This window comes from Nocardioides sp. HB32 (assembly GCF_054058995.1).
In genome coordinates this window covers 278996-333335 of sequence record NZ_JBSSBS010000001.1, presented here as the reverse complement: position 1 = coordinate 333335, position 54340 = coordinate 278996, and the positions used below count along the sequence as shown (strand labels likewise).

General features: G+C 71.0%; 60 protein-coding genes, 1 tRNA gene and 1 pseudogene (2 of these 62 cut by a window edge). 33 read left to right on the top strand and 29 right to left on the bottom strand.

The window, feature by feature from the left end; all coding sequences use genetic code 11:
• Positions 1-256 carry the 3' portion of an Rv3654c family TadE-like protein gene (locus ACVW2K_RS01730; RefSeq protein ID WP_457201301.1) on the top strand. 83 nt of this gene lie to the left of the window's left edge, so only the last 256 of its 339 coding nucleotides appear in the window; its start codon lies off the left edge, out of view; its stop codon occupies positions 254-256.
• On the opposite strand, the gene ACVW2K_RS01725 is transcribed toward ACVW2K_RS01730, so the two are convergent.
• Together ACVW2K_RS01725 and ACVW2K_RS01720 are read right to left on the bottom strand one after the other, a co-directional pair.
• The gene (locus ACVW2K_RS01725; RefSeq protein ID WP_028638702.1) at positions 257-559 is read right to left on the bottom strand and encodes a hypothetical protein; all 303 of its coding nucleotides are present in this window, start codon (positions 557-559) and stop codon (positions 257-259) included. It lies immediately after the preceding gene.
• A 9-nt stretch (positions 560-568) separates the two neighbouring features.
• Complete coding sequence (locus tag ACVW2K_RS01720; RefSeq protein WP_457201300.1) at positions 569-2896, bottom strand: DEAD/DEAH box helicase; 2328 nt, start codon at positions 2894-2896, stop codon at positions 569-571.
• 211 nt (positions 2897-3107) lie between these two features.
• On the opposite strand from ACVW2K_RS01720, the gene ACVW2K_RS01715 reads away from it, so the two are divergent.
• A complete protein-coding gene (locus ACVW2K_RS01715; RefSeq protein ID WP_028638704.1) occupies positions 3108-3446 on the top strand; it encodes an STAS domain-containing protein in 339 nt (112 codons plus the stop codon).
• 175 nt (positions 3447-3621) lie between these two features.
• Entirely contained in the window at positions 3622-5988 is a 2367-nt protein-coding gene (locus ACVW2K_RS01710; RefSeq protein WP_457201299.1) for a sodium-translocating pyrophosphatase, read from the top strand.
• A gap of 64 nt (positions 5989-6052) precedes the next feature.
• Here ACVW2K_RS01710 and ACVW2K_RS01705 read toward each other — a convergent pair whose 3' ends face one another.
• The gene (locus ACVW2K_RS01705) at positions 6053-7597 is read right to left on the bottom strand and encodes an Ig-like domain repeat protein (RefSeq protein ID WP_457201298.1); all 1545 of its coding nucleotides are present in this window, start codon (positions 7595-7597) and stop codon (positions 6053-6055) included.
• 79 nt (positions 7598-7676) lie between these two features.
• Between ACVW2K_RS01705 and ACVW2K_RS01700 the strand changes: the two genes are divergently transcribed.
• From ACVW2K_RS01700 to ACVW2K_RS01675, 6 genes are all read left to right on the top strand, one after another.
• Complete coding sequence (locus tag ACVW2K_RS01700; RefSeq protein ID WP_457201297.1) at positions 7677-9140, top strand: DUF7059 domain-containing protein; 1464 nt, start codon at positions 7677-7679, stop codon at positions 9138-9140.
• An 85-nt stretch (positions 9141-9225) separates the two neighbouring features.
• Positions 9226-11910 (top strand): type I DNA topoisomerase, encoded by a 2685-nt coding sequence (gene topA, locus ACVW2K_RS01695; RefSeq protein WP_457201296.1) that lies wholly within the window; start codon positions 9226-9228, stop codon positions 11908-11910.
• A 67-nt stretch (positions 11911-11977) separates the two neighbouring features.
• Positions 11978-12106, top strand: coding sequence for a hypothetical protein (locus tag ACVW2K_RS01690; protein WP_269320362.1), 129 nt, complete (start codon positions 11978-11980; stop codon positions 12104-12106).
• 58 nt (positions 12107-12164) lie between these two features.
• Positions 12165-12818, top strand: coding sequence for a dTMP kinase (gene tmk / locus ACVW2K_RS01685; protein WP_028638709.1), 654 nt, complete (start codon positions 12165-12167; stop codon positions 12816-12818).
• Positions 12815-13969 (top strand): DNA polymerase III subunit delta', encoded by a 1155-nt coding sequence (locus ACVW2K_RS01680; RefSeq protein ID WP_457201295.1) that lies wholly within the window; start codon positions 12815-12817, stop codon positions 13967-13969. The genes tmk and ACVW2K_RS01680 overlap by 4 nt, the downstream gene beginning before the upstream one ends.
• Positions 13966-15507 (top strand): alpha/beta hydrolase, encoded by a 1542-nt coding sequence (locus tag ACVW2K_RS01675; RefSeq protein WP_457201294.1) that lies wholly within the window; start codon positions 13966-13968, stop codon positions 15505-15507. Before ACVW2K_RS01680 ends, ACVW2K_RS01675 begins: the two co-directional genes overlap by 4 nt.
• A gap of 12 nt (positions 15508-15519) precedes the next feature.
• On the opposite strand, the gene ACVW2K_RS01670 is transcribed toward ACVW2K_RS01675, so the two are convergent.
• Together ACVW2K_RS01670 and ACVW2K_RS01665 are read right to left on the bottom strand one after the other, a co-directional pair.
• Positions 15520-15915, bottom strand: a complete 396-nt coding sequence (locus ACVW2K_RS01670; RefSeq protein ID WP_457201293.1) for a limonene-1,2-epoxide hydrolase family protein — start codon at positions 15913-15915, stop codon at positions 15520-15522.
• Positions 15912-16871: a LysR family transcriptional regulator gene (locus ACVW2K_RS01665; protein ID WP_457201292.1), complete on the bottom strand. Its 960-nt coding sequence runs from the start codon at positions 16869-16871 to the stop codon at positions 15912-15914. Before ACVW2K_RS01665 ends, ACVW2K_RS01670 begins: the two co-directional genes overlap by 4 nt.
• 102 nt (positions 16872-16973) lie before the next feature.
• Between ACVW2K_RS01665 and ACVW2K_RS01660 the strand changes: the two genes are divergently transcribed.
• Together ACVW2K_RS01660 and ACVW2K_RS01655 are read left to right on the top strand one after the other, a co-directional pair.
• Positions 16974-17156 (top strand): hypothetical protein, encoded by a 183-nt coding sequence (locus ACVW2K_RS01660; protein ID WP_028638714.1) that lies wholly within the window; start codon positions 16974-16976, stop codon positions 17154-17156.
• A 109-nt stretch (positions 17157-17265) separates the two neighbouring features.
• Positions 17266-17341: transfer RNA gene (locus ACVW2K_RS01655), tRNA-Thr, on the top strand.
• 110 nt (positions 17342-17451) lie between these two features.
• Here the strand turns inward: ACVW2K_RS01655 and ACVW2K_RS01650 are convergent.
• The 5 genes from ACVW2K_RS01650 to ACVW2K_RS01630 all read right to left on the bottom strand — a co-directional run bounded on the left by ACVW2K_RS01650 (position 17452) and on the right by ACVW2K_RS01630 (position 21287).
• On the bottom strand, positions 17452-18153 hold the full coding sequence (locus ACVW2K_RS01650) for a CE1759 family FMN reductase (protein WP_457201291.1): 702 nt from the start codon (positions 18151-18153) through the stop codon (positions 17452-17454).
• A complete protein-coding gene (locus ACVW2K_RS01645) occupies positions 18150-18620 on the bottom strand; it encodes a MarR family winged helix-turn-helix transcriptional regulator (protein WP_036571339.1) in 471 nt (156 codons plus the stop codon). The genes ACVW2K_RS01650 and ACVW2K_RS01645 overlap by 4 nt, the downstream gene beginning before the upstream one ends.
• Positions 18620-19807: a CE1758 family FMN-dependent luciferase-like monooxygenase gene (locus ACVW2K_RS01640; RefSeq protein WP_457201290.1), complete on the bottom strand. Its 1188-nt coding sequence runs from the start codon at positions 19805-19807 to the stop codon at positions 18620-18622. The genes ACVW2K_RS01645 and ACVW2K_RS01640 overlap by 1 nt, the downstream gene beginning before the upstream one ends.
• Before the next feature lie 104 nt (positions 19808-19911).
• Entirely contained in the window at positions 19912-20622 is a 711-nt protein-coding gene (locus ACVW2K_RS01635; protein ID WP_457201289.1) for an SDR family NAD(P)-dependent oxidoreductase, read from the bottom strand.
• Positions 20619-21287 carry a mismatch-specific DNA-glycosylase gene (locus ACVW2K_RS01630; protein ID WP_081790594.1) on the bottom strand — a complete coding sequence of 223 codons (669 nt, stop codon included), beginning with the start codon at positions 21285-21287 and terminating at the stop codon, positions 20619-20621. The genes ACVW2K_RS01635 and ACVW2K_RS01630 overlap by 4 nt, the downstream gene beginning before the upstream one ends.
• 354 nt (positions 21288-21641) lie before the next feature.
• On the opposite strand from ACVW2K_RS01630, the gene ACVW2K_RS01625 reads away from it, so the two are divergent.
• Positions 21642-22343 carry a sigma-70 family RNA polymerase sigma factor gene (locus ACVW2K_RS01625; protein WP_457201288.1) on the top strand — a complete coding sequence of 234 codons (702 nt, stop codon included), beginning with the start codon at positions 21642-21644 and terminating at the stop codon, positions 22341-22343.
• A 125-nt stretch (positions 22344-22468) separates the two neighbouring features.
• Here the strand turns inward: ACVW2K_RS01625 and ACVW2K_RS01620 are convergent, their stop codons facing one another.
• The 8 genes and pseudogenes from ACVW2K_RS01620 to ACVW2K_RS01585 all read right to left on the bottom strand — a co-directional run bounded on the left by ACVW2K_RS01620 (position 22469) and on the right by ACVW2K_RS01585 (position 28581).
• Positions 22469-23347, bottom strand: a complete 879-nt coding sequence (locus ACVW2K_RS01620) for a GNAT family N-acetyltransferase (RefSeq protein ID WP_457201287.1) — start codon at positions 23345-23347, stop codon at positions 22469-22471.
• Between the two features lie 83 nt (positions 23348-23430).
• Positions 23431-24348: an NADP-dependent oxidoreductase gene (locus ACVW2K_RS01615; RefSeq protein WP_457201286.1), complete on the bottom strand. Its 918-nt coding sequence runs from the start codon at positions 24346-24348 to the stop codon at positions 23431-23433.
• A 124-nt stretch (positions 24349-24472) separates the two neighbouring features.
• Positions 24473-25240 (bottom strand): hypothetical protein, encoded by a 768-nt coding sequence (locus tag ACVW2K_RS01610; protein ID WP_457204103.1) that lies wholly within the window; start codon positions 25238-25240, stop codon positions 24473-24475.
• A gap of 163 nt (positions 25241-25403) precedes the next feature.
• Positions 25404-25787 (bottom strand): annotated as a pseudogene (locus tag ACVW2K_RS01605) (MFS transporter); the annotation flags it as partial.
• Positions 25788-25871: 84 nt separating this feature from the next.
• Positions 25872-26519, bottom strand: a complete 648-nt coding sequence (locus ACVW2K_RS01600) for a nitroreductase family protein (RefSeq protein ID WP_028638720.1) — start codon at positions 26517-26519, stop codon at positions 25872-25874.
• Positions 26520-26586: 67 nt separating this feature from the next.
• Complete coding sequence (locus ACVW2K_RS01595; RefSeq protein ID WP_457201285.1) at positions 26587-27408, bottom strand: isocitrate lyase/PEP mutase family protein; 822 nt, start codon at positions 27406-27408, stop codon at positions 26587-26589.
• Between the two features lie 173 nt (positions 27409-27581).
• Positions 27582-28163 carry a uracil-DNA glycosylase family protein gene (locus ACVW2K_RS01590; RefSeq protein ID WP_457201284.1) on the bottom strand — a complete coding sequence of 194 codons (582 nt, stop codon included), beginning with the start codon at positions 28161-28163 and terminating at the stop codon, positions 27582-27584.
• Positions 28164-28257: 94 nt separating this feature from the next.
• Positions 28258-28581, bottom strand: a complete 324-nt coding sequence (locus tag ACVW2K_RS01585; protein WP_155992276.1) for a hypothetical protein — start codon at positions 28579-28581, stop codon at positions 28258-28260.
• Between the two features lie 478 nt (positions 28582-29059).
• On the opposite strand from ACVW2K_RS01585, the gene ACVW2K_RS01580 reads away from it, so the two are divergent.
• From ACVW2K_RS01580 to ACVW2K_RS01565, 4 genes are all read left to right on the top strand, one after another.
• Positions 29060-29827 (top strand): SDR family NAD(P)-dependent oxidoreductase, encoded by a 768-nt coding sequence (locus ACVW2K_RS01580; protein WP_028638724.1) that lies wholly within the window; start codon positions 29060-29062, stop codon positions 29825-29827.
• 97 nt (positions 29828-29924) lie between these two features.
• Positions 29925-30422, top strand: a complete 498-nt coding sequence (gene msrB, locus ACVW2K_RS01575; RefSeq protein ID WP_457201283.1) for a peptide-methionine (R)-S-oxide reductase MsrB — start codon at positions 29925-29927, stop codon at positions 30420-30422.
• Positions 30419-30952, top strand: a complete 534-nt coding sequence (gene msrA, locus ACVW2K_RS01570; RefSeq protein ID WP_036571347.1) for a peptide-methionine (S)-S-oxide reductase MsrA — start codon at positions 30419-30421, stop codon at positions 30950-30952. Before msrB ends, msrA begins: the two co-directional genes overlap by 4 nt.
• 856 nt (positions 30953-31808) lie before the next feature.
• On the top strand, positions 31809-32447 hold the full coding sequence (locus ACVW2K_RS01565; protein WP_457201282.1) for a sigma-70 family RNA polymerase sigma factor: 639 nt from the start codon (positions 31809-31811) through the stop codon (positions 32445-32447).
• Positions 32448-32567: 120 nt separating this feature from the next.
• On the opposite strand, the gene ACVW2K_RS01560 is transcribed toward ACVW2K_RS01565, so the two are convergent.
• A complete protein-coding gene (locus ACVW2K_RS01560; protein ID WP_457201281.1) occupies positions 32568-32972 on the bottom strand; it encodes a GNAT family N-acetyltransferase in 405 nt (134 codons plus the stop codon).
• Positions 32973-33153: 181 nt separating this feature from the next.
• Here ACVW2K_RS01560 and ACVW2K_RS01555 point away from each other — a divergent pair, with 181 nt between their 5' ends.
• Together ACVW2K_RS01555 and ACVW2K_RS01550 are read left to right on the top strand one after the other, a co-directional pair.
• Positions 33154-33504, top strand: a complete 351-nt coding sequence (locus ACVW2K_RS01555) for a GNAT family N-acetyltransferase (RefSeq protein ID WP_051549462.1) — start codon at positions 33154-33156, stop codon at positions 33502-33504.
• 3 nt (positions 33505-33507) lie between these two features.
• Positions 33508-34125, top strand: a complete 618-nt coding sequence (locus ACVW2K_RS01550) for a GNAT family N-acetyltransferase (RefSeq protein WP_028638727.1) — start codon at positions 33508-33510, stop codon at positions 34123-34125.
• An 82-nt stretch (positions 34126-34207) separates the two neighbouring features.
• Here ACVW2K_RS01550 and ACVW2K_RS01545 read toward each other — a convergent pair whose 3' ends face one another.
• The 3 genes from ACVW2K_RS01545 to ACVW2K_RS01535 form a co-directional block, all read right to left on the bottom strand.
• Complete coding sequence (locus ACVW2K_RS01545) at positions 34208-34831, bottom strand: TetR/AcrR family transcriptional regulator (RefSeq protein WP_028638728.1); 624 nt, start codon at positions 34829-34831, stop codon at positions 34208-34210.
• Positions 34832-34841: 10 nt separating this feature from the next.
• Positions 34842-35306, bottom strand: a complete 465-nt coding sequence (locus ACVW2K_RS01540) for a hypothetical protein (RefSeq protein WP_457201280.1) — start codon at positions 35304-35306, stop codon at positions 34842-34844.
• A 222-nt stretch (positions 35307-35528) separates the two neighbouring features.
• Complete coding sequence (locus ACVW2K_RS01535) at positions 35529-36116, bottom strand: GNAT family N-acetyltransferase (RefSeq protein ID WP_028638730.1); 588 nt, start codon at positions 36114-36116, stop codon at positions 35529-35531.
• Positions 36117-36358: 242 nt separating this feature from the next.
• Between ACVW2K_RS01535 and ACVW2K_RS01530 the strand changes: the two genes are divergently transcribed.
• Both ACVW2K_RS01530 and ACVW2K_RS01525 read left to right on the top strand, forming a co-directional pair.
• The gene (locus ACVW2K_RS01530; protein ID WP_457201279.1) at positions 36359-36697 is read left to right on the top strand and encodes a VOC family protein; all 339 of its coding nucleotides are present in this window, start codon (positions 36359-36361) and stop codon (positions 36695-36697) included.
• 102 nt (positions 36698-36799) lie between these two features.
• Positions 36800-37129, top strand: coding sequence for a hypothetical protein (locus tag ACVW2K_RS01525; protein ID WP_457201278.1), 330 nt, complete (start codon positions 36800-36802; stop codon positions 37127-37129).
• Here the strand turns inward: ACVW2K_RS01525 and ACVW2K_RS01520 are convergent.
• Complete coding sequence (locus ACVW2K_RS01520) at positions 37110-37832, bottom strand: DNA-3-methyladenine glycosylase family protein (RefSeq protein ID WP_457201277.1); 723 nt, start codon at positions 37830-37832, stop codon at positions 37110-37112. The genes ACVW2K_RS01525 and ACVW2K_RS01520 overlap by 20 nt on opposite strands.
• Positions 37833-37944: 112 nt before the next feature.
• Positions 37945-38274, bottom strand: coding sequence for a DUF427 domain-containing protein (locus tag ACVW2K_RS01515; protein ID WP_028638732.1), 330 nt, complete (start codon positions 38272-38274; stop codon positions 37945-37947).
• Between the two features lie 215 nt (positions 38275-38489).
• On the opposite strand from ACVW2K_RS01515, the gene ACVW2K_RS01510 reads away from it, so the two are divergent.
• From ACVW2K_RS01510 to ACVW2K_RS01495, 4 genes are all read left to right on the top strand, one after another.
• On the top strand, positions 38490-39095 hold the full coding sequence (locus tag ACVW2K_RS01510; protein ID WP_457201276.1) for a molybdopterin-dependent oxidoreductase: 606 nt from the start codon (positions 38490-38492) through the stop codon (positions 39093-39095).
• Between the two features lie 167 nt (positions 39096-39262).
• The gene (locus ACVW2K_RS01505) at positions 39263-40003 is read left to right on the top strand and encodes an FAD-binding oxidoreductase (protein WP_457201275.1); all 741 of its coding nucleotides are present in this window, start codon (positions 39263-39265) and stop codon (positions 40001-40003) included.
• 328 nt (positions 40004-40331) lie between these two features.
• Positions 40332-41126 carry an RNA polymerase sigma factor gene (locus ACVW2K_RS01500; RefSeq protein ID WP_457201274.1) on the top strand — a complete coding sequence of 265 codons (795 nt, stop codon included), beginning with the start codon at positions 40332-40334 and terminating at the stop codon, positions 41124-41126.
• A gap of 153 nt (positions 41127-41279) precedes the next feature.
• Entirely contained in the window at positions 41280-41633 is a 354-nt protein-coding gene (locus ACVW2K_RS01495; protein WP_457201273.1) for a TraR/DksA family transcriptional regulator, read from the top strand.
• Between the two features lie 31 nt (positions 41634-41664).
• On the opposite strand, the gene ACVW2K_RS01490 is transcribed toward ACVW2K_RS01495, so the two are convergent.
• Entirely contained in the window at positions 41665-42279 is a 615-nt protein-coding gene (locus ACVW2K_RS01490; protein WP_457201272.1) for a TetR/AcrR family transcriptional regulator, read from the bottom strand.
• A 61-nt stretch (positions 42280-42340) separates the two neighbouring features.
• On the opposite strand from ACVW2K_RS01490, the gene ACVW2K_RS01485 reads away from it, so the two are divergent.
• Positions 42341-43051: an SDR family NAD(P)-dependent oxidoreductase gene (locus ACVW2K_RS01485; protein WP_457201271.1), complete on the top strand. Its 711-nt coding sequence runs from the start codon at positions 42341-42343 to the stop codon at positions 43049-43051.
• A 31-nt stretch (positions 43052-43082) separates the two neighbouring features.
• Positions 43083-43457, top strand: a complete 375-nt coding sequence (locus ACVW2K_RS01480; protein ID WP_457201270.1) for a nuclear transport factor 2 family protein — start codon at positions 43083-43085, stop codon at positions 43455-43457.
• A gap of 186 nt (positions 43458-43643) precedes the next feature.
• Here the strand turns inward: ACVW2K_RS01480 and araB are convergent, their stop codons facing one another.
• Positions 43644-45332 carry a ribulokinase gene (araB, locus tag ACVW2K_RS01475; RefSeq protein ID WP_457201269.1) on the bottom strand — a complete coding sequence of 563 codons (1689 nt, stop codon included), beginning with the start codon at positions 45330-45332 and terminating at the stop codon, positions 43644-43646.
• A 106-nt stretch (positions 45333-45438) separates the two neighbouring features.
• On the opposite strand from araB, the gene ACVW2K_RS01470 reads away from it, so the two are divergent.
• The 4 genes from ACVW2K_RS01470 (at position 45439) to ACVW2K_RS01455 (ending at position 50199) form a co-directional block, all read left to right on the top strand.
• Positions 45439-46080, top strand: a complete 642-nt coding sequence (locus ACVW2K_RS01470; RefSeq protein ID WP_457201268.1) for a lysoplasmalogenase — start codon at positions 45439-45441, stop codon at positions 46078-46080.
• Positions 46077-47234 carry a glycosyltransferase 87 family protein gene (locus tag ACVW2K_RS01465; RefSeq protein ID WP_457201267.1) on the top strand — a complete coding sequence of 386 codons (1158 nt, stop codon included), beginning with the start codon at positions 46077-46079 and terminating at the stop codon, positions 47232-47234. The genes ACVW2K_RS01470 and ACVW2K_RS01465 overlap by 4 nt, the downstream gene beginning before the upstream one ends.
• A gap of 25 nt (positions 47235-47259) precedes the next feature.
• Positions 47260-48330, top strand: a complete 1071-nt coding sequence (locus ACVW2K_RS01460; protein ID WP_457201266.1) for an NADH:flavin oxidoreductase/NADH oxidase — start codon at positions 47260-47262, stop codon at positions 48328-48330.
• A 624-nt stretch (positions 48331-48954) separates the two neighbouring features.
• Positions 48955-50199, top strand: coding sequence for a DUF222 domain-containing protein (locus ACVW2K_RS01455; RefSeq protein WP_457201265.1), 1245 nt, complete (start codon positions 48955-48957; stop codon positions 50197-50199).
• Between the two features lie 67 nt (positions 50200-50266).
• On the opposite strand, the gene ACVW2K_RS01450 is transcribed toward ACVW2K_RS01455, so the two are convergent.
• Positions 50267-50764, bottom strand: a complete 498-nt coding sequence (locus tag ACVW2K_RS01450) for a nuclear transport factor 2 family protein (protein WP_036571362.1) — start codon at positions 50762-50764, stop codon at positions 50267-50269.
• Between the two features lie 197 nt (positions 50765-50961).
• Here ACVW2K_RS01450 and ACVW2K_RS01445 point away from each other — a divergent pair, with 197 nt between their 5' ends.
• From ACVW2K_RS01445 to ACVW2K_RS01435, 3 genes are all read left to right on the top strand, one after another.
• Positions 50962-51147, top strand: coding sequence for a hypothetical protein (locus ACVW2K_RS01445; protein WP_457201264.1), 186 nt, complete (start codon positions 50962-50964; stop codon positions 51145-51147).
• Between the two features lie 122 nt (positions 51148-51269).
• Complete coding sequence (locus ACVW2K_RS01440) at positions 51270-51719, top strand: ribonuclease H family protein (protein WP_457201263.1); 450 nt, start codon at positions 51270-51272, stop codon at positions 51717-51719.
• 174 nt (positions 51720-51893) lie between these two features.
• On the top strand, positions 51894-52844 hold the full coding sequence (locus tag ACVW2K_RS01435) for an endonuclease/exonuclease/phosphatase family protein (protein WP_457201262.1): 951 nt from the start codon (positions 51894-51896) through the stop codon (positions 52842-52844).
• On the opposite strand, the gene ACVW2K_RS01430 is transcribed toward ACVW2K_RS01435, so the two are convergent.
• Complete coding sequence (locus ACVW2K_RS01430; protein WP_457201261.1) at positions 52841-53605, bottom strand: MBL fold metallo-hydrolase; 765 nt, start codon at positions 53603-53605, stop codon at positions 52841-52843. The genes ACVW2K_RS01435 and ACVW2K_RS01430 overlap by 4 nt on opposite strands.
• On the bottom strand, positions 53602-54340 hold the 3' portion of the coding sequence (locus tag ACVW2K_RS01425; protein ID WP_457201260.1) for a putative protein N(5)-glutamine methyltransferase. It continues 11 nt past the right edge of the window; 739 of the gene's 750 nt are visible here — the last part of the coding sequence; its start codon lies beyond the right edge, outside the window; the stop codon is at positions 53602-53604. Before ACVW2K_RS01425 ends, ACVW2K_RS01430 begins: the two co-directional genes overlap by 4 nt.

The following is a 54340-nucleotide window of genomic DNA, read 5'->3' as shown; positions in this document are numbered from 1 at the left end:
CGTCACGGCGATGGTCCGCGGCCACCGGGCCGCCCAGTCGGCGGCCGACCTCGCGGCGCTCGCGGTCGCCGACGCGGTCGGCACCGGCCGCGACCCGTGCTCCGCCGGAGCGGTGGTCGCGGCGGCGAACGACGCCCGGCTGGTCGCCTGCGACCTGGCCGGACGCGACGCCACGGTGACGGTGACGGTGGGCGGCCCGCACTGGCTCGGCCAGGTCGCCGACCTCTCCGCCGACGCCCGCGCCGGGCCCGCCTGACTAGAAGGAGCGCTCCTCGCGGTCCTGCTCGTCCTTGCGCTCCTCGGCCTCGCGTCGCTCGAGCTTCTCGTGGAGCTCGTTGAGCTGCTTGCTCTCGCGGCGCTGGCGGAGGGTGCGCTTGGTGCCCCACTTGGAGAACCCGAAGCCCCACACGATCGCGAGCCCGGCGCCGAGGCCGACGAAGAACATCGCCGTCGCACTGAGGTCCACGCCGAACAGCTCGGTCGAGCCGTCGGCGGTGAACAGCGCGCCCACGACGGCGACCGCACCGACACCCATCAGCAGCAATCCGAGGACGACCATGGCCGGACCCTACGGCCCGCCGAGGAGCACGTCGAGGAGAGCGGCCGCGCCGGCCTTGTCGAGCGGGTTGTTCTGGTTGCCGCACTTGGGGGACTGGATGCACGACGGGCAGCCCTCGTCGCAGGCGCACGAGAGGATCGTGTCGCGGGTCGCGGTCAGCCATGCCCGGGCGGCCCCGAAGCCGCGCTCGGCGAACCCGGCACCACCCGGGTGCCCGTCGTAGACGAACACGGTGAGCCGTCCGGTGTCGGGGTGCACCGCGGTCGAGACACCGCCGATGTCCCACCGGTCGCACGTGGCGAACAGCGGCAGCAGCCCGATCGAGCAGTGCTCGGCGGCGTGTGCGGCGCCGGGCAGGTCGCGGCCCGTGAGCCCGCCCTCGGCCAGGGCGTCGTCGGGGACGGTCCACCACACGGCCGTGGTGCGCAGGGACCGCTCCGGCAGGTCGAGCGGCTCCTCGCCCAGCACGTCACCGCCGGGCTGGCGGCGCTTGAGGAACGACACCACCTGGTGGGTGACGTCGACCTCGCCGAAGGAGAGCCGGCAGTCCCCCCACGAGGCGTACTCCCGCTCGCGCACGATCGCGATGTCGGTGACCTCGCGGGCACTGGTCGAGTAGCTCGGATCCGCCCGCTCGATGACCGCCACGTGCTCCTCGAGGTCGAGCGAGCGCACCAGCCAGGTCTCGCCGCGGTGCACGTAGACGGCGCCGGCATGGGCGGTGCCGTGCGCGCTCGAGGCGTCGACGGTGCCGATCACGCGTCCGGTCTCCGCCTCCACCAGCTGGACGGGCGAGCCGCCGGTCGACCGGATGTCGGCGAGGTCGCTGGCCCGGCGGCGGTCGGTCCAGAACCAGCCGCGGGGCCGGCGGCGCAGCAGCCCGCCCTCGGTCAGCGCGTCCACCACCTCAGCGGCGGTCGGGCCGAACAACGGCAGGTCGGCCTCGGTGAGCGGTGCCTCGTACGCGGCCGCGCACAGGTGCGGACCGAGGACGTAGGGGTTCGACGGGTCGAACACGGTCGCCTCGACCGGGGCGCCGAGCAAGGCGTCGGGGTGGCTGACCAGGTAGGTGTCCAGCGGGTCGTCGCGCGCGACCAGCACGCCGAGCGCGTCCTGCGCGCCCCGGCCGGCGCGGCCGACCTGCTGCCACAGCGCGGCACGGGTGCCGGGGAAGCCCGCCATCAGGACGGCGTCGAGGCCGCTGATGTCGATGCCGAGCTCGAGTGCGTTGGTCGCGGCCAGCCCCGTCAGCTCGCCGCGGCGCAGTGCCTCCTCGATCGAGCGGCGCTCCTCGGGCAGGTAGCCGCCACGGTACGACGCCACCCGGCCGGGCAGCGAGGGGTCGACCTCGGCGAGCAGCTCGGCGGCGGTCATCGCGACCTGCTCGGCACCGCGGCGCGAGCGGATGAAGGCGAGGGTGCGGATGTCCTCCGCGACCAGGTCCGCGAGCAGGTCGGCGGTCTCCGACGACGCCGCCCGGCGCACGGGGGCGCCGTTCTCGCCGGTGAAGGACGTGAACGGCGGCTCCCAGAGCACCAGGGACACCTCGCCGCGCGGCGAGGCGTCGTCGGTCACCGCGAGCACGTCGAGGCCGGTCAGCCGGTGCGCGAACACCTCCGGGTCGGCGACCGTCGCCGACGCGAGGACGAACGTCGGGGCCGCGCCGTACATCGCGCAGACCCGGCGCAGCCGGCGCAGGACGTGCGAGACGTGCGCCCCGAAGACGCCGCGGTAGTGGTGGCACTCGTCGACGACGACGTACTGGAGCGAGCCGAGGAAGGAGGTCCAGCGCGCGTGTCCGGGGAGCAGCGACCGGTGCAGCATGTCGGGGTTGGTCAGGATGTACTCGGCGTGGTCGCGTGCCCAGTCCCGCTGGTCGCGGCTGCTGTCCCCGTCGTGGGTGGTGACCCGGACGTCGAGGCCGAGGGCGGAGATCCCGGCGAGCTGGTCCTGGGCGAGTGCCTTGGTGGGCGCGAGGTACAGGACGGTCGCGCCGCGCTGGCCACGGGCGCCGCGCGAGCCACGCACGGCCGACAGCGCGGGCAGTTGGTAGCCGAGGCTCTTCCCGGACGCGGTGCCGGTCGCCATCACGACGTGCTGACCGTGGTGCGCCGCGTCCGCCGCGGCCGCCTGGTGCTCCCAGGGGCGGGAGACCCCGCGTGCCGAGAACGCCGCGACCACGTCCGGGGCCGCCCAGTCCGGCCACTCGGCGTGTCGGGCGGGGCGTGCCGGCAGCACCTCGAGGTGGCGCAGCCGGTCCTCGCGGCCGGGTACGGCGGCGAGCCGCTCGACCACGCCGGCCACGCCGAGGGGTCGGGATCCGAGCGCCGAAGTCACCTCGCCATTGTCCGCCACGGCACCGACAGGCCGGCCCGCGGGCAGCCCATGGGCAGTCGGTGGAGACGTTCCCGGGAGCGGCGCGACCGGCCCGACTGTCCACTACTTGTGCACACAAGGGCACGGGCGTGGTTTCATTGTGCAGGCCGGATGTCGGGGTTCACGCCGCGACGCCTCCGGCGACCTGACCAGTAGGACCGGGGAGACATAGGTGGACCTGACTCTGACGACGCGCGACGCCGGTGGCAAGACCATCGTTGCCGTCGGGGGCGAGATCGACGTCTACACGGCCCCGAAGCTGCGCGACAAGATCACCGAGCTCGTCGCGAGCGGTGTCTACGACATCGTCATCGACATGGAGGAGGTCGAGTTCCTCGACTCCACCGGCCTCGGCGTCCTCGTGGGCGGCCTGAAGAAGGTGCGCGCGCACGACGGCTCGCTCCAGCTCGTCTGCAACCAGGACCGGTTGCTCAAGATCTTCCGCATCACCGGGCTCGCGAAGGTCTTCGTGATCCACGACTCCGCCGACGCGGCGCTGGCCGGCAACTGACCTCCGCAACGGGCCCGTCGTCACCGGACGACGGGCCCGTTGCGCATTTCTCCCCCGTCACCGGACTCCTCGTGTGGGTCGGGTCACATCCCGCTGCCCACCCGGGGCGTGCCATGCGTAGACTCCGGCGCGTCCGTGAGATCTGCATCACTCCATCTCTTCCAGGAGGAAGCGCATGACGGGGATCGCTCCCGCTGTCGTCGAAGTCTCCGGAGGCAATCTCGTCCTGGTCATCGTCGTCGCACTGATCGCGCTGGGCGCGCTCGCGATGGCGGCGATGTTCCGCCAGGAAGTACTTGCCGCCGGTGAAGGCACCGACAACATGAAGAACATCGCCCAGGCGGTCCAGGAAGGTGCGAACGCCTTCCTGCAGCGGCAGTTCCGCACGCTCGCGGTCTTCGCCGCGATCGCGTTCGTCCTGCTGCTCGCGCTGCCAGCCGACGACGCGACGGTCCGGATCTTCCGCTCGGTGTTCTTCCTGGTCGGCGCCGGCTTCTCGGCCTCCGTCGGCTACCTCGGCATGTCGCTCGCGGTGAAGGCGAACCTCCGGGTCGCCGCCGCCGCGCAGGAGTCCGGCCGCGAGACCGCGATGAACATCGGCTTCCGCACCGGCGCCATGGTCGGCATGCTCACCGTCGGCCTCGGCCTGCTCGGCGCGAGCATCGTGGTGATCCTGTTCCAGGAGCACGCACCGCACGTGCTCGAGGGCTTCGGCTTCGGCGCCGCGCTGCTCGCGATGTTCATGCGCGTCGGCGGCGGCATCTTCACCAAGGCCGCCGACGTCGGTGCCGACCTGGTCGGCAAGGTCGAGAACAACATCCCCGAGGACGACCCGCGCAACGCCGCCACCATCGCCGACAACGTCGGCGACAACGTGGGCGACTGCGCCGGCATGGCCGCGGACCTCTTCGAGTCGTACGCCGTCACGCTGGTCGCCGCGCTGATCCTCGGGTCGCAGGCGTTCGGCGACCAGGGCCTGGTGTTCCCGCTGCTGATCCCGGCCATCGGCGCACTGACCGCGGTCGCGGGCGTCTACCTGTGCAAGCCGCGCGAGGGCGAGAACGGCCTCGTCACGATCAACCGTGCCTTCTACGTCTCCGCGGCGATCGGGGCGGTCGCGAGCATCGTGCTCGCGCTGGTCTACCTGCCCACCGACTGGAACGACCTGGACAACGCCTCCGGCCAGGCCGCGGACATCGGTCCGGGCGTCTTCGCCGCCGGCGCCGTCGTCATCGGCATCGTGCTGGCCGCCGCCATCCTGGCGCTGACCGGCTACTTCACCGGCACCGACTACCGCCCGGTCAAGGACGTCGGTAAGACGTCCCTCACCGGCGCCGCCACGGTGATCCTGTCCGGCCTCTCCGTCGGCTTCGAGTCGGCCGTCTACACCGCCGGCGTGATCGGCGCCGCCGTGTTCGGCGCCGCACTGCTCGCGGGCGGCTCGACCGGCCTCGCGCTGTTCGCGGTCTCCCTGGCGGGCTGCGGCCTGCTGACGACGGTCGGCGTCATCGTCGCGATGGACACCTTCGGCCCGGTCTCCGACAACGCGCAGGGCATCGCGGAGATGTCCGGCGACGTCGACGAGCGCGGTGCGCAGATCCTCACGGAGCTCGACGCGGTCGGCAACACCACGAAGGCCATCACCAAGGGCATCGCGATCGCGACCGCCGTGCTGGCGGCGAGCGCCCTGTTCGCCTCCTACACCCAGTCGGCGTTCGAGTCTGTCCAGGAAGCCGGCGGCGGCGTCGGCGACGTGCTCGGCGACTTCCTGGTGTACGACGCCAAGCTCATCGTGGGCGCGCTGCTCGGCGCGAGCGTGGTGTTCCTGTTCTCCGGCCTCGCGATCAATGCCGTCGGCCGGGCCGCCGGCGCGGTCGTGTTCGAGGTGCGCCGCCAGTTCCGCGAGATCCCCGGGATCATGGAGGGCACCGGCCGTCCGGAGTACGGCAAGGTCGTCGACATCGTCACTCGCGACTCGCTCCGCGAGCTCGCCACGCCCGGCCTGCTGGCCATCCTGGCCCCGATCGCCGTCGGCTTCGGCCTCGGCGTGGGGCCGCTGGCCGGGTTCCTGGTCGGTGCGATCGTGACCGGCACGCTGATGGCGGTCTTCCTCGCGAACGCCGGTGGCGCGTGGGACAACGCGAAGAAGCTGGTCGAGGACGGCAACCACGGCGGCAAGGGCTCGGAGGCCCACGCCGCGACGGTCATCGGTGACACGGTCGGCGACCCGTTCAAGGACACCGCCGGTCCGTCGCTCAACCCGCTGCTCAAGGTGATGAACCTGGTCTCGCTGCTGATTGTCGCCGCGGTCGTGAAGCTGTCGGTCGGAGCGGACGAGAACGACCCGCTGCGGATCGTGATCGCGCTCGTCGCGTTCGCCGGCATCGTCGTGGCGGTCTACATCTCGAAGCGGCGCACGGTCTCGATGGGAGACGACGAGGCCGGTCAGGCCGTCCCGCCGCCGCCCCCGCCGCCGGTCCAGGCCGCTCCGCCGAGCGACCCGGCGCCCACCCAGCAGTTCGAGGCGCCGACGCAGCACTGATCGGCCCGAGCACCGGCCGACGAGACAACCTGGCCCGCCCGAGGATCCCCTCGGGCGGGTCAGCTCATCTGCGGACCGTCAGCTTCACGACCTTCGACGCGGCGCCCGCCACGGTCGCGGACCCGGCGTACACGGCCTTGAGCTTGTGCGCGCCCGGCTTCAGCACGGTCAGCTTGACGACCAGCGTGCCGTGCCTGCCCTTCGCGAACGCCGCCTTCTTCAGCAGCTTCCTTCCGTCGTAGACCTTCACGCCGCCGGTGGGCGAGCCCATGCCCGGCACCTTGAGCACCAGCTTCAGGACCGCTGCCTTGCCCTTGTCGACCGTCTTCCTCGCGAGCGAGGCGGACAGCCGCGACGCGAGCTTCGCGACGTGCACCGGCGCGGTGGTGAACTTCCCGGCCTTGTACGCCGGCCGGGTCGCGGTCACCAGGACCGTGAGGTCATTGCCCACGTCCGCCTTGTCCACCTGGTAGGTCTGCGCCACAGCGCCGCTGATGGCGGTCCCGGCGCGCAGCCACTGGTAGGTGTACGACGGCGGCCCGGAGCCCTCGGTGCCGCCGGTCCACTGGCCGGGGTCGGCGGTGAGCAGCTTGCCCACAGCGCCGGTGCCGGTGACCCGCGGCTTCATCACGAACTGGATCGCGTCGCCGATCAGCGGCTGGACCGGGTCGCTGGTGATCGTGTTGTCCGTGAACCCGTCCTTGTGACCGGTCACCGTCACCGACACCGCGTGACCGAAGTCCGCTGCCGCCAGTGCGTACGTGGCGGCCGTGGCGCCCGCGATCGGGGCGTCGTCGCGGAGCCACTGGTACTTGCTGGTCGCATCGCTCGGGTCCCAGGTGGGCCCGGACAGCGTCAGCGTGGTCCCGACCTTCCGGGCGCCGCCGATCGTGACGTCGCCGGTCGGGCTGACCTGGGTGCCGGTGGCGAGCGGGATGTTCAGGGCATCCGTCACCACGGTGAGGCCGGGCACGCCGAGCAGCGCGCCGGTGACCTGCGCCGAGATCGCGTGACCGGCGTCCTCGAGGCCGGGCACGTAGGTCTGGCCTGTCGCGCCCGGGATCGGCGCTCCGTCGCGGAGCCACTGGTACGACGTGGTCACGCCGGGCAGGCTCCACACCGGGTCGGTCAGCGTGATCAGCTGTCCCACCTCGGCGGACGCGGGCAGGCCGAGCCCGCCGACGAGCGTGAGGATCGTGTCACCGGGGTCCCCGGGGTCCCCGGGGTCACCCGGACCGGCCGGGGCGATCACCGGGACCGCGTTGCTGGTCCACGTGCAGCCGATGGCCCCGAGCAGCGTGACCGCCTGCTGCACCTGGATCACCTGGCCGGCGTCGGAGTCCACCGGCGTGTACGACGTCCCACCGCTCCGGAACGTGGTGCCGTTGCGCAGCCACGAGACCGAGCTGCTCACCAGGCCGAGGTCCCACGTCGGAAGGTCCGCGCTCAGGAGGTCGCCGACGGAACCGGTGCCGTCGAGGGAGCCGCCCGTGCTGCGCCCGTCGCAGAGTGCGCGGGCGGAGGACGGGCCGGCCAGGCCGACGGCGAGGCCGGTGGCGATCAGGACGGACACGAGCAGGGCGCCGAGGGCGCGTGAGAACCGAAGCATGGCCGCGTGATGCCCGTCACAGGGGCTCCCCAATCTGCGGTCTGGACCATCGCTCAGGAACGCGGTCTAGTGTCGCCCCGTGAGTGCGCCGTCGATCTCGGAGCTGCCGCGTCGCCTGCGCGCGGCTCTGGTGATGGCCGGCTTCACCTACGACGGCGTCGCCGAGGTGCTGGGCCCGGTCGCGCAGGCCGCGCTGGCGCGCAACGAGACGACGCCCGGTCTCCGGCGTACGACGGGGGGCTGGCCGCTCGAGACGCTGATCCGGCTGTTCCTCCTGCAGGCGCCCGTCGAGCTCGCCGCCGCCCAACGAGCCCTGCCCGGGCTGGTCGACCAGCTGGTGGCCGAGGGCTTCCTCGAGCGGGCCGTCGGCGAGGTCGCGGCCCTGCTGGACGTGCGGCCGTACGCCGCCGACGACCAGCACCTGTGGGTGGCCAGCGACCTGACTCCCGGGCTGGACGGGGGCGCCAGCAGGGTCGGTCCCGACCACGTGCTCGGGATCAGCTCGGCGTCGACGTCACTGGCCCAGCTGACCATTCGCGACCCGATCGAGCGCTCCCTGGACCTCGGCACGGGTTGCGGGGTCCAGGCCCTGCACCTGGCCGGGCACAGCGCGACCGTGGTCGCCACCGACGTCAACCGTCGGGCGCTGTGGCTGGCCCGGTTCAACGCCGCGCTCAACGAGGTGCCCGCGGCCGTCGACTTCCGTGAGGGCTCGTTCTTCGAGCCGGTGGCCGGCGAGCGGTTCGACCTGATCGCCACCAACCCGCCGTTCGTGATCTCGCCGGCGACCGACGAGCGCCTCGTCTACCGAGACTCGGGGCTGCCGGGCGACCGGGTCGTCGAGGACATCGTGCGGGGCGCCCCGGACCACCTCGCCGACGGCGGCTGGTGCCAGGTGCTCGCCAACTGGGTGATCGCCCGGGGCGTCCCGTGGGACGAGCGGCTCGCCGGCTGGGTCCCCGAGGGCACCGACGCCTACGTCGTGCAGCGCGAGGTGGTCGACCCCGCGGCGTACGTGGAGCTCTGGCTCAAGGACGCCGGCCTGCACGGCTCGGTGGACTACCTGGTCCGCTACGACACCTGGCTGTCCTGGTTCGAGGAGCAGCGCATCGAGGCCGTCGGCTTCGGCTGGATCAACCTGCACCGCACGGGCTCCTCGGGGCGCGAGCTCCTGGAGTGGCCGTACGACGTCGAGCAGCCGATCGCCCCCGCGATCCGCGACTGGGCCAGGGCCGCCGCCACCCCGGTCGACCTCGACGCACGGCTGATCGCGCGCACCGACGTGCGCCAGGAGACGCTGGGGCCGCCGGGCGCCGAGGACCCGGAGACGGTGCTGTTGCGCCAGCAACGCGGCTTCCGGCGGGCCCGCCGGGCGGACACGGTGGAGGCGGCGTTGGTGGGCGCGTGCGACGGCGAGCTCACCGTCGGCCAGATCCTCGACGCGATCGCGCAGCTGCTCGGCCTCGACCCCGCCGGGACCCGGGAGCGCTACCTGCCGGTGGCCCGCGAGCTGGTCGCCGAGGGGTTCCTCACCGCTCGCTGAGCGGCCGCCCGGGAATGGCTTTCGCGCGGTTCGCGCTACCGTGTCCAGCCGTACGTCAGAAAACACCCCAGGAGACAGAGGACCAGTGGCCCACAAGTTGGTGATCGTCGAATCCCCGGCGAAGGCCCGCACTATCGGCGGGTACCTCGGCCAGGGGTACGTCGTCGAGTCCTCCATCGGCCACATCCGCGACCTCCCGAACAGCGCCGCCGACACCCCGTCGAAGATCAAGGACAAGCCGTGGGGCCGCCTGGCGGTCGACGTCGACAACGGCTTCGAGCCCTACTACGTGGTGCCGCGGGACAAGAAGTCCCACATCTCCAAGCTGAAGTCGCTGCTCAAGGACGCCGACGAGCTCTACCTCGCGACCGATGAGGACCGCGAGGGCGAGGCGATCGCCTGGCACCTGCTCGACGAGCTCAAGCCCAAGAACATCCCGGTCAAGCGGATGGTCTTCCACGAGATCACCAAGCCCGCGATCCTCGCCGCCGCGGAGAACCCCCGCGAGCTCGACATGGACCTCGTCGAGGCCCAGGAGGCGCGCCGCATCCTGGACCGCCTCTACGGCTACGAGGTCAGCCCGGTCCTCTGGAAGAAGGTCATGTCCGGCCTCTCCGCCGGCCGTGTGCAGTCGGTGGCCACCCGGCTGGTCGTCGACCGGGAGCGCGAGCGGATGCGCTTCCGCCTCGCGTCGTACTGGGACCTCGAGGGCACCTTCGACGCCGGCGCCGCGCACGACCAGCGGATGTTCCCCGCCAAGCTGCACTCCGTCGACGAGGTGCGGGTCGCGCGCGGCTCGGACTTCGGCCAGGACGGCGTGCTCAAGGCGAACGCGAACGTCGTGCACCTCGACCGGGCCCGCGCGGAGGCGCTGGCGGCGGCCCTCCAGGACACGACCTTCGACGTCCGCTCGGTCGAGGCGAAGCCCTACCGGCGCTCGCCGTACGCGCCGTTCCGCACCACCACGCTCCAGCAGGAGGCCAGCCGCAAGCTCGGCATGAGCGCCTCGGTGACGATGTCGGTCGCGCAGCGGCTGTACGAGAACGGCTTCATCACCTACATGCGTACAGACTCCACCACCCTCTCCGGCGGCGCGGTCGGTGCGGCCCGCGCGCAGGTCCGGGAGCTGTACGGCGCCGAGTACCTCCCCGACGCCCCGCGGGTCTACGCCAGCAAGGTCAAGAACGCGCAGGAGGCGCACGAGGCGATCCGGCCCGCCGGTGACAGCTTCCGGACGCCCGCGCAGACGGGCCTCACCGGCGAGCAGTTCCGGCTCTACGAGCTGATCTGGATGCGGACCGTCGCCTCGCAGATGAAGGACGCGGTCGGCCAGTCCGTCTCGATCCGGATCGGCGGCGCCGCGGCGTCCGGCGAGGACGTGGTGTTCTCCGCGACCGGCCGGGTCATCACCTTCCACGGGTTCCTCAAGGCGTACGTCGAGGGCACCGACGAGGGCGCCCAGAAGGACGACGCCGAGACCCGGCTGCCGAACCTCGTCGAGGGCGACGCCGTCAACGCCGCCTCGATCACCGCGAGCGGCCACGAGACCAAGCCGCCGTCGCGCTACACCGAGGCCACGCTGATCAAGGAGCTCGAGGACCGGGAGATCGGCCGGCCCTCGACGTACGCCTCCATCATCGGCACCATCCTCAACCGCGGCTACGTCTACAAGAAGGGCACCGCACTGGTGCCGGCGTGGCTGGCGTTCTCGGTGACCCGGCTGCTCGAGGAGCACTTCCCGCGGCAGGTGTCCTACGAGTTCACCGCGGGCATGGAGGACGTGCTCGACGAGATCGCCGGCGGCCGCAAGGACCGCAACACCGAGCTCGCCGAGTTCTACTACGGCTCGGACACCGTGACCGGTCTCAAGCCGCTGGTCGACGGGCTCGGTGACATCGACGCCCGTGAGCTGGCGACCTTCCCGATCGGCGACGCGGACTCCGGCATCCACCTGCGGGTCGGCCGCTACGGTCCGTATCTCGAGGGTCCCGACGACGAGGGCACGCCGTACGCCGTCCGCGCCAACGTGCCCGACGACCTGCCGCCGGACGAGCTCACGGTCGCCAAGGCCAAGGAGCTGCTGGCCAACCCGGCCGGCGAGGAGATCCAGCTCGGGGTGCACCCGGAGTCCGGCCTGGAGATCGTGGCGAAGAACGGCCGGTTCGGGCCGTACGTCACCGAGGTGCTGCCGGAGGATGCGCCCAAGAGCGCCCGGCCGCGCACCGGCTCGCTGTTCAAGTCGATGTCGCTCGACACGATCACGCTCGACGACGCGCTGAAGCTGCTCTCCCTCCCCCGCGTGGTCGGCACCGCCGAGGACGGCGAGGAGATCACCGCGCAGAACGGCCGCTACGGGCCCTACCTGAAGAAGGGCACCGACTCCCGCTCCCTGGCGTCCGAGGACCAGCTGCTCACCATCGGCCTCGACGAGGCGCTGCGGATCTACGCCCAGCCGAAGCAGCGCGGGCGCGCCGCGGCCGCCGCGCCGCTCAAGGAGCTCGGCGTCGACCCCGTCTCGAAGCAACCGGTCGTGGTCAAGGCCGGCCGGTTCGGCGAGTACGTCACCGACGGCGAGTACAACGCGACCCTCCGCAAGGACGACTCGGTCGACGCGATCACGCTCGAGCGCGCGGCCGAGCTGCTGGCCGAGCGTCGAGCCAAGGGCCCCGCCAAGAAGGCGGCGAAGAAGACCGCGAAGAAGAGTCCGGCCCGGAAGACCGCGAAGAAGGCCACCAAGAAGACCACGAAGGCTGCCGCCAAGAAGTCGTGAGTGCCGGCCGCGCCGATGGGTACCCCGGGGCATGGTCGATTCAGCTGAGGGTCGTAGGCGCCTCCTGTTGCTCGTGGTCCTCGGCATCATCGTGCTGGTCGTCGCGGCGTACCTGGTGATCGCGCAGGTCGAGGGCGACCACACCGACCAGATCGACCCGCAGAACGGCGACTCCGCCCCCAGCCTGGTCCGCTGAGCCGGCGGCCGGCCGACCCGCGGTGGAATCCGTCGGCGGTGCCCCGTAGGTTCTCCGCGTGAGCACGGGACCCGGGGTGTACGCCGACACCGGCGTGTTCGTGTGCTTCGAGGGCGGCGACGGCTCGGGCAAGTCCACCCAGTCCGAGCGCCTCGCCACCTGGCTGGAGGAGGAGGGCTACGTCGCCCTGCTGACCTTCGAGCCCGGTGACACCGAGGTCGGGCGCAAGCTCCGGACCATCGTGCTCAGCCCCGAGACCGGGGAGATCTCCGACCGCACCGAGGCGCTGCTCTACGCCGCCGACAAGTCCGAGCACGTCGACTCCGTCGTGCAGCCTGCGCTGGACCGCGGCGAGGTCGTCATCACCGACCGGTACGTCGACTCGATGCTGGCCTACCAGGGCACCGGCCGGGCGCTCGCGCTCGACGAGGTCGAGCAGGTCGCGCGGTGGGCGACCCACGACCTGCGGCCGCACCTGACCGTGGTGCTCGACCTCGAGCCCGCGCACGGGCTGGGCCGCTTCGAGGAGCGAGACCGGATCGAGGGCGAGTCGCTGGAGTTCCACCAGCGGGTCCGGGAGAGCTTCCTGCGGATGGCGGACGCCGACCCCGACCACTACCTCGTGCTCGACGCCCGGGCCGACCTCGACGAGATCACCGCCCAGGTCCGGAAGGCCGTCGTACCCCTGCTGGCCCAGGCGGTCAGGCGGTGACCGTCTGGGACGGGCTGGTCGGCCAGCCGAAGGTGATCGAGGCGTTGAAGGCCGCCGCCTCGGGCCACGGGATGAGCCACGCCTTCCTCTTCACCGGCCCTCCGGGGTCGGGGCGCTCGAACGCCGCGGTCGCGTTCGCCGCTGCGCTCCAGTGTGAGCAGGACCCGCCCGGGTGCGGCACCTGCCACGCCTGCCACACGGTGCTCGCCGGCTCGCACGCCGACGTCAGCACGGTCCGCACCGAGGGCCTGTCGATCGGCATCAAGGAGGTGCGCGACCTGGTCCGCCGCTCCGCGCTCGCGCCGGTGGGCAGGCGCTGGCAGATCGTGATCGTCGAGGACGCCGACCGCGTCACGGAGCCGGCGTTCAACGCGCTGCTGAAGGCCATCGAGGAGCCGGCGGAGCGGACCGTGTGGATGCTCTGCACGCCCACGGTCGAGGACGTGCTGCCCACGATCCGCTCGCGCTGCCGGCTGGTCTCGCTGACCACGCCGACCGCCGACGACGTCGCGGACTTCCTGGTCCGCACCGACGGTGTCGACGGCGCGCTCGCGTCGTACGCCGCGCGCGCCAGCCAGGGCCACATCGGTCGTGCCCGCGCGCTGGCCCGCGACGACGAGACCCGCAACCGGCGCCGCGAGGTGGTGGCGATCCCCGCGCAGCTGACCTCGCTCGGTCGCTGCATGCAGGCCGCGTCCCGGCTGACCGAGGTCGCCAAGGAGGAGGCCGACGCGATCACGATCGAGCTCGACGCCCGCGAGAAGTCCCAGCTCGACACGGCGTACGGCGTGGTCGAGCGCGGCCGCCGGCCCCGCGAGTACGCCCCCGCCCTGCGTGACCTCGAGCAGGACCAGAAGCGGCGCGCCAAGCGCCGCCAGCTCGACGTCGTCGACCGCGGCCTGATGGACCTCGTGTCGGTCTACCGGGACGCGATCGCGGTCTCCGCCGGCGCACCCGGCCAGCTCGTCAACGAGGAGATCCGCGCGGACGTCGAGCTCCTCGCGCGGGTGTCGCCGCCGGAAACCAACCTCCGGCGGATCTCCGCGATCTTCGAGGCCCGCGAGCAGATGCTCGAGTTCAACGTGCAGCCCGCGCTGGCCCTCGAGTCGATGATGGTGGCGCTCGTCGCTCCCGAGGCCCGGACCAGGTGAGGCGGCTGGTCGTCGCGCTCGTCGTGATCGCGCTGGTGTTGGGCGCCGGCGTGGTGACGGCGATCGTGGAGGTCGGTGACCGCGGCTCGGCGACCGCGGTCCCGACCACCGCTCCGGAGCCCGGTGCGCAGCGGCCGCCGGAGGCCGCGCTCGCGCCGTACTACACCCAACAGCTGTCCTGGTCGCAGTGCCGGGACGGGGACTTGTGCTCGACGCTGACCGTGCCGCTGGACTACCACCACCCGGACGGCGACACGATCGGCCTCGCGCTGCTGATGGTGCCGGCCGCGGACCCGGGGCACCGGATCGGCTCGCTCGTGGTGAACCCGGGTGGCCCGGGTGCGTCCGGCACGGACTACGCCGCCAACGCCTCGTCGGTCTTCCGGCAGCCGATCCTCGACGTGTACGACGTCGTCGGCTTCGACCCGCGCGGCACCGGCGGCAGCGACCCGGTCGACTGCCTCAGCGACGGCGAGCTCGACCAGTACGTCGCCGAGGACCCGGACCCGGACACCTACGCCGAGACCGTGCAGTACCTGCACTGGGTCGACGAGCTCGGCCGCGGCTGCGAGGAGCGCTCCGGCGAGCTCGCCGCCCACGTCACCACGGTCGAGGCGGCTCGCGACATGGACGTGCTGCGAGCTGCCCTGGGCGAGTCCCGGATGGCCTACTTCGGCGCGTCGTACGGCACCAAGCTCGGCGCGACGTACGCCGACCTGTTCCCCGCCCGGGTCGGCCGGCTGGTGCTCGACGGCGCGGTCGACCTCTCGATCAGCTCCCGGCAGCTGAGCCTCGAGCAGGCCGCCGGCTTCGAGACCGCGCTCCGCGCGTACGTCTCCGACTGCGTCGACCGGGGCGACTGCTTCCTCGGCGCCTCGCTCGAGGACGGGCTGGCGAGGATCAGGGGACTTCTCGACTCGGTCGACGCGAGCCCGCTGCCGACCGACGACGGCGACCGCCAGCTGGAGGTCGGCAACGCGTTCTACGGCGTCGTGCTGCCCCTCTACAACCGCGACTACTGGCAGTACCTCGACCAGGCGCTGCAGCAGGCCTTCAGCGGGGACGGCACGCTGCTGCTGCGGTTCTCCGACCTCTACAACTCGCGCGGTGCCGACGGCTACACCGACAACAGCACCGAGGCGCTGTACGCGATCAACTGCCTCGACGACCCCTACGCGATCGCCGCGAGCGAGGTGCCGGCCAACCTGGCGGACTTCGAGAAGGCATCCCCGACGTTCGGCCGCGTGTTCGCCTGGGGGCTGACGACGTGCGACGGCATCCGGGTGCAGGCCACCGAGCACGACCGGAGGATCGACGCGAAGGGTGCGGCGCCGATCGTCGTCGTCGGCACGACCCGGGACCCGGCCACGCCGTACGAATGGGCCGTCCACCTCGCCGACCAGCTGGACTCCGCGGTGCTGGTGAGCCGCGACGGCGACGGCCACACCGGCTACAACGCCGGCAACACCTGTGTCGACACCGCGGTCGAGGACTACCTGGTCGACGGCACCGTTCCGGAGGACGGCCTCAGCTGCTGATGCTCGCCGCTCTCAGCGCAGCATCCTGGCCAGGCCGAGCACGCCCGAGCCGAGCAGCTCCAGCCAGCTGAACGAGTCGTCCCACAGCACGATCTTCCCGTCGCGCACCTCGAAGGTCCCGCGGACGCCGAACGACGTCTTCCACGGACCGGCGCTGATCACGTCGGTGCGGTCGGTGAGCACCACGTCACCGTCCGCGGCGACGTGCTTCCACCGGACGTCGAAGCCGATGCCGCGGCTCTCCATGTCGCGCAGCATCGTCCGCACGCGTTCGCCCTGGAACGCCGGCAGTCCGGTGTTGCGCCACACCACCGCGTCGTCGAGGAGCGCGAGGGCGGCATCGGTCTCCTTCCGCGCGAGGTGCTCGAGGAAGCTGCGTACGACGAGGTCCGGTGTCGAGGTGGTCATGCTTCGACCGTAGCGCCGCCCCGGGGACGGATCGGCTCGGCGATCGCCTGGATGCGCCTGGTCGCGAGCTCGATCATCAGCTCGGCGGCGGGGGACAGGGTCGCCCCGGCGCGGTGCACGATCGCGAACGTGTCGTACTGGCGGGGCCGGAGCGGGACCCAGCCGGCCTTCGGGGCCAGCCGGGGCAGCAGCTGGCGGGCCGCGCCCCGCGGGACGATCGTGTCGGCGTACCCCAGTCCCACCAGCTCGACCGCGGTCTCGATGTCCTCGACCTCGATCCGGGTCTGCGGGTTGCGACCGGTGGCGTGCAGCATCTGGCGCAGGGTCTGGCGGGTCGAGTCGGTGGCGCGGAACGTGGTCTCCGACATGACCAGCGAGCTCTGGGCCAGCCGGCTCGCCGTGACCGGCCCCGTCAGGTTGGCCGGGTCCGCGCTCACGTACACGAGCTCCTCGCGGGCGACGGGCGTGATCGTCAGCCCCTCGCTCGCGATCGTCGAGACGGCGAGCATCGCCGCCTCGAGCCGGCCGCGACGCAGCTCCTCGGCGACCTCGGTGGAGTTCTGGCCGATCAGCTCGACCCGCACCCCGGGGTAGCGCGCGAGGACGTCGGCGATCAGCCCCGCCCCGGCGTACAGGCGGGCGATGCCGAACATGCCGAACCGGATGGTGCCGGTCTCCAGCGACTTCGCGCTGCGTGCGGCGTCCTGGGCCTCGCGCACCGCGGCCAGCACCTTCTCCGCGTGCGGGCGCAGCGTGTCGGCCACCGTCGTCGGGACGACACCGCGGCCCACCCGGCGGAAGAGCTGGACGCCGAGCGACTTCTCCAGGGACCGGATCTGCTCGGACACCGACGGCTGGGCGTACCCCAGCTCCTCGGCGGCGGCGGTCAACGACCCGTGCTCGTAGGTGGCCAGGAAGCAGGTGAGCTGATGCAGCGATAGCAACGGCGAGGGCATAGGCATATCCTAGATCTTGTGAAGGAAAGCAAGGCTACCCCTTTGTCTTCTACTGACGGACCATGGAGGGGTACCCGTCCGCTGTCCTCGAGGGAGGTCACCATGTTCGACCACCACTGCACCGCCTGCGCCCAGCGCCAGCTGATCTTCCCGAGCCAGATCACCGGCGTGGCCAACACCGACCACGGCATCGTCGTGAGCTTCACCTGCGCGTGCGGCGCCGGCCAGACGATGCTCACCGGCCGCAGGAAGGCGTCGACCGAGAAGGTCACGCTCGCGGCCTGAGCCAGAACCGCCCGGACGCCGGTCCCGATGCCGTTTTCGCGCACCGGACCGGCGTCCGTATACTTCCTCGGGTTGCCCGGACCGGACCACTCCGGACTCCGGGCAGTGCGCCGCCTTAGCTCAGTCGGTAGAGCGATTCACTCGTAATGAATAGGTCGTCGGTTCGATTCCGACAGGCGGCTCCAACTCGTGGATGACCCCGGGTCGTCCTTGACCGAGCGGCTCGGGCTCGTGCGCCAGGCGCGGGCTCCGTGCGCAGGCGCGGATCCAGCTGCCGACGAGGTCACGCTGCTGCTCAGCCGCCTCCGGTGGCCAGGCGCATGAGGTCGGTGTCGAAGTCGACATCGGCGTCAGAGCGTTCCGCGCGGCTCGCGTTCCCGCCGAACTGGTGCTGGTGACCAGCCCAGTTCTCGTCGGCTATCGCCCGTGCGACGTCGCTGCGGACCAGGAGCGTGAGCTCGGTGGCCGCACGAGCGATCCGATTGCCCAGGTCGCTCGCGCCCCAGTCCTCGGGCGCTGCGTAGACGGACGTAGGCGTCGGGATGGCCCGGAGGAAGGCGAACAGCGGTCGCAGCTGTTCGTCGACGACCATTGCGTGTCGCGGGGAGCCCCCGGTCGCAGCCAGGACGACGGGCTTGGCGATGAGCAGGTCGTTGTCGATCAGGTCGGCGAAGGACTTGAACAGACCGCTGATCCCGGCCTTGTAGACCGGCGCGCTGGCCACGATCGCGTCTGCCGTGGCGAGCAGGTCGAGGGCTTCCTGGACAGCCTCGGTCGGGAATCCGGCTACCAGGGAGCGGGCGATGTCGACCGCGATCGGGGCCAGGTCGATGACGCTCACCGTGACAGGCGTGCCGGATGCCCGGAGGGTGTCGACGGCTCGCTGGGCGATCCGGTCGGCCAGCAGCCTGGTCGACGAGGGGGTGCTGACGCCCGCGCTGACCACGACAACAGCGACGGGGCTCGGCGGGGCGGCTGGGGTGGTGGTGGCGTTCACGTGCGGTTCCTCTGGGGTTCGTGACTGGCGTCGGCCGCGGCCAGCAGCGCGGTGCTGAGCTCCAGCAGGGTGGCGAGCTGGTCGGCGTCCAGTGCCCGGGTCATCGCTTCGGTGACCTGGCGAGCGTGTGCTCGTCCCAGCCGGCGCTGTGTCTCGGTGCCGGCGGCCGTGAGCCGGATGCGGTAGGCGCGGGCGTCGTGGGGGTCGTTGCTGCGCTCGACCAGGCCGCGGCGCTCCAGCCGGGCGACCAGCCGGGAGATGCCTGCCTGGGTCAGCAGGACGTCGTCGCAGAGCTCCGTCATGCGCAGGCCGTTCCGGGCGCTGGCCAGCGCGTAGAGGACGCCGTACTCGCGCGGGAGGAGGTCGCCCCAGTCGCCCTCCCGCTCGAACTCGAGCGCGAGGGTCGACTGGGCGCGGAACATCGCCTCCCAGGCCTGGTTGGCGAGCCGGATCTGTCGAGCGTCCATCACACGACCTCCGGGAACCGGGCCTCGACGCCCGCGTCGCTGTCCTGGTACGGCGAGGTGCCGGACAGGTTGTCGCCCCGGTTCGGGTTCGGGCGCGGCTGCCGCGGCTGGGCGTCGCCGTACTTGGCGCTCACGAGGGACGCGTGCGTGGGGGCCTCGGGGACGTCGGGGGCGCGTCGGGCCGCCAGCTCCCGTCGCAGCACCGGGACCACCTCGGTGCCGAGCAGCTCGACCTGCTCCAAGGCGACGGCGACCGGGAGCGAGAGTCCGTCGACCGCGAACAGCTGCCGCTGGTAGTCGCCGAAGCCCTCCTGGAACGTCATCACCTTGTCGATGACCTGCTGCGGGCTGCCCACCGTGAGCGGTGTGGCGGCCATGTGGTCCTCGAGGCGGGAGCCGCGGAAGACCGGGTAGTTCTCGAAGTAGGGCTTGAACTGGCGCACCGCGTCCTGGGAGTTCTTCGCGATGAAGGACATCCCGCCGAGCCCGACGATCGCCTGCGCGGCGGTTCCGTGACCGTAGTGCTCGAACCGGCGCCGGTACAGGTCGACCAGAGGCTTGAAGTGGAAGTGCGGTGCCAGCACGTGGTTGGCGAAGAAGCCGTTGCCGTAGAACGCAGCCTGCTCGGCGATCTCCGGGGTCCGGATCGACCCGTGCCAGACGAACGGGGGCACGTCGTCCAGCGGCCGCGGCGTCGAGGTGAAGCCCTGCAGCGGAGTCCGGAACCGGCCCTCCCAGTCGACGACGTCCTCGCGCCACAGCCGGTGCAGCAGGTTGTAGTTCTCCAGCGCCAGCGCGACGCCCTGCCGGATGTCCTTGCCGAACCACGGGTAGACCGGCACGGTGTTCCCGCGCCCGACCATCAGGTCGAGCCGGCCCTGCGCGACGTGCTGCAGCATCGCGTAGTCCTCGGCCACCTTGACCGGGTCGTTGGTGGTCATCAGCGTGACCGACGTGCTCAGCATGATCCGCTGGGTCAGGGCCGCGATGTAGGCGAGAAGCGTGGTGGGCGAGGACGGTACGAACGGCGGGTTGTGGTGCTCGCCGAGCGCGAAGACGTCCAGGCCGACCTCGTCGGCGCGCTGGGCGACCGCGACGATGTTGCGGATCCGCTCGGCCTCGCTCTGGGTGTAGCCGGTGCCCGGCTCCGGGGCGATGTCGCCCACGCTGAAGATGCCGAACTGCATGATGTGCTCCTCCCGCGCGTCAGCAAGATGCTTGACTGTGCATGCAGTTGAACAACATGACTGCGCATCTATTCCGGGCGCTGGCGCGACGGCGTTGCGCCGCGTCAGTGGCCGGCGCTCTGGCCGCCGTCGATGTGGAGGATCTCCCCGGTCACGAAGGGGGACTGCTCGAGGTAGACGACGCCCCGCGTGACGTCGGTGATCCGACCGGTCGTGCCGATCGGGTGCTGCCGGTCGAGGAGCTGATGGGTCTCGGCGGAGAACGTCGAGGTCTCGATGACGCCGAGCGAGACCGCGTTCACCCGGATGCCGTGTCCGGCGTACTCGATCGCGAGGGACCTGGTGGCCGCCGCGATGCCGCCCTTGCTCAACGCGGTCAGCGCCGACGGCACCGCAGACGAGGCGCTCTCCACGAGGGTGCTGGTCAGGTTGACGACGTGACCGCCTGCTTCCTGCGCCAGCATCTGGACGACTGCGGCCCGGGTCAGGTGGAAGAACCCGTCGACGTTGGTCCGCATCACCGTCCGGTAGTCCTCGTCGGTGATGTCCTCGAAGGGCCCGGCGATGAAGATGCCGGCGTTGTTCACCAGCGTGTCGAGCCGCCCGAACCGCCCCATCGCCGCGTCCACGACGTCGCGCGCGAGAGCGGGGTCGCCGACGTCGCCGGCCACGGTCTCCAGGGTGGCCGTCGACTGCGGGGCGATGGAGCGGGAGTTCGCGACCACGGCGTAGCCGAGGTCGAGGTAGGCATCGACCAGCGCCGCACCGATGCCGTGAGAGGCGCCGGTGATGGCGGCCACCCGAGGGGCGTTCATGGACACTCCCTGCGTCCGGTCGACCCGGCGGTCCGGCCCGCTGCGACGCCGCCCTTCGCTGCGTCCGGTGCAGCCACAGTCGGGGGAGGGGGCGTCGGGAAGAGCACGATGCCGCCGGCTACGGCTACCTCGCCGTAGGCGCGCGCGAGGTCGTCCAGGCTCGCGTGCCGGTTCAGGCCGCTCGGGTTCGGGACCACCCAGACCGGGACGTCGCCGAGCCGGTCGCGCTGCAGTCCCGGGCGCGCGTCCGGATTGCCGAACGCGGTCCGGTAGGCGGTGATGCCGAGGACCGCGACCGTGGCCGGCGCGATGCGTTCGATCCGTTCGGCGAGCGCCACCGCTCCCGCGACGAGCTCCGCCGCGGTGAGCTCGTCGGCACGGGCCGACGCTGCGGGGACGATGGAGGTGATGCCGACGCCCCGCTCGAGCAGTCGCGCGCGGTCCTGCGCCAGCAAACCCTCGGAGGCGTCGATCCGCCGGTCGACGATCCCCGCGCGATGGAGCGCCGGGAAGAAGCGGTTGCTTCCGCCGCCGAAGTGCGCCTGGACCGCTACCGAGCGAAGGCCGGGATTGATACCGACGAACAGCACGCGAGTGTCCGACCCGTACAGGTCGGGCAGCGTGTGACCCCGGAACGCGGCGAGCTCGGCGCGGGTGAAGCGCATCCGTGCACTCTACGATCGCCCGCCACGAGCGTGTCGGGCGCTGGTCTCCACGTGCCGGTCGACCGCGCGCCTTCGCGGGCCGGTACTGGCCATCACGGTGGCGCCCCCCGGCAGTCGCGGCGTCCGCGCCGACTGCCTCGGCCGGCGGCACGACTCGGCCGCGGACCCGCCGAGGTCCCCGAGCGGTTCTGACCCACCACCCCAACCAGGCGCGCGGTGATGACGACGACCGGGGACCCGGAAGTCACCTGCCGGGTCCGGGGCGACCAGTGGCCGGGCCCGGGTGCGACCAGTGACTTACCCGGGCGCGATCACCACCCTCCTGGACCGACGCTCACGTAAGGAGGGATTCAGGTGAACCGTAGCTACTCGGACCCGGAGATCCGGGTCCGCAACACCGAGATCGTCGGCCGACTGGCAGCCGCTCCTGCCGCGGAGCGACGAGCATTGGCCGACGAGCTGGTGCTCAACAACCTGACGATCGCCCGCTCCATCGCGCGTCGGTACGCTCGACGCTCGAACTTCGGGTCGGATGTCGAGCAGGTCGCGTACCTTGCCCTGGTCCTGGCAGCCCGCGGGTACGACCCGACACGTGGCACCGACTTCCTGGCGTACGCCGTCCCGTCGATCACTGGTGCGGTCAAGCACTACTTCCGGGACTCGGCGTGGATGATCCGGCCACCGCGACCCGTTCAGACCGCACACGTGCGCGACGAGGGGCAGCGAGAGCAGCACACGGTCTCCGGTATCAGCGTCGAGACCTGTTTCCGCCCACGAAGCCTCGATGCGCCCGCCACCGGGGACCTGATCCCGGTCGGCGCGCTGATCCGCGACGACGACGACCGCACGTGGGAATGTGCCGACGCGCGCCTGCTGCTCCTCCCGCACCTGCGCGAGCTGTCACCACGGGCCCGCCAGATCCTGCGGCTGCGGTTCGTCGAGGACCGGACCCAGGACGAGATCGCCGCCACGCTCGGCATCTCCCAGTTCCATGTGTCGCGACTCCTGAACCGATGCCTGGGCGACCTGCGGGACCGCCTGAAGGGCGTGGCGTGAGGGGTCCTCGCGCGCCAGGGACCGACCGAGCCGGAAGAAGGGGTCGACGACTCGATTCCGGCCGGCGGCTCCAACGCGACGTCCGACCTGCGTCAACTCGACCCGGTTCGCGGGGACCAGGCCCCCTAGGGCCGGGCGCGACCTGCGACGCGACGGTGATGGTCGGAGTCGATGAGGTCGGCGTAGCCCGGATTGTTCTCGATGAACGTGTGTACGACGGGGCAGTAGTTGATGACGGTCCTTCCTTGTGCCCTCACATCGTCGAGAGCTCGGCGGATCAGCTCCATCGAGACGCCGAGGCCCCGGAAGTCCGGCAGCACCGAGACGGCGAGCAGTGCGATCCGGTCAGCCCCGACGAGGTTGTAGGGGATCCCGCCGATCGTGGCGCCGTCGACGATGGCTTCGTAGATCCCGGCCGTCTCGTCGTTGAGCACGTCAACGGTGAGCGGCGAGGCGTCGGAGCTGTCTGTCGTCGCATCGTGGAGAACGGACCGGCCCAGGTCTGGGGTCTGCCCCGGTCCGTCGCGCTGGTCCGAGTGCTTGACGGCGCAACGTGCGAGCGAAGAGGCGGGGTGCTCGCGGGAGTAGTCCGGTCGCGGCTCCTGGGGTCGCTGGTGACCAGCCTCGCCACCCACACGCCCGCCGTACGGCCGCCCGTGGTCGGCGTACTCGTCCCGGAGGAAGATGAGCTGCCACGGGCCGGCCGTGAAGTGCGACCCGGTCCGGAGGACCTCGTGTCGACCACTGCTGGTCGCCCCGTCGCCGAGCATCGTCAGGACGTATTCGTCAGTCGCCTCGTGAAGGACCCTGGCGTGCAGCGCATCGGTGGCGGAGAGCTCGAGGTCTGAGTCAGCTGCCGATCCGATGTGGATGAGGTCGCACCTGATCTCGTGGACGTACCGCTCGTGGTCGCTGGTAGCGAGGATGCGCGGGTGCCCGGCACCCCAACCGGCGTGTGTGGTGGTCACGGTGTGCCGCCTCGGCGTGGCGTTCTGCTCGGACATGATCGCGATCCTCCGTCTTCGACTTGTGCTGGCGGCCGTCCCTGTACGACGCCTTCCTCACCGGGCATGCGGGTGCCCTGGAGTCACGGACGCACGTTGATGACCGTCTTCCCCTTGCGGCGCTCCGTGGCGGTCAACGTGGCGACGGCGTCGTCGAGGGACGCGATGTCTCCGATGTTGGTCCGGAGACGCCCCTGCTGCACACGCTGGACGATCTCGGTGAGCTGGAGACGGTCGGCCTCGACGACGAAATCGACCGAGAGACCGTCAGCGGGCCGGTGCTCCACCGGGCCGACGACGCTGACGAGCGTCCCGCCGGTCTTGATCAGGGCAGCCGAGGCCTTCTGGACGTCGCCGCCGATGACGTCGAAGACCAGGTCGACGTTGCCCACCTCGGCGAGGCCATCGTCCTCGAGGTCGACGAACTCGTGTGCCCCGTAGTCGAGTGCCTTCTCGCGGTCGGCGCCTCGACCGGTCCCGATCACGAAGGCACCGGCCTCGCGGGCGAGCTGGGTCACCATGGTGCCGACTGCGCCCGCCGCGCCGTGAGCGAGCACGGTCTGCCCGGCCTGGAGGCGACCGTGCTGGAACAGGCCCTGCCAGGCGGTGAGGCCCGAGATGGGCAGGGAGGCACCGGTCGTGAAGTCGACGTCGCCCGGCAGCGCGGCCAGGTTGCGTGACTCGACGGCGACGTACTCCGCCAGCGTGCCGTCGCGGTGCCAGTCGGCGATGCCCAGCACCCGCTGTCCCACGGACAGCCCGGTCGTGCCGTAGCCGAGCGCAGTGACGACGCCGGCCATCTCGTGGCCGAGGATCGCCGGTGCCTTGTCGTGGCCGGCGCGATCCGTCCAGGTCGAGGGCCAGTCGACCTCGGTCGAGACGAAGCCGGCCGCGTGGACCTGAACGACGACGTCATTGATTGCGGGTCCCGGCTCGGGCCGGTCCACCAACTCCATTCCGGCCGTCCCTGCGGACTGGTCCGTCACGACGATCGCCTTCATGTGCTGTCTCCTCTTCTTGATGGCCGGCCTCGATGGGTCGCACCGGACTGTGTCTTCAGTGTGCGCCGAGCGAACGGCCGTGAGTCCGCCCGAGCGTTGGGCTGGTTTTGGGACGGGGTCGCGCTCAGTTCGCCCGGCGTGGGCCGTGTGGATTGCGTGCGGCGACGAGGGTGGTCAGCGTCGCAACCAGGGCGAGTACGCCGTACCCGAGGGCGATCTGGGGGAGCGGGAGAGTGCTGGCCAGGTGGCCGGCGATGAGGACCGGGACGGTTGCTCCGCCGTAGGAGAGCAGGTAGACGACACTGAAGAGTGGGGCCCGCTGGGGAATCGTGCTGCCCTGGAGCAGGCCGCGGGTGGTGGAGCTGATCGCGATCCCTTGGCCGGCGCCAGCCAGCACGGTCGCGGCGATGAACAGCGGCAGCTCGTCAACCGTGATGGCTGCGATCAGCCCGGCGACGCCGAGGAGGAACGCGGCCATGCCGAGTCGTTGACCCGAGGCGGTGTCGACCGCGCCGCTGAGCGGGGCACCGAGCGCACTGGACGCCATGTAGGCGGCGAAGACCAGGCCCAGGACGAGGGAGCTCTGGCTGTGGAGCTCGCCCTCGACCAGTGCAGGCACGAACGCTTGGTAGAACGCACCCATGGCCCACGTGGCCAGGAGGACAGCGGCGGCGACCGGCAGCAGCTGTCGGACGTGCGAGGCGGCAGCGACCTGCGGCCGCAAGGACCTCCAGGCTCCTGGGGTCCGCGGTGCAGTCTCGCGGCTGACCGCGATCAGCGCGACGGCCACGAGGAGGACGGCGATCTCGACCAGGAAGATCAGGTCCCGCGGCCAGGGTGCGAACTCGACCAGGCCTCCCGAGACGACCGCACCGACAGCGAGACCGAGCATGACTGTCTGGCTCGACGCGACCGACGCCAGCCAAGCGGGCTCGGCCGGTGCGGCGTCGACGATGTAGGAGGTGAGGCTGCTGCTGGCCAGGCCGGCGCCGATTGCCCATGAGGAGCCGGCCGGTGATCAGGACGCCGATGTGGTGCACCTCGAGGAGCACCAGCGAGCCCGCCACCAGCAGGAGAAGGCTGGCGATCGCCACGGGCCGTCGGCCCACGTGGTGGGACAGCCTGCCGAAGACCAGCAGCGTGATCAGCGTGGCTGCCGAGTAGGCGACGACGGTCATCGAGATGTCGCCGTTGGTGAACCCGTCCTCCGCTCTGTAGATGTTGAACAGGGGGATGGTCGATCCCACGGTCGCGAACGCCACGACGAGCGAGACCACCGCCGGCACGAACGCCGAGCAGCGCCATGACCTGCTCGACCGCTTCGACGTCCCCGACGGTGCCCTCGGGCCAGGGGTGGCCGGCGTGCTCGGGATGGCCGCGGCGGCCGGCAGGTTGCCTGTCGTGCCGACGTGGCCGTCCCGGACCGTGACGTGCTTCATCGGTTCCTTCCCTTCCTCGCTCCCCATGGGATCGCTGTCGGCGGGCTCGTGGTCAGATGCCGCTGTCACGGGTCATGACGCGTCTCAGGCGAACGTGAACAGCTGGTCCTCGTCGAAGCGCGAGATCGGGTTCGAGTACCGCTTCTCAGGGGCGGGGTAGCCCAGCGCCAGGAGCACGGTCGTCGAGTGGCCCGTCTCGCGGATCTTGAAGGCCTTGTCGACACTCGTCGGGTCGAACCCCTCGAGCGGCGTGGCGTCGACGCCGAGCTCGGCGGCGGCCATCATGGTCAGACCCACCACCATGTAGGTCTGCTTCTCCATCCAGTGGGTGACGTCCTTGTAGCCGTAGTTGCGCAGGCTCAGGAAGTCGCGTGTCATCGACTCCCACAGGTCCTGCTTGGCCGGGTCGGGGAAGCGGCCGTCGGCCCTTTCCTTGTCGAAGACCGCCGCGAGGTGGCTCTCGGGGAGGTCGGCCCGGGTGGTGACGATGATCGTGTGCGAGGAGTTCAGGATCTTCTCCGCGTTGTCCTGGAACCGTTCGCCGAGGTTGGCCGCCAGGCGCTCCTTGCCGTCGTCGGTGGCGAGCACGTAGAAGTGGTTCGGCTGGATGTTGGTCGAGGTCGGCGCCGAGCGGAGGAACTTCAGCAGCTGCTGGAGGGTCTCCTGGGGGATCGTCTTGGTGGGGTCGAAGTACCTGGTGAGGTGCTTGGCCATGAGCTTGTCGAGGTCCATGTGGGCTGGCTTTCTGCTTGTCTTCGATGAGCGTGAGTTCGATCCGGTTGGTGTCGCCGGGCGGCGGCTACCTTTCGCGGCTGAGCAGCTGCGTTGCGCGGCCGAAGCCGAGTCCGGTCGTTGCGGACGCGAGGTCGCCGTCCGTGAGCGCCACTACTGCCTCTTCGAGCGCGCCCATCGCGTGGGTGTAGAGCGTGGGGCCCACGCTGATGCGCCTGGCGCCGAGCCCCTGCAGCTCTGACACGGTGAGCACCTCGTCCGCCGGCGAGATGAGGACGTTGACGGGCTTCGGCGCTACCGCGGTGATGATCGCCACGAGTGCATCGCGGTCAGGTGGGAAGGGGGCGAACAGCACGTCAGCTCCGGCCTCGGCGAAGGCGGTCAGGCGACGGATGGTGTCGTCGAGGTCCGGTCGTCCTTGGATGAAGTTGTCCGTGCGACCGGTGATGACGATGCGCCCCTTGCCTGCGGCCACGGCACTCCGGACCCGGTTGACGGCGTCGTCGAAGGTGCGGATCGGCTGCTCGGGATTGCCCGTGGTGTCCTCGATGCCGATGCCGGCCAGACCATGGTCGACAGCCTGTTCAACGGTCACGGCGACGTCCTCCGGCGCTTCGCCGTACCCGTCCTCGAAGTCTCCGTTGACCGGCAGGCCGGTGAGCTGAGCGAGCAGGCGCGCGTGGGCGAGGTGCTCCTCGCGGCTGATGCAGCGGCGTCCGTCGACCCGGCCGAGCGTCGCGGCCAGTGCGACCGACGAGGTCCCCAGGGCTTCGAAGCCGGCATCGGCGAGCATCAGTGCAGAGAGGCCGTCCCAGGCGTTGGGCATGACGAAGCCACCTTCGCGGGCATGCAGGGCCAGGAACCTCTCGTAGGACTCGGAATTGGGCATCGGGCACCTCTCGCTGGGCTGGTAGCGGCGGTCAGGAATGAGGGACGGAGTGTTGGTGTCGCGGGGGAGGGCTGCCTTTACGCCGGGACGTCGGCCGGGTTGGCGCCCGAGTCGCCGTACCGAGGTCCTGGACGCGGTCAGAGCTCAGCGCCGTTGCAGGCGCAGCGTCCGGGTCAGGCGAGTGCGGCCCGCACGCTCTCGCGCAGCTCGGGGATGACCTCGGTCTCGTACCAGGGATTCTTGGCCAGCCATCGAAAGTTCAGGGGAGAGGGATGGACCAGCGGGATGGTGCCGGGCAGGAAGTCGGCGTAGCGACGGACAGTCGCGGTCAGTGACTCCCGAGTCCCCAGGTAGTGCCGCTGCGCGTAGCTGCCGATGAGCAGGGTCAGCTGGATGCGTGGCATCGCGCCGATCAGTTGCGGGTGCCACCGTGCGGCGAATCCCGGGCGCGGTGGGAGGTCCCCGTGGAGCCCCTTGCCGGGGTAGTAGAAGTCCATCGGCAGCAGGGCGAATCGTGAGGGGTCGCGGAAGGTGTCCTCGTCCACTCCGAGCCAGTCGATGAGCCGGGATCCGCTGGCGTCGTTCCACGGCACGCCGGACTCCGGGGCCTTCCTGCCCGGAGCCTGTCCGACAACCAGGACGCGCGCCGACGCATCGGCGACATAGATCGGCCGGTAGGCCACCGCCGCCGCCCAAGCGTTGTCCGGGTCGGCGATGATCGCCGCCCGGATGCGGTCGAGCTCAGACGACGTCATGGCGCTCCTCGAGTGGTAGGTCCATTGTGCGGCAGGGGCGCGTCGCCCTCGCGGCTCGCGTCGCCCTCGACCAGGAGGACGACCAGCGGTGGAGTCAGTGGCCGAGGTCGCCGCGACGCTCTCCGTCGTCGACGAAGGTGCAGACCCGAAAGGTCACCTTGAAGGGTCGACCTCCGGTGCCGGACCCGGGCCCGTACTCGAACGAGACCTCGTAACGGTGGTCGGCGGACATCGAGCGCATCCGATAGCGCGACCCCGAGGACGCGAGATGGAGGCGGAGCATCTCGGCCCGGACCACCACGGCTGCTTTCGCGTCCGCGAAGGTCCAGCAGAACGGCGGGTGCTCGTCCGCGCGCTTGAGAGTCCTCGACGGGTCGCTCGGGCCGCTGACGGCCATGGCGGCGTAACGGATCCTCATGTGGCGACTGCTTCCCGGCCGCCCGCGCCACTCGTCCGTGGTTCGACCGCCGAGGACGCGCCCTGGAGCGCGGTGGCAGCCCCACGGCGACCTCGATCGGGCAGGTGTCGAGGCTCCGCCTCGCAAGCCGGGATCACGCTGCGCACGGTGTCCCCCTTCGATCTCGCTCGTCGCCCTGGTGTCCATCGCCCGTGTCCACGACCTCGGGAGCACCCGGTCCTGTGGGTATGTCGCTGCGTGAGGTGGTCGTCTTACGCGCGGAGCGTCCGGCGGGTCGATCAGCCGCCGTACGAGAGCCGGCGGCAGAGCCGGACCGGAGGGCCGGCGCCCCAGGTAAGACCGCCCCACCCGAGGTCACCTACCTACGCATGACCTCACGATCTCGGGAGGCGGGCACGTCACGCCCAGTGGACGTCCGCCCCTGGGTCAACCATCGAACATCTGCGGTCACGGACCGCGTCGGAAGGAAGTGGACAGCATGGGTGCATTCGAAGGCCGGAAACTGATCGCGGTCGGCGGTAGCAGCGGGATGGGACGCCAGACCGCGATCGATGTGGTCGCCGGCGGCGGCACCGCCGTGATCGTGGGCCGCAACCCGAGCCGGGTCGACGAGACCGTCGAGACGATCTCGCAGAAGGGGAAGGCATGGGGCATCACCGCCGACCTCGCCGACCGCGACGAGGTCAGGCGCGTGCAGGAGATCCTCGCCACCGACCACGCCGACGCGACCCTGCTGGTGAACTCCGCGGGGTTCTTCATCCCGAAGCCCTTCCTCGAGTACGGCGAGCCTGAATACGACTCATACCTCGAGCTCGCCCGTTCGGCGTTCTTCCTCACTCAGACCGTCACCCGGGGAATGATCGCCGCCGGCGGCGGGGCCGTCGTGAACATCGGGTCGATGTGGGCGCACCAGGCGATCGCCGCCACTCCGGCAACCGGGTATTCGATGGGCAAGGCCGCCCTCCACGCGCTCACCCACAACCTCGCCATGGAGCTGGCAGAGCACAAGATCCGCGTCAACGCCGTCGCCCCCGCCGTCGTGGCGACGCCGCTCTACGAAGGTTTCATCCCGCAGGACCAGCTCGAGGCCACCCTCGCCACCTTCGACAGCTTTCACCCTCTCGGCCGGGTGGGGACGCCTCAGGACATCGCCTCGGCAGTCACCTATCTGCTGTCCGAGGACGCCAGCTGGGTCACTGGGGCGATCCTCAACGTCGACGGGGGCGTGATGGCGGGTCGGAGCTAGACGAGAAGCTCCGTCCAACCACCCCGTCATAGCTGGCCGGGCACCACTCGGGCTGGTGCCCGGCCACGAGCTCACGGCACAACCAGGAGGAACCGCTGTGGCAACCAGGTACGAGCGAACCCCAGAAGCCGTCAGGCAGCTGACGCCGCGCCAGTACGCGGTGACCCAGGAGGACGCGACCGAGCCTCCCTTCCAGAACGAGTTCTGGAACTCGGATGAGGCCGGTATCTACGTCGACGTCGTCTCCGGGGAGCCCCTGTTCGCCTCGGTCAACAAGTACGGCAGCCGTACCGGATGGCCGAGCTTCACCGTCCCACTGGAGCTCGACAACGTCGTGGAGCTCGTCGACGACACCCTCGGAATGGACCGGATCGAGGTTCGCTCGGCGCACGGGAACAGCCACCTCGGTCACCTGTTCGCGGACGGTCCCGCGGACCAAGGGGGCATGCGTTACTGCATCAACTCGGCCGCGCTGAGGTTCATCGCCGTTGCCGATCTCGAGGCGAGAGGGTACGGCCAGTACCTGCACCTGTTCGACGGCGCCGGCGTACCCGCTGCTGCGGAGATCACCACGACGGAGGGTGAGGGCCGATGATCACCTACGGGTTGGACAAGGACGCCGAGACGGCCACCCTTGCCGGCGGATGCTTCTGGGGCATGGAGGACCTGCTGCGCAAGAGGGAAGGGGTTCTCGCGACGCGGGTCGGGTACACGGGTGGCACGAACGAGTACCCGAGCTACCGGAATCACCCCGGTCACGCCGAGGCCGTCGAGATCACCTTCGACCCGGATGAGGTCAGTTTCCGAGACCTGCTCGAGCTCTTCTTCCAGGTTCACGACCCGACCACCGTCGACCGGCAGGGCAATGACGTCGGGACCAGCTACCGATCCGCGATCTTCTACAACAGCGAGTCGCAACGCGATGTCGCCCATGCGGTGATCAGGGAGATCGACGAGAGCGGTCGGTGGCCGGGCAAGGTGGTGACCGAAGTGACCCCCGCCGGTCCGTTCTGGGAGGCGGAGCCGGAGCACCAGGACTACCTGGTGAAGAACCCGAACGGTTACACATGCCACTACGTCCGGCCGTACTGGCACCTGGCCGAACAGCACCCGGCCGGAACCTGAGACCCATGGGTCCGGGCGAATGACACTCGCATGGTTGCTGTTCGAGACCGATGGTCGCGTCCACGACCTTGCGTACGGTAGAACCTGGCTGGTTCGGGCGGCGTACCGCCAGTGAGTCCAAGACGGTCGAGACGCAGGCTGTGACGTGCTCCTAGCGCGCAGGCCGCAGAGGTCCGCTGGACGACGGCCGACCCACTGCCGGCGATACGCTCTCAGGCGCCCGCATTCAATCGGAGCCGAGATTGCGGGCCAGGCAACCGAGTACGCAGACGAGACCAAGACCGACGAAGGTGGACGTGTGGCGAACAGTGCGCAGAACGATGCGAACGAGCAGCACAGCGATCACTGGGACCGGCTCGAGGCCTTCCTGCACACGGACCCCCGAGACGCGGGGTGCGACACGACGATGGAGATGCTGGACGTGTATGCCGAGCTCGTGGCGGCCGGCTCTGACCCAGCAGAACGGTTCCCGGGTATCCGTGCGCACCTCCTGGCATGCGGACCGTGCGCGGAGGACCTCGAGGGCCTGCTCATCGCCATCACCGGCGGGTCCTCACCGACGACCCCGGATGTGCCATGACCTCGGCGCTCAGGACGATCGACGGACCGCACCACGGCGCGGTCGCGTCCTGACGCACCACACGACCGACCGCGCGGCACTCGTGCGGCCGGGCCGCTCGAACGTGGGGCAGGCAGAGCGTTCTGCGGACCAGACAGTCCAAGGTAAAGTTCCCATCGCGGTCGACGGTCAGCCTTGTTTGGACTGGATAGTCCGAACTACTGTGCAGAGACGAGACGTTGGACAGGTACCCGATCGGCGCGATGCCGCCTCGGGTCTCTCATGAAAGAGGTTGCAGTGGACGACGCGGTGATCGCTGGCGAGAACCGCCGGTGGGTGCGCGACCTCGGCAGTGAGGGATCCGCCAGAGAGGCAGCCTGCAGCGACCTGTACACGCTGCTCCTCCGCGTCGCGAAGTCAGAGGCGCGACGCCGGGCGCCGATCCTCCGCCTGGACGGTCCGGAGCTCGAGGACATCGCTCACCAGGCAGCCGCGGACGCGCTGATGGCTGTCACTGCACGCCTCGACAGGTTCCGGGGAGAGGCGCGATTCACCACGTGGGCGACCAAGTTCGTGATCTTCGACGTCGCCACCAAGATGAACCGTCATCACTGGCGGCGCCATGAGGTCTCCTATGCGGAGGAGGACTGGTCGAGGATCGCGTCACGGTTCGATCTCGGGCCGGAGGACGAAGCGCAGGTCCGCGAGTTCGTCGCAGCCGTGTCGGCCGCGGTCGAGGAGAGTCTCTCCGAGCGCCAGCGCCTGGTCTTCGTTGCCACCGTCCTGAACGGAGTGCCGACCGACGTCCTGGCCGATGAGCTCGGGTCGACGCACAACGCGCTGTACAAGGTGCTCTTCGACGCCCGCAAGAAGCTCCGTGCGGCGCTGGTGGCCGGCGGCTACCTCGTCGACGCCTCGGTGGCCCGCTCGGCCTGATCGCCACGGACGCCGGCTCCAGCGCGACCGGCACCGCAGCCCGCGCGGCAGGGCTGGAGGGCCGCCGCCACCTTCCTGCCGTACGCCGTGGACGAACAGGGATCGTGCCTGCGCCGGCGTTCAGTCCCGGGCCTCTCTCAGCGCGGCCTCGGCGGTGGCGCGGTCGGCGTAACCGGGGTGGCGTGGGTCGACGAGGTCGGTGTAGGCGGACGTCTTGGACAAGAAGTCCACGACGAACGGACAGATCGCGGTGACCGTCCCGGCTCGCGACCTGACCTCCTCGAGCACCTGGGTCACCATCGCGCCCGCGACCCCTCTCCCCCGGTGGGCGGCATCGACCTCGGTGTGCCGAAGTGCGTACCGGTTCGGGCTGAGGTGCGTGTAGTAGAGCCAACCGGCGAGGCTCTCGCCACGGTAGAGCTCGAACCGACCTTTTTCGGCGTTGTCGACCAGGTGCTCGGCCACGCGCCTCGGGGCGGCCGACTCTTCAGCGGCGAGATCTCGCCGGTCCTCGTCCATGGGCATGTTCGACCTCCTGTACGTCGTGACTCTTCTTGGGGGATGTGGGACTATGGGGTCCAAGTATGTCCTCGGTGGCCTGGCGCTTCCAAGCCCGCTCTCTCTTGGCGTGGACTGAACGGTCCGGTTTTGCCACTCGAGGTTGCGCGAGACAGGCGACCGACACCGAACCAGACGGGAAGAGACCATGGAGTCACCAGCCGCATCCGTCGAAGTACGCAAGAACGTCACTGCTCGCCTCTACGAGGCACTGATCGCCGGACAGGTCGTCGGCACCCTCGCCTACGAGCAGGTCGGCGGCCGGATCGCACTCACGCACTCCTACGTGGATCCGGAGCAGCGCAATCATGGGATCGCGTCGTCGCTGGCCCGATTCGCCCTCGAGGACCTCCGCGACAGCCAGTCACGGGCTGGGGTCTACTGCGGGTTCGTCGCCGACTACGTCCAGGAGCACCCTGAGTACGAGGACTTCGTCGAGATCAGCCGGTCTGCTTTCCTCGCGACGCGCACGGCTCTCGACACGAACCGCGGGCGCTGACGCATGGACGACCTGCATGTGACGATCGAGCCGGAACGCATCGTGACGGCCACGCTGGTGCTGCGGAGCTGGGCGGCTGAGGATGCGGTGGAAGCGCTCGAGATCTACGGCGATCGTGAGACGGCCGCGGCGATCGGATGGCCCAAGCCGGTGGTCGGCCTCCCTGAGATGCGCGAGCTGCTGACGCAGTGGGACCTGCAGTCGTCCCGACGTCCGGTGCCGCAGGGCCTGTGGGCTGTCGAGGCGACCGAGGACGGCAGTCTTCTCGGCGGAGCAACGCTGCTGCCGTTCAGCTCCAGGGTCCCGGAGCTCGTGATGGGCTGGCACCTGAGGCCCGAGGCTCGCGGTCATGGGGTCGCCGGACAGATCGGGCACGCACTGGCCCATCACGCCTTCATCTCCGGTGACGCCAGCGCCGTCTACGTCGCTGCGCCGGCAGGGAGTGCGGCGGTGCTCGCCGTCGGTCGACGACTGGGGATGACGGCGGTGGACGACCTGGGTTGGACTCATGCCGGCACCCGTCTCGAGGTCCTCCGGATGGTCCGCGACGACCTCCACAGGATCCGCCCTGGTATCTCCCTCGACAGTTCCTACGACCCGGAGGGTCTGGGCGACTGGTGAACGGGGCTCGTCGACCGGTTCCCGTCCCGCCGTGCGAGCTGGCGGGCGCCGGGTGGCGGGGACTCCGGGCGCACCGGGGGGCCTAGCGGGAGGTCGAAAGACTCTCGATGTGGGCGAGCGCCATGTCGACCGACGTCGCCATGGGAGCGACGTCGCGCTCAGCCTGGGCCAGCATGTATCCGCCCTGAAGGGCGCCGATGAGCCCGGTCGCGAGCTGGTCGACGGAGACGTCGGGCTTGAGGACCCCGTCGTCCTGGAGCCGGCGCAGCACGTCAGCGAGGAGCCCCTGCCACTCGGAGAAGAGCTGGGACAGAGCTCTCCGGGCGAGGTCATCGTGGTCGGAGACCTCCGAGGCCAGCGTGCCGAGCGCGCACCCGTAGGCGCCATGTCGGAGGGCATTGCTCTGCACCAGCGCGTCCCGCCACCGGCGCAGGCCGCGGAGGGTCGAGACATGGCCCAGAGACTCACGCTCGCGGTCCAGGGTGTTCTGACCGACGTGGTCGACGACCGCGCGTACCAGCGCTTCCTTGCTGTCGAAGTGGTGATAGAGCTGCGACTTGCTCGACCCGCTCGCGGCCAGCACGTCGTCGATGGTGGTGGCAGCCACGCCCTTGACGTACATGAGCTCGGCAGCAGCGGCGACGATCCTGGCTCGCGTCTTCGCACCGCGCGCCGTGAGGCGTCGGCCGCTGTGCGAGTCAGTCATTGTCATCTGCTCATGTTACTGCCTGGTCGTACGCCGGCGGGCCTGCCTCGTCGCCCCGCGAACCTGCCGTCAACGGCGCCAGGGCGATGTCGAGAGCTGCGTCGAGGGGTGCGGGATCCTCTGCAACGCGGCTCAAGGTGCCGCCTCCGTGCAATGCGGCGAGGATCAGCACAGCGAGCCGTTCGGCATCGGCTCCGCCAGCCTGACCCTGCGCGGCGACGGAACCGGCCTCCGGTGAGTCCCCGGATCGAAGCACGCGGTCGACCGCCGCGGCGAGCAGCTCACGCCACGCGACCAGGAACTCGCGCCCGGCGTCGCCATCGATCGCCCCCCGCAGGGCGAACGCGTACGAGGTCTCCGGCCTCAACAGCTCCCGCGCGACCCGACGGCGCCAGCACGTCATGCCGGCACGATCCCTGACCTGCGCGAGAGCAGCGCCCTCGATCGCCAGGACCTCTGCGAAGTACGTCGTCATCCATCCCTTTCCGGCCATCGTGACAGCAGGCCGCATCTTGCCACGCGGTTGGACTAACTAGTCCATCTGGTGCCCGGTGGCCGGGTCATCCAAGCGTCAAACCAGACGACGATGCGCCGCTCCATGGACTTCAGGATCCAATGTCGTGAGTTCACGGCGGCTCGTGGTCCGCACCCGCGTCTCCGACGACCGGTGCGGGATCCGCGGCGGCTCGGGACGCGTTCAGCGTTCGACGGGACCGGGGGCGAGCGAGGAGTTGTCGAGGTCGGCCTTGCGGAGGCGGAAGACCTGGAGACGCAAGCCGTAGTACTTCTCGGTCTCGCCGGTCCACTCCATGCCGATGCGTCGGGCGACGCGTTCGCCACGTGTGTTCCGCGGCCGCACCACGGCGAAGAGCTCCTCCTCCCCGTTGGTGAACGCATAGTGCGCCAGGGCGTGCCCGGCCTCGGTGCCGTACCCACGCCCCCAGGCCCACGGTGCGAGCTGGTAGCCGAGCTCGAGGTCGTCGCCTTCGGGTGGGAGTGGAACGAGCTGGCACGATCCCGCGACGCGTCCGGTGTCGAGCTCCTGGATCGCCCACCGTCCCACAGGGCGACCCGGAGGCCCGGGTGGAGAGACGATCCAGTCGTCGAGCAACGCACGCATCTGGCGTACGTCACCGACCTCAGGAACCGCCGGAGCAAGCCACCGCGACACCTCGGGGCTCCCGTAGATCTCGAGGGCGTCGCTGGCGTCATCAACGCTCCACGCGCGCAGGCGCAGCCGCGGGGTACGGATGGTGGTGCCGACGATCGTCACGTCGTGAGTCATCGCTGCTCCTCGAGGTCACGAAGGCGGTGGGCCGTCGTGGACCGACGTTACGCCGGACTGGACGAACTCGTCCAACTCGTCGGCGAAGGTGGTTGACGCGGCAGCCAAGCAGACGAAAGACCTGCGGCGCATTGGTCACCAACTGGTGCCGCGCGCGAGGAACGTCCCCGTGCGCGTTGTCCTGCAGAACGAAGCGTCCAGCCACGACTCATGGGGTCGACGCGTACGGAGGGGTGAGAGGAATGATGGTCAACATCGCGGCAGTCACGTTCAGCTGCGTCGACCCGCACAAGGTCGCTGACTTCTGGGCCGAGGCGCTGGGCAGCAGCGTCGCCGCAACGGCGACCTCGGGTTCAGCAGCCGTCATCGCCGACGTACCGCTCTTCTTCCGACGAGGGGAGGCTCCCGGAGAACGCGCGAACCGGATCCACCTCGACCTCAGCACAGACGACCTCGAGGCCGAGGCCGACCGATTGCGCGGGCTCGGCGCAACCGAGGTTCGCCGCAACCGTTGGCACTCGACGGAATCCGTCACCTTCCGCGACATCGAAGGCAACGAGTTCGATCTGGTCGCCGAGTAGCCGAGAGGTCGCGACTTCTCACGGCGCATCGAAACACCCATTGCTCGCAGTGGCAGCCGGGGCCCAGGCCGCGGGGCCACGACCTCTATGAAGGAGGCACTCGTGCCCGATCTCTTCGAAGGACTCGATGTCGACGACGGCGAACCCGTTGCCGCGACGCACATGGTCGATGCCCTGACCGCTGGCACCCTGGTCTTCGACGACGGCGCGACCCAGGTCTTCACCGCTGACGGTGGGACCACCTACACCGAGCGGGGACGCCCGAGCCCGGGTGAGTGGCGCGTCCTGGCTGACGGACAGTTCGAGTCGTTCTGGCCGCCGGCCTACAGGGCGGTCTATGAGCTCACCTGGGTCGTCGAAGGTGGCGCGATCACCGGACTGACGTTCATCGAGCGCGGTCGTGGTGACCGCTTCACGGGCCGCTATCGGTGAGGATCCAGCCTTCCTGGTGGCTGTGGGTAGCCCACAGCAACGCGGCCGCGAACGACCGGTGCGGCCGCCAGCCCGCCGCCAGTGCGTCGGCCGCCCCCGGCGTCGGCAGGGACGCCATGGCCCACTGGCGTCGGATCGCGTGTCTGAGGACGGGATCGGATGCGGGGAAGACGTCGGGGCGGTGGTACCCGCGGATCAGGAACAGCTCGACCGCCCAGCGCCCGACACCGGGCAGGAGCGTCAACACCTGACAGATCTGCTCGTCGGGGAGCTCGTCGAGCGCCTCGAGGCTCACCCGGTCGCTGTTCACCGCCTGAGCCAGTGCACCGATCGCCACCGCCTTGAATCTCGCGACGCCGGCCCGCTCCACGTCGGCGACACCGACGCCCGCGATGCTGCCGGGCGTGAGCTCACCACCGACGAGCCCGTTGAGGACGTCGTACTGCTCAGCCGCGACGCTCGGCGTCACGGCCTGGCCGACGATGAGGAAGGCCAGGGTGCGGAAGAGGTCGTGGCCACGTGGGCCGTGGTCGCCCCACTCGAAGGGGTCGGTCTCCGGGTACGACGCCGCCAACCGCGCGAGGACCGCGTCCTCTCGAGCGAGGTGCAGCCACGCACGGCGTCGTTGCATCGAGCGTGCGGGTCCGTCGTGCGCCTCCCGGACGGTCAGCCCGGCACCCTCGGTGTCGACGGTCCTGCGCACGGCCGGCGCTTCCGGGACTTCCGAGACCTCAGACGGGTGCGGGACGTCATGGTCGGTCAGACCGTGCGAACCGGCGACCTCCTCGCCGGGGTGACGGGGGCTGATCACGTGATCAGAGCAGTCCCATGTCGGCCCGCGACTCGAGCAGCACGACCTGGACCGGATCGAACGCGACGTAGCCACCGAAGTCGATGCCGACGTGGTCGATCGCCGTCGGCAGGGGCGACGGGTAGCTCCAGGCCGCGTCGGCGTGAGTGCCGGCGGGCGTGGTGACGTTCCAGTACTGCGCAGCGCCCTTCCATGGACACGTGTACGGCGTCGCGCTGTCGTCGACGAGATCCCACCTGACCGCTGTCGGTGGGAAGTAGAGGTTTCCCTCGATCCGGACCAACTGCTCTTCGTCGGCCTCGGCCACGACGGTGTCACCGATCCATGCCTGCACGCGAACCTCCTGGTCTCGGGCGCCGGCCAGATCAGTGACGCCGTCATGGGTTGGTTCCGTTCGTGACCGCTCAGGGGCGCCGTCTTACGCCTGGGCGACCTCGCGAGCGGCGCGCGGTCGTCGATCCCGGACGGCGCCGAGAGGTAAGACCTGGGCCTCGGCGACCTACTCACCTCCTGACACAACCAGCCGCACGAAGAGGGAGGGGTCGACCCATGACGGTGGTCAGTAGAGGCTTCGGAGGTCATCGGGAGGTGGATCCCAGGGTCCCGCCCGGTCAGTACCGAACTGACGACTTCCCCGTTCTCACTGCCGGCCCGACGCCACTGATCAGCACCGGTGACTGGGCGCTGGACGTCACGTCCCTGGACGGCACGAGTCAGTCACTGTCATGGCCGGATCTGATGGCGCTTCCCGTCGAGGAGTTCACCGTCGACCTCCACTGCGTCACCAAGTGGAGCAAGCTCGGCACCCGGTGGCGGGGGGTGCCGATCGCCCATGTCCTGGAGGCGGTGGGCGCCGACCTGGAGGGCGTCGAGCACGTGATGGCTCACTCCCATGGCGGCTACACGACCAACCTCCCACTCCAGGACCTGTTGGGCGGGCAGGCATGGATCGCCTTCGAGTTCGATGGCGAACCGCTCGCCGCCGCGCACGGTGGTCCGGCGCGGCTGCTCGTACCGCACCTGTACCTGTGGAAGTCGGCGAAGTGGGTCAACCGCCTCGAGCTGCGTCAGGAGGACCAGCTCGGCTTCTGGGAGAACTTCGGCTACCACGCCTACGGGGACCCGTGGCGCGAGCAGCGATACGTGGGCGACTGATGCAGCACGCAGGTCGAGATCTCGGTCGGGAGGTCGAAGGGTCCGGCGGCTCGACGCCTCCGGTGCAACCGACGGCGCGTGCCGGCGATGACGGCACCGGAGCTGCTCCCGAGGCTCGGGAGCCAGGTCCCCTCAGGTGGCTGACCGGCGAGCTGCGGGGCAGCTGGATGGAGACCCGGTCGGCGAAGACGCTGCTCTTCTCCGTTCCCGACTGGGACGGCCACGACCCGGGCCAGCACGTGGACCTGAAGCTGACGTCGGCGGACGGCTACAGCGCGCAGCGCAGCTACTCGCTGGCGTCGGCATCGTCGCCCGGGTGGGTCGAGCTGACCGTGCAGACGGTCCAGAACGGCGAGGTGTCGCCGTACCTCGTCGAGACCATGCAGACCGGTGACGAGCTCCAGCTGCGCGGTCCGATCGGCGGGTGGTTCCGCTGGCACGCCGATCTGTCCGGGCCCGTGCTGCTGATCGGCGGGGGTTCCGGGATCGTGCCGCTGATGGCGATGCTGCGTCGACGAGTCGAGTCCGGTGTCACGACACCGTTCCACCTCGTCTACGTCACCCGCACCCCCGACCACGTCATCTACTCCAACGAGCTCGCCACGATGGCGCAGCTCCATCCCGGCATCGCCATCGACCGGCTGTACACCCGTGCCGGCCTGGTCGACGACGTCCGCGCCCCGGGACGGCTCACTCTTGCTGACCTCCCCGGCCCCGTGGACGCGAGCGACGCCGTCGACGCCGTGGCCGGTGCCGGCTCGAACGGCACCCACCCCGGCGCCAGTCGGACGCGGGTCTACGTCTGCGGGCCCACCGGGTTCGTCGAGAACGCCGCACAGCTTTTGCAGGAGCGCGGCCATGCCCCGGAGATGATCAGAACCGAGCGCTTCGGACCGACAGGAGCGTGAGGTGGAGCCGCTGTCGCGGAACGCAGTGGGACCGAGGGCGATCCCCACGCGCTCGAGCCGAGGCGATGTGGATGGTCCGGCCTTGGTCGGAAAGAACTCACGACGACCACGACACGAAAGACGTGAGTCGATCGGCCAGGGTGCCGACCGGCATGGAGGACCGTGCGAAAGACGCGACGGTGACGGGAGGTTCCAGACTTTGACCAGCGTGGAGAAGACGACGCAGGAGCGGCAGGCGGTGCGGTGCGACGACGTCGCCCGGTACGGCGGCTCGGCTCTCGACGGGTCGCTACCGCTCCGAGGTGCCGCCGAGATCGGCGAGCACCTGGTGAGCTGCGACGCCTGCACGAACTACATCGACCAGGTCGCGAAGACGGTTGCGCTGGTAGCGCTGCGTGGGCACGCGAACGATGGTCATGAGGGAGTCGGCGATCGGGGAGAAGACCCCGGCTCTGATGCTGAGCTGGCGCGAACACAGTCCTGTCTGATGTCGCTGGCGCGGGCGATCGACCCTTCCCACGCGGATGAACTGGTGCAGGGCGCCTGGGACCACCTGCTGACGGATCAGCCGTCAACGGCGCGTGATCGCGGTCAGCTCGTCTCCTTCCTGCTCCGCCGCGCTCGCGAGCACGTTCGAGCCGACGACGCGCGCGACCAGGCCTGGGCCGCGGATCTCGTGCGGCATCACCCCCACAACGCGGCAGACCTGGCCGAGACGGAGCATCCCGACCCGGGAAGCCACGAGGACTGGCGCGCACTCGCCGACCTCGATGTCCTCGACCCCGATGGTGACCGCGCCGAGCTGTACCTGCCGGACCTGTACGGCGACGGGCCGGACCAGGGCGAGTGGAGCGCACCACCGAGCGCGTGGCCCTCGGTGACGAACATCCTGGGCCCCGAGGCGGAGGCGGAGACGGCGGAGCTCTACTCGGTCCTGGACGCGGCACTCGACGAACTGACCGGTGCGGCCGCGGACGCCGTCTACCTTGTCGACATCGAGGGTCACTCGCTGGAGACGGCGAGCAGCCTGCTGGGGCGGAGCATCGGCGACCTCCAGCGGGACTTGCTCGAGTCGCGAGATCAGGTTCGCCGACGGATCAGCAGCTACCTCGCCGCCGGCTGAAACGTCGACCGCCGTGGTGGCCGCTCGACGTCATTCGCGTCCCGTCGCCGCTTTCCGCACACCTCACCTTCGCTGCACCGTTCGCACGTCGCAGCGCGTCCCGCTACGACACCCGTCGGTGTCGGTACCACCGAACACGTCACAGGAGCATCCATGGACCTCGACCTGGCCAAGCAGCTACTCGAAGCGGAGCGACAGAGGCTCCGTCGTCTCCTGGCCACCACCTCCGAAGCCAAGCTCGACGACAGCGCTGCCGAGCGCGCCGCGGGCGACGGCGACGTCGATGCCGCACAACCGCTCGAGCACGAAGCCATCGACAGCGCGATCGAGCAGAGCCTTCATGAACGGCTGGATGCGATCGCGCGGGCCGAGAAGAGGATCGAGGACGGGACCTACGGGAAGTCGGTGGAGAGCGGACGTGCCATTCGCGACGACCGGCTCGCGATCGACCCCGCAGCCGAGCTCACCGTCGCTGAGGCGGCCAGGCGCCACCGCCGCGACCGCTGACCCGCGCCGCCCCGTTCCAGCGGTGACCGGCCTAGCTGGACACCGCGGCCGGATCGGGGACGCCGATCAGGCGCAGGCTGTTGGCCCACAGTGCATCGAGCTGGCCGGGGTCGTTGAAGACCTTCGCGAACAGGACCAGGCCCTCGAGCTGGGCCACGATCGACCTCGCCGCGGTCGGGACGTCGTCGACGGTCAGCTCGCCGGTGTCGACGGCCGACTGCAGCTGCGCGCCGATCAGCGCGACCTGCTCCTCGAAGATCTCCTGGAGTCGTTTCTGCATCGATGCGTTCGTCGAGCTCACTTCGATGGCGAGGTTCCCGAAGAGGCAGCCGGTCACCGAGCCCGTGCCCTGGAGAGCGGCCGATTGTCGCCGGGAGGTGGCGTCGAAGATGGCGTGCAGTCGTTCCAGCGCGGTCCCCTCCCCCTCGAGGAGGGTCGTCCACTCGTGGCGCTGCCCGGCCCAGTGCTCGTCGATCACCGCCAGCGCCAGCGCTTCCTTCGAGGGGAAGAAGTGGTAGAACGAGCCCTTCTGCACCCCGGCTCGGGCGGCGATCTCCGCCACACCCACCGAGCTGTAGGCGCGCTCGCTGAACAGTTCCGTCGCGGCGGCGACCAGCCGCTCGCGGGCATCCGAGGTGCGTCCCATGCCTGAATTGTAGACCGGTCATCTACTGGAATAGTTGACCGACCGTCTCTGTTAGGTCGGCATGAACACTCACAAGGTCGCCGTGATCACCGGCGCTTCTCAAGGAATCGGAGCCGCGCTCACCGCGGCCTATCAGGACCTCGGCTACGCCGTGGTCGCGAACTCCCGCTCCATCCCCGACGCCTCGACCGACAGGCTCGAGACCGTTGCGGGTGACATCGGGGATCCCGCCGTCGCCCGTCGCATCGTCGACGTCGCCGTCGAGCGCTTCGGCAGGGTCGACACGTTGATCAACAATGCCGGCATCTTCGTCGCCAAGCCGTTCACCGAGTACACGCCGGAGGACTACGACGCCGTCAAGCGGACCAACGTCGACGGCTTCTTCCACATCTCGCAGGCCGTCATCGAGCAGCTGCTGAAGCAGGACCAGGGCGGGCACGTCGTCAGCGTGACCACCACGCTGCTGGAGAACGCGTCCTCGTCGGTGCCCTCGGCCCTGGCCTCGCTGAGCAAGGGCGGAATCGCTGCCGCGACGAAGTCACTGGCCATCGAGTACGCCGGACGTGGCATCCGCGTGAACGCCGTGTCTCCCGGCATCATCAGGACCCCGATGCACGCGCCAGAGACCCACGAGTTCCTCGCCGCCCTCCAGCCCGTCGGGTCGCTGGGTGAGGTCGCCGACGTCGTGCGTGGCGTCATCTACCTCGAGCAGTCGCCGTTCGTCACCGGTGAGTTCCTGCACGTCGACGGTGGCCAGAGCGCTGGCCACTGAGCCACCGCCTCGTCAACGAAAGGAGACGGACATGATCAGCGAGATCCCGAACGCCGAGAACGAAGTGCGGACCCTCCTGGACGCCTGGGCCGCCGGCATCGCTGAGCGACGCCCGGCCGACGTCGCGTCGCTCTTCACCGAGGACGCCCTGTTCCAGGGCTTCGATCCCGAGCCGGGCTCAGGCCGCGAGTACATCGCCGGCTACTACGCCAAGCAGCCCGTCGGGCTTGCTGCCGACTACGAGCTCCTCTCGGTGCGCGAGCCAGCACCGGGAGCCTTGGTGGCCTACGCGCGAGTCATGTTCGCCCGGCCAGAAGGTGACGTCCCGGTCTACCTGACCGTGGTCGCCCAGCGGGGCCGGACCGGTTGGGCCCTGAGTCACTACCACGTGTCCAGGCTTGGCTGAGGCTGACGTCGCCACGAGGGGACGATCATGACGAGCAACACCAGTCCCTGACATCCTCCGGAAGCTCGAGGCCGGGGTCCTCGGCTCCAGCGAACCCGCACCGGCGGTCCCACCGCCGGTGCGGGTCGATCCCTTCCCCGAGTCCGTGGCGGACCAGGTCGCCGTGCAGCGGGGTGACGTGGGCGCTCACGGCGTCGCCGGACCGAGCGCGCGCCGCCGCAGGGCGCGCAGCCGTGCCATCACGTCGTTGCCGCCCCGGCCGAACCAGTCGTGCAGCTGGAGGTACTCCGCGTAGAGGAGGTCGTACGTCGCCGCGTCGTGCTCGTCCGGCGTGTAGACGACAGGTCCGCGTGAGCCCATCGCGGCGGCGGCGGCGCGGACGTCCGGGTGGACGCCCGCCGCGACGGCCGCGTGGATGGCGGACCCGAGGGCCGCACCCTGGTCGCTGCCGATCGTCGAGATCGGGAGGCCGAGGACGTCGGCGTAGGTCTGCATCAGCCGGGTGTTCCGCACCAGCCCGCCCGCGGCGACGACCTCGGTCACCGGCAAACTCGCGGCTGCGAACGTCTCGACGACCACCCGGGTCCCGAACGCGGTCGCCTCGAGCAGCGCGCGGTAGCCCTGCTCCGGCCGGGTCGCGAGGGTCTGGCCGACGACGACACCCGAGAGGCCGTGGTCGACCAGGACCGACCGGTTGCCCGAGTGCCAGTCGAGCGCCACCAGCCCGTGCGCGCCGGTCGGCTCCCGGTAGCCGAGCTCGGTCAGGTGCTCGTGCACCGAGAGGCCCAGGGCGGCCGCCTCCTCGGCGTACCGTCCCGGGACCTGGTTCTCGACGTACCAGGCGAAGATGTCGCCGACGCCTGACTGGCCGGCCTCGTAGCCGAACAGCCCGTCGACGATGCCGCCGTCGACCACGCCACACATGCCGGGCACCTCGACCAGGCGGGTGTCGCTGACCAGCTGGCAGGTCGAGGTGCCCATGATCGCGACCAGCTGGCCGGCCTCGGTCGCCTGCGCGGCCGGCGCGGTGACGTGGGCGTCGACGTTGCCGACCGCGACGGCGATGCCCGCCGGGAGGCCGGTCCAGGCGGCCGCCTCGGGGCTGAGGCCACCGGCCGCGTCGCCGAGCCGTCCGATCCGGCCGGCGAGCTTCTGCTCCGCGAACCGGGCGAAGCGGGGGTCGAGCGCCGCGAGGAAGTCGGCGTCGGGGTAGCGGCCGTCCTGGAACAGGCCCTTGTAGCCCGCCGCGCAGGCACTGCGCACGTAGCGCCCGGTCAGCTGCCAGACGATCCAGTCCGCCGCCTCGACGAACAGCTCGGCGCGGTCGTACAGCTCCGGGTCCTCCTGGAGCAGCTGCAGGCCCTTCGCGAACTCGCCCTCGCTCGAGACCAGGCCGCCGTACCGGCTGATCCAGGGCTCGGACCTCTGGTGCGCGAGCTCGTTGATCCGGTCGGCGTGCGGCTGGGCGGCGTGGTGCTTCCAGAGCTTCGCGTAGGCGTGCGGGCGGTCGGCGTACTCGGGGAGCTCGCAGAGCGGGGTCCCGTCGGCCAGGACCGGGAGGACCGTGCAGGCCGTGAAGTCGGTGCCGACTCCCACGACGTCCCGGGGTTCGACGCCGGCGGCGCGGACGGCCGCCGGCACCGCGGTGCGGAGCACGTCGACGTAGTCCTGCGGGACCTGCAGGGCCCAGTCAGGTGGCAGGGCGACGTGACGCCTTGTCGCCGCCGGGCCCGCGGTGAGTCGGGCGTCCATCACTGCGTGCTGGTACTCGTGGACCGCGGCGCCGAGCTCGGCGCCGTCGGAGGTCCGGACCACCACCGCGCGGGCGGACAGCGTGCCGAAGTCGACGCCGATGGTGCACGGGTCGCTGCTCACGGGACCTCCGGGTCGGGTGGACCGGATCGCCGACCGGCGGATGCTAGCAGCCACGACGGGGGCTCCGGGCTTCCTGCTTCCCCTCGCATCGGGCAGGCTGTGCGGGGTGCGACCACACGCCGTCGCCGGCGCCGCCTACGGCGTGCTGGCCGTCACCGACACCGTGCTGGCCGCCGCGCCCCCGCGGTGGCGGCGCTGGCGAAGTGTCACCAAGCCCCTGCTGATGCCGGCGCTCGCGGTCCGTCGCGGTGCGGGCCCGGTGGTGGCCGCGGCGCAGGCCTGCTCGTGGGCCGGTGACGTCGCGCTGATGCGCGAGGGGAGACGCCCGTTCCTGGCCGGGCTGTGCTCCTTCCTCGCCGCGCACGTCGCGTACGTCGTGGCGTTCCGGGGCCGGTCCTCGGTGCCGCTGCTCGGCTCGCCGGGGCGACGCCGGGTGCTGGTGGCCGGCGGGCTCGCTGCGGCGGGGATGGCCGCGGCCGCCGCGCGCGAGGACACCGCGGTGGCGCTGCCGGTCGCGGCGTACGGCTCGACCCTGGCCGCGATGGTCGCGGCGGCCTCGGCGATCGACCGCGACCGGGGACGGACCCGGGTGCTCGCGGGCGCGTCGCTGTTCCTGCTGTCGGACACCCTGCTCGGGGTGCGCACGTTCCTGCTGCGCGACCGTGCCCCCGCGCTGGACGGGGCGGTGATGGCCACCTACACCGCGGCCCAGTGGTGCATCGCCGACGGGACGGCCCGGGTCCGATGAGAGCGCGCGGCGCGGACCTCGTCCGACAGCTCGGGACCGAGCGCCTCGTCCTCGCCGCCTACCTCGCGTTCGCGCTCTGGGTGCTGGTCGATCCCAGCCGGGAGAACCAGCGGTCCTGGGCGGCGGCCGCCACGATCGGGTACGCCGCGGCGCTGCTCGGGCTCTCGATCGGGCTGGGCTCGCGGCGCTCCTGCCTGGTGGCGGTGGTCGGCGCGGTCGTCGTACCGACCATCGGCCTGGTCGCCGGCGCGCACGGCCAGCCCGAGATCCACGTCGTGCACAACGGGGCGGTGCGCCTGCTCGATGCGGGAAGCCCCTACCTGACGAACCCGTCGTCGGTCTACGACTACCGCCCGTACCTCCCGGTGCTCTACCTCTTCGGGCTGCTCCCGGTGGCCGGCGGGGACCTGCGCATCCCGGCCCTCGCGCTGCTCGTGGTGGCCCTCGCCGCCGTCCGGTTCTGGGCGCCGCGGGTGCCCGCCGGCCCGCAGGACGCGGTTGCCGCCCTCGACACCCGGCTGCTGCTGCTGCTCGCGTGCCCCGTCGTCGCCGCCGCTGTCGCGGTGAGCGGCGTCGACGTGCCCCAGGCGGCGCTCACGGTGCTGGCGATCGCCCTCGTCTCGCGGCACCGGTACTCCTGGAGCGCGGTCGCGATCGGGCTGACGATGGCGATGAAGCCGACCGGCGTGTGCGCGGCGTTCGTCCTCGCGGTCTGCATCTACCGTCGCGACGGCCTGGCAGCGGCGGCGCGGTTCGCCGCGATCTCCGTGGGGACAGCGCTGCTGGCCGTGCTGCCGGTGGCCGCCAACGACCCGCGGGCGATGTGGGCGAACGTCGTCGAGTTCCCGTCGGGGAAGTCGCTCGTGCAGTCACCGGCGGCGTCGCCGCTGCCCGGAGTGATGCTCCGCACGGCCGGGATCCCGTCCTGGGCGTCGCTCGCGATCGTGCTCGCGGGCGGGCTCGCCTTCGCCGCCTGGTGCATCGCGCGCTCGTCACCCGAGGTCAGCTGGGCCGCGTCGCGGATCGCCCTCGGTCTCTGCCTGGCGTTCCTGCTCGTCCCGTACAGCAGGGTCGGCTACTTCCTGGTGCCGGTGCTCGTGTTCTTCCCGTTCCAGCGGGTGCGGTCCCGGGCGCCCGCGCTCGGGAATCCGTAGCCGCCGCACGGGGTTGCTCACGGTCGTGAGCCTCCTCTTCTCCCCGATCACCCTTCGAGAGGTGACGATCCGCAACCGCGTCTGGGTCGCGCCCATGTGCCAGTACTCCGCCCTCGGTGGGGTCCCGAACGACTGGCACCTGGTCCACCTCGGGTCGTTCGCCCGGGGCGGGGCCGGCCTGGTCCTCACCGAGGCGACGGCAGTGGTGCCGGAGGGCCGGATCAGCCCGGAGGACACCGGGATCTGGAACGACGAGCAGCAGGCCGCCTGGCGCCGGATCGTCGACTTCGTGCACGACCAGGGTGCCGCCGCGGGCATCCAGCTCGCGCACGCGGGCCGCAAGGCCTCGACGTACTCCGGCTTCACCGGCGCCCGCGGTGGCGTCCCGGACTCCGATGGTGGGTGGCGCCCTGTCGGTCCGTCGGCGGAGCCGTTCCCGGGTCTCCGTGAGGACCCCGAGCCGCTCGACCGCGCCGGTGTCGAGCGGGTCGTGACCGCGTTCGGCGATGCCGCCGAGCGCGCGGTGGCGGCCGGCTTCGACGTGCTCGAGGTCCACGCCGCGCACGGCTATCTGCTGCACGAGTTCCTCTCGCCGCTGTCGAACCACCGGAACGACGAGTACGGCGGCTCGTTCGAGAACCGCACCCGCCTCGTGCTCGAGGTCGTGCAAGAGGTGCGGCGACGGGTTGCCGCCGGGGTCCCGCTCCTCGTGCGCCTCTCCGCCACCGACTGGGTCGACGGCGGCTGGAGCGCGGACGACACCGTGCGGCTCGCGGGTCTGCTGCGCGAGGAGGGCGTCGACCTCGTCGACACCTCGAGCGGCGGCAACGTGGTCGCCCGGATCCCGGTGGGTCCCGGCTACCAGGTGCCGTTCGCCGCGCGGGTCCGCGCCGAGGCCGGCATCCCGACCGGCGCGGTCGGGAAGATCACCGAGCCCAAGCAGGCCGAGGAGATCCTGGCCGAGGGCTCGGCCGACGTCGTGCTGCTCGCGCGCGAGCTGCTCCGGGACCCGCACTGGCCGCTGCGGGCGGCCCACGAGCTCGGCGAGACCGAGGCCGACCTCTGGCCGTTGCAGTACCGGCGCGCGGCGCCCTGAGCCGGTCGGCTGCGGTCGATCGACCGGGTACCGCGTGGCCCGTTGGTGACGGCGGGCTGCGGGTCCCTGGGTGGTGGCGACCGAAGGGAGCGAAGCGGGTACGGCGGGCTCGGGTCGAGGTCGCTTCCCGGCTTGCGGACCGCTTGGACTGGCGGCACCTCGCGGCCATCTTGGGGTTGAGACCGACATGGCAGCGACGGGAACGGCGGGCGGGTGGTCGCCGTGGCTTCCCGGCCTGCGGGTCCGCGTCGATTGGCGGGACCTCGCGGCCCGCTGGGGTTGACCGAGATGGCAGCGACGGGAACGGCGGCGGGTGGTCGCCGTGGCTTCCCGGCTTGCGGGGCCGCGTCGATTGGCGGGACCTCGCGGCCCGCTGGGGTTGACCGAGATGGCAGCGACGGGAACGGCGGCGGGTGGTCGCCGTGGCTTCCCGGCTTGCGGGGCCGCGCCGGGAGATCAGTCGTGCCTGCAGGGCTGCTCGGGGCGGCGCGATCTGCCGGCTTCCAGGTCCGCGGCAGATGCCGCGAAAGTTTCTGCTGAAGAATCTTCCGGGATTGTCCGAATGCTGGTCAAAACAAGGGTTCTGAGCATCTGAGTGTCGGTGGCCGGTGCTGTGATGGATCCATGACAGCGATCGCGACTCCCCGGCACCGGGTCAGTGTCGCGACCGCGCACGTGCACGCCGAGCTGGACGCGGTCGCCGATGCGTCGGTGTGGTCGATGGACCCGGTCGAGACCGGCCAGACGCTGGTCGCGCTGCAGCGCGCCGAAGCCCGGCTGGTCGAGCTCAAGGCCCGGGTCGCCGCGCACGCCGAGGACGTCGGGGTGGGCCGGGAGGTCGGGGCCTCGTCGGCGGCGAACTGGCTGGCCCACGAGACGAAGGCGACCCGGGCCGCGGCGTACGCGGCGGTGCGGCTCGGCCGTGACCTCGAGGCGCATCGCCCGACTCGGGACGCGCTGGCCGCTGGGCGGGTGTTGGCGGACCAGGCGCGGGTGGTGATCCGCTGGGTCGAGGACCTCCCGGACACGGTCCCGGCCGGGAAGGTCGCCGCGGCCGAGGCGCACCTGCTGGAGCTGGCCCGGCACCACGACGCGAAAGCCCTGAACCGGCTCGGGAAGCACCTGTTCGAGGTGGTCGCCCCCGAGGAGGCCGACGCCCGCGAAGCCGCGCTCCTTGCGAAGGAGGAGGCCGCGGCCGCCAAGGCCTGCCGGCTCTCGATGTACGACGACGGGCAGGGCAAGACCCACGGCACCTTCACGGTGCCCACCTTCCACGGCGCCACCCTCCGGAAGATCCTCGGCGCCCTGGCCGCGCCCCGGCACGTGGCCGCCACCCAGGGTTCCGGGGTGGAGCGGCCGGAGACCCCCGAGGCGTGGGGGCGGGCGTTGTGCGAGCTGATCGAGCGCTACCCCGCCGACCGGCTCCCGACCACCGGCGGCGTCTCCGCGACCGCGGTGGTGCTGATCGACCTCGACGTGCTGCTCGGCCGCCTCGAGAAGGCGGGGGTGTTGGACACCGGGGAGAAGATCTCCCCGAGCATGGCCCGGCGGCTGGCCTGCCAGGCCGGGATCATCCCGGTCGTCCTGGACGGCGACTCCCAGCCGTTGGACGTGGGCCGCAAGCGGCGCCTGTTCACCGAGGCCCAACGGACCGCGATGCTGGTCCGCGACCGCGGCTGCCGCGCCGAGGGCTGCGACCGCGCCACCGGCCTGCACGCCCACCACAAGACCCGGTGGACCGACGGCGGCCACACCGACCTCGCCGACGGCATCTCCCTGTGCCCCTGGCACCACGCCCGCGCCCACGACACCAACTACCGGACCACCCACCACCCCAACGGCGACGTCACCTTCCACCGGCGAACGTGACAGAGAGCGTCTCAGCAACCCACCGGTCACGTAGCACCGCAACGCCGCGTCGACGCCCACCGCGCCTTCACTGCGTGGCGAACGCTGCCAGCCACTCCCGGCCCTCGTCGGACAGCCGGCCGTTCGCGCCGGCCACCTTCGCCCACCTGCGGGTGGCGCGCAGGAACGTCGCGGGGTTGTAGACGTCCTCCTCGCAGGACCACAGCCCGCCGCCGGCGTAGGTGAGGATCGTGATGTTGCTGGCGCCGTGCCGCTGCCCGTCGCCGGGGTCGACCAGGTCGTTCCACACCTCGCAGACGATCCGGCCGCGCTCCTCGTCGACGACGTACCACTCGATCGGGAAGCGCGGCATCTCGCTGCCGGGGAACGTCGTCATCGTGCGCACGATCCAGGTGCGGATGTCCTCACGGCCGGCGAAGTCGCCGTACGCGTGCTCCCGGTACGTCGCGTCCTCGGCGAACAGGTCCGCGAACCGGGCCCAGTCGCCCGACCCGGCGATCCGGTCGACCTCGTCCTGGTACTGCTGGAACGCCTGCTCGAGCTCCTCGCGGGAGTAGCTGCCCATGCGGGGACTGTAGTGGAACACGTTCTAGGTCGCGACGGTGCGAGCAGCTCGCGCACCTGTCCCGCCCCGAGCTATTCGTCGAGAGCGCGTTCGCCCCGGAGCTCGCCCCCCGCTGACCTCCAAGTCGCCTCCCAGTGGCCTCCAAGGCCCCCGCGGGAGCGTGATCACACCAACCCGACCGAACAAGGAGCAACACCATGGACGTCTCGTCCCTCCAGCCGGCCCTCATCGGCTTCTTCGTCATCGCCGGCATCGCGATCGCGATGGCCGTCGGCACCCTGGTGGTGCTCGCGACCGAGTCGCGTCGCCGCCCGACCCACCCCGTCGTCGCGATCTCCGCCGCCCACCCGGCCGTCGCGGCGGCCGCTCGACGCGCCGCCTGACGCGTGCGCACCGCACCCCGAGTGGCGGGACGACCGGCTCCCCGGCCCGGTCGCCCGCCACTCGTGCGAGGGTGCTCCCCGTGGCTCGCCCTTCTCGCACCCCCCGCCCCGCTCGTCCCGCCATGCCGGTCCCTCCCGGCGCCCGCGAGGTGTTCACCGACGGCGCCTGCTCCGGCAACCCCGGCCCCGGCGGCTGGGCCTGGGCGGTCGACACGAGCGTGTACACCTCCGGCCACGAGTCGGCCTCGACCAACCAACGGATGGAGATCCGGGCCGCGCTCGAGGCGGTCCGCGCGCTCGACGGGCCGCTGCTCGTGGTGAGCGACTCGACGTACGTCGTCAACTGCTTCCGCGACCGGTGGTGGCAGGGCTGGCTGGACCGCGGCTGGGTGAGCTCCGCCCGCACGCCGGTCGCGAACCGGGACCTCTGGGAGCCGCTGATCACGCTGTTCCACGACCGCGGCGACGTCGCGTTCAGCTGGGTGAAGGGCCACTCCGGTCACGCGATGAACGACTTCGTGGACCGGCTCGCGGTCGCAGCCTGTCGGGAGAATCCGCCGACACTCGCGTGACCTGCGAGGCCCCAGATGCTGCTGGGGCTAGCGTGATCGGACCTGACGAACGAGCTGAGGGGAAGCAGCGTGGTCCGACGGGTCCGTCTGGGGCGCCGCCATGACCTCGGCCGACCCCTGCCCCGGCGAGGGTTGCGCTGGGCGGGGCCGCCGCCACTCCTGCTGATCGCGACCGTGGCTGCGCTGGCGGTCGCGCCGTTCGTCGACGACGACCCGCAGCCGCCGGCGCAGATCACCACCACGTCGATGACGACCTCGGCCCGCGCCGTCGAGCCGCGCACGCCCGACCCGCAGCGGGTGGCGGGCGGCCAGGGGACCCACGGCGTCGCGCCCGTGCACCTCAAGCCTGCTGCCGTCGGGGTCGCCAGCTTCAACATGTTCCGCCGGCTCTCGACCGCGCACGCCCACCAGGACGCGATGCGGCTGATCCGGCACCCCGGGGTCGACGTGGTCGGCTGGCAGGAGGCGGACCGGTTCGCCGGGGCGCTGCACGACCTGCCCGGCTGGCAGACCAGGACCTTCCCCTTCGGCCAGCGGCACTCCGAGCTCGCGGTGTCGTGGCGGGCCTCGGAGTTCCGGCTCGTCGCCGCGCGCCAGCGCCAGGTCGCGTTCGGCGTGAGCTACCGCGAGGGCCGGTATCCGTTCGGCAACCGGTTGGTCGTCACCGTCACGCTGCAGCACCGGCTCACCGGCCGGCTGCTCACCGTCGTCGACGCCCACCTCCCGCAGAAGATCGAGGACTTCGCGCGGCCGGGCCGGTGGACGCCGACGATCAACGCCTACCGGGCCCGCAACCAGCTGCACCGCATCGCCGACATCTGGAAGCAGGCGCCCGGGCGCTGGATTGTCGGCACGGGCGACTACAACTTCGACGCCCGCGCGGATGCCGTGCACCACCTCTCGAGCGCGCCGCGGGCGACGCTGGGACCGATCGCGATCTCGTCGTACATGAAGCTCGGGATGGACGTCCCGCCCACCTACCCGGAGAACGGCCGCAACATCGACTACGTCTGGGCCGACCGTCAGGCGTACGCCGAGGGGCGGATCCGGTTCGCCGGCCAGTGGGTGCTCGGCGGATTCAACAGCGACCACAACGCGCTGCTCGCGCGACTGGTGCTGTCCTAGAACGAGAGCCGCACGCCGGGCTCGGCGAGCAGCGCGCTGACCTCGGTCTGGCCCGCCATCGCCTCGAGGAACCGTTGCCCCGGTGTGGTGAACAGCCGCTCGTGGTTGGCCTTCGCGACCCGGCGCAGGCCGATCGGCCAGAACGTCCCCCAGTGCACCGGGACCGCGACGGTCGCGCCGACGGCGAGCACCGCGGCTGCGCCGTCGACCGGGTTCATGTGGCCGTCCTCGAGGGTCGGACCCCACCCGCCGATCGGGACCAGAGCCAGGTCGACGTGGCCGACCTTCCCCATGTCCGGGCGCAGCTCGGTGTCGCCGGGGAACCAGAACGAGCGGTCGCCGCCGTCGACCCGGAACCCCAGCGCCGGCCCGGTCACCTTGGTGTGCGGGCCGCGGCCGCCGTCGTGGGTCGCGGGCAGCACCGTGACGGTCACGCCGGCGACCTCGACCACGTCGCCGGGGGCGACGGGCTGCACGCGATCGGCGCCGACCGACCTCAGCAGCGACTCCCCGCCGCGCGGCACCAGGATGGGCACCTCGCGGCCGAAGCGGCGCAGCGACGGGAGATGCAGGTGGTCGTGGTGGAGGTGCGAGATCAGCACCACGTCGGCCTCGAACGCGTGGGCGGCCGGGCGGGCGGCGTACCGCCGCAGGTGCAGCAGCCGGTCGCCCAGCAGGGGGTCGGTCGCGACCCGCGTGCCACCGATCTCGACGGTCGTCGAGGCGTGCCCCCACCAGGTGAGGGCGAGGCCGGTGCTCACGGTTGGACTGTAGTGCGCGTGCCGGCGACCGCCTGGCCGTCGACCTCGGCGTCCAGTCCCGCCGCCGCCATCAGCGCCGCACTGACGGCCGCCTGACGGTCGCTGGACTCGACGAGCACCCGACCCCCCGGCGCGAGCCAGTCGGGCGCCCCCGCGACCACCCGCCGCTGCACGTCGAGCCCGTCGGCGCCGCCGTCGAGGGCGACCCGGTGCTCGTGGTCGCGGGCCTCGGGCGGCATCGTCGCGATCGCGTCGGTCGGCACGTACGGCGCGTTCGCGACGATGACCGTCACCCGGCCGCGGAGGTCGTCGGGCAGGGCGTCGTACAGGTCACCCTCGTGGACGCGCGGCACGTTGCGCCTCGCGCAGGCGACCGCGGCCGGGTCGATGTCGGCGGCGTGCAGCTCGATGCCGGGGACGGCTGCGAGGACCGCGGCCCCGAGGGCGCCCGTCCCGCAACAGAGGTCGACGACCACGTCGCCGGCGTGCAGGCCGGCGGCGGCCGCGTCGACCAGTGCCCTCGAGCGCTGGCGGGGCACGAACACCCCGCGAGCCACCGCGATCCGCAGCCCGCAGAACTCGGCGTACCCGACCACCTGCTCCAGGGGCTCGCCCCCGACCCGACGGGCGACCATCGCGGCGAGCGCGTCCTCGTCCGCTGCCTCGCGCAGGAGCAGCGCCGCCTCCTCCTCGGCGAAGACGCACCCCGCCGCCCGGAGGGTGGCTGTGAGGACG

Bases quoted from the DNA above. Each gene is read 5' to 3' on its own strand.
- ACVW2K_RS01725 (WP_028638702.1), bottom strand. From the start codon at position 559: ATGGTCGTCCTCGGATTGCTGCTGATGGGTGTCGGTGCGGTCGCCGTC.
- ACVW2K_RS01710 (WP_457201299.1), top strand. From the start codon at position 3,622: ATGACGGGGATCGCTCCCGCTGTCGTCGAAGTCTCCGGAGGCAATCTC.
- ACVW2K_RS01705 (WP_457201298.1), bottom strand. From the start codon at position 7,597: ATGCTTCGGTTCTCACGCGCCCTCGGCGCCCTGCTCGTGTCCGTCCTG.
- ACVW2K_RS01670 (WP_457201293.1), bottom strand. From the start codon at position 15,915: ATGACCACCTCGACACCGGACCTCGTCGTACGCAGCTTCCTCGAGCAC.
- ACVW2K_RS01665 (WP_457201292.1), bottom strand. From the start codon at position 16,871: ATGCCCTCGCCGTTGCTATCGCTGCATCAGCTCACCTGCTTCCTGGCC.
- ACVW2K_RS01660 (WP_028638714.1), top strand. From the start codon at position 16,974: ATGTTCGACCACCACTGCACCGCCTGCGCCCAGCGCCAGCTGATCTTC.
- ACVW2K_RS01645 (WP_036571339.1), bottom strand. From the start codon at position 18,620: ATGGACGCTCGACAGATCCGGCTCGCCAACCAGGCCTGGGAGGCGATG.
- ACVW2K_RS01640 (WP_457201290.1), bottom strand. From the start codon at position 19,807: ATGCAGTTCGGCATCTTCAGCGTGGGCGACATCGCCCCGGAGCCGGGC.
- ACVW2K_RS01635 (WP_457201289.1), bottom strand. From the start codon at position 20,622: ATGAACGCCCCTCGGGTGGCCGCCATCACCGGCGCCTCTCACGGCATC.
- ACVW2K_RS01630 (WP_081790594.1), bottom strand. From the start codon at position 21,287: ATGCGCTTCACCCGCGCCGAGCTCGCCGCGTTCCGGGGTCACACGCTG.
- ACVW2K_RS01620 (WP_457201287.1), bottom strand. From the start codon at position 23,347: ATGTCCGAGCAGAACGCCACGCCGAGGCGGCACACCGTGACCACCACA.
- ACVW2K_RS01615 (WP_457201286.1), bottom strand. From the start codon at position 24,348: ATGAAGGCGATCGTCGTGACGGACCAGTCCGCAGGGACGGCCGGAATG.
- ACVW2K_RS01610 (WP_457204103.1), bottom strand. From the start codon at position 25,240: ATGCTCGGTCTCGCTGTCGGTGCGGTCGTCTCGGGAGGCCTGGTCGAG.
- ACVW2K_RS01600 (WP_028638720.1), bottom strand. From the start codon at position 26,519: ATGGACCTCGACAAGCTCATGGCCAAGCACCTCACCAGGTACTTCGAC.
- ACVW2K_RS01595 (WP_457201285.1), bottom strand. From the start codon at position 27,408: ATGCCCAATTCCGAGTCCTACGAGAGGTTCCTGGCCCTGCATGCCCGC.
- ACVW2K_RS01590 (WP_457201284.1), bottom strand. From the start codon at position 28,163: ATGACGTCGTCTGAGCTCGACCGCATCCGGGCGGCGATCATCGCCGAC.
- ACVW2K_RS01585 (WP_155992276.1), bottom strand. From the start codon at position 28,581: ATGAGGATCCGTTACGCCGCCATGGCCGTCAGCGGCCCGAGCGACCCG.
- ACVW2K_RS01580 (WP_028638724.1), top strand. From the start codon at position 29,060: ATGGGTGCATTCGAAGGCCGGAAACTGATCGCGGTCGGCGGTAGCAGC.
- msrA (WP_036571347.1), top strand. From the start codon at position 30,419: ATGATCACCTACGGGTTGGACAAGGACGCCGAGACGGCCACCCTTGCC.
- ACVW2K_RS01560 (WP_457201281.1), bottom strand. From the start codon at position 32,972: ATGCCCATGGACGAGGACCGGCGAGATCTCGCCGCTGAAGAGTCGGCC.
- ACVW2K_RS01555 (WP_051549462.1), top strand. From the start codon at position 33,154: ATGGAGTCACCAGCCGCATCCGTCGAAGTACGCAAGAACGTCACTGCT.
- ACVW2K_RS01550 (WP_028638727.1), top strand. From the start codon at position 33,508: ATGGACGACCTGCATGTGACGATCGAGCCGGAACGCATCGTGACGGCC.
- ACVW2K_RS01545 (WP_028638728.1), bottom strand. From the start codon at position 34,831: ATGACTGACTCGCACAGCGGCCGACGCCTCACGGCGCGCGGTGCGAAG.
- ACVW2K_RS01540 (WP_457201280.1), bottom strand. From the start codon at position 35,306: ATGACGACGTACTTCGCAGAGGTCCTGGCGATCGAGGGCGCTGCTCTC.
- ACVW2K_RS01535 (WP_028638730.1), bottom strand. From the start codon at position 36,116: ATGACTCACGACGTGACGATCGTCGGCACCACCATCCGTACCCCGCGG.
- ACVW2K_RS01530 (WP_457201279.1), top strand. From the start codon at position 36,359: ATGATGGTCAACATCGCGGCAGTCACGTTCAGCTGCGTCGACCCGCAC.
- ACVW2K_RS01510 (WP_457201276.1), top strand. From the start codon at position 38,490: ATGACGGTGGTCAGTAGAGGCTTCGGAGGTCATCGGGAGGTGGATCCC.
- ACVW2K_RS01505 (WP_457201275.1), top strand. From the start codon at position 39,263: ATGGAGACCCGGTCGGCGAAGACGCTGCTCTTCTCCGTTCCCGACTGG.
- ACVW2K_RS01495 (WP_457201273.1), top strand. From the start codon at position 41,280: ATGGACCTCGACCTGGCCAAGCAGCTACTCGAAGCGGAGCGACAGAGG.
- ACVW2K_RS01490 (WP_457201272.1), bottom strand. From the start codon at position 42,279: ATGGGACGCACCTCGGATGCCCGCGAGCGGCTGGTCGCCGCCGCGACG.
- ACVW2K_RS01485 (WP_457201271.1), top strand. From the start codon at position 42,341: ATGAACACTCACAAGGTCGCCGTGATCACCGGCGCTTCTCAAGGAATC.
- ACVW2K_RS01480 (WP_457201270.1), top strand. From the start codon at position 43,083: ATGATCAGCGAGATCCCGAACGCCGAGAACGAAGTGCGGACCCTCCTG.
- ACVW2K_RS01465 (WP_457201267.1), top strand. From the start codon at position 46,077: ATGAGAGCGCGCGGCGCGGACCTCGTCCGACAGCTCGGGACCGAGCGC.
- ACVW2K_RS01455 (WP_457201265.1), top strand. From the start codon at position 48,955: ATGACAGCGATCGCGACTCCCCGGCACCGGGTCAGTGTCGCGACCGCG.
- ACVW2K_RS01450 (WP_036571362.1), bottom strand. From the start codon at position 50,764: ATGGGCAGCTACTCCCGCGAGGAGCTCGAGCAGGCGTTCCAGCAGTAC.
- ACVW2K_RS01445 (WP_457201264.1), top strand. From the start codon at position 50,962: ATGGACGTCTCGTCCCTCCAGCCGGCCCTCATCGGCTTCTTCGTCATC.
- ACVW2K_RS01440 (WP_457201263.1), top strand. From the start codon at position 51,270: ATGCCGGTCCCTCCCGGCGCCCGCGAGGTGTTCACCGACGGCGCCTGC.